Below are 57,671 nucleotides of genomic sequence, written 5' to 3' on the forward strand. Positions count from 1 at the left end.
GAAAGATTTCGAGATGCAGCAAGGCGGCAAACGAGAGAGTCCCGATGAGCTGACATCAGTCAGTGATTCGGGCGCACGAGTGCAGCCAACACCGCTGCAGTTTGAAAGATAAAGGGGAATAAAAAAGGCAGAAACCGAAACGGCTCTGCCTTCTGCGAGCGATCACTCGCCCCTGGAGATGTATCGATAAAACAACAAAAAGAAATTAACTCTTACTGCCGGTTTATTCGCTTATGCCTTACGCAGCATAGCATCGATAAACTCTTTCCACGTGCTTAACTCAAAATCAACCATAACATCCTCTCTAATTATCGCGACTCATTATACGCCTATTTTTTGAACAGTCAAAATAGAAAGCTAGCGAATGATTTTGCACCATAAAAAAGGCCTGCTTGGTTCAATAGCAGGCCTGACGCTAAAATATCAGCTCAAATCAGATCTATCCCTTGGGGAAAACCCACAGGTGCTCTGCCGGTAAAGAGAGCGAACACAATTCCTCACGGCGCACCTGCGTACCATAGGCCCGGATGACAAAATCATCGGCTGCGGTGCGGAACAGATACTCCCAACGATCGCCCAGATACATGCTGGTCAGCAACGGTAAATTAAGCTGGTTACCCTGCGGATCATCAGCCAAATTGACGCGCTCAACCCGAATCACCGCTGTCCCTTCTTGACCCGCCACCACGCCTTCACCCGCCCTTCCCCACAGCGCCCAATCTTTTCCTTCGATTCGCGCTTTTCCTTCGCTGACTTGGGTCACTTTGCCATGTAAGCGGTTGTTACTGCCCATAAATTCCGCGGTAAACAGCGTTGATGGCGAACCGTACATCTCTTGCGGCGTCCCCTGCTGCTCGATTTTTCCGTTATTCAACAGCAAAATACGGTCAGAGATTGCCATCGCCTCATTTTGATCGTGGGTGACCATGAGCGCTGATAGGCCGAGTTTGATGATCAACTCACGCAGGAATACTCGAGCCTCCTCGCGCAGTTTGGCGTCCAGATTCGATAACGGCTCATCTAACAGAATAACCGGCGGGTTATAGACCAGCGCACGACCAATGGCTACACGTTGCTGCTGCCCACCCGAAAGCTGATGGGGATGACGATGGCCCAACGCCCCTAGCCCAAGCTGATCGAGCACCGCTTGTACTCGCTGGGTGATTTCCGCCGCTGGCGTTTTACGTAATTTCAGCGGATAAGCAATGTTCTCAAATACCGTTTTATGCGGCCATAATGCATACGACTGAAACACCAATCCCAAATTGCGTTCTTCGGCTGGAATTTCACGATTCATCTTGCCGTCATAAACCGTATTTTCACCAATAATGATATTGCCCTGACTCGGTTTTTCTAAACCCGCGACCGCGCGCAGTAAAGTGGTTTTTCCACTCCCTGACGGCCCCAGCAGCGAGACGACTTCACCACGCTTTAATTGCATCGATACCCCTTTTAATACCGGGTTATCGCCATAGGTGAGATGCAGGTTATCAACTGATAATTCAATCATTTAGTTTTACTCCAAAGCGCAATGCAATACCCAACCCCAATACCACCAGCAGGATATTAATAAAGGAGAGCGCGGCAACGATATCAATCGCCCCTGCCGCCCACAGTGAAACCAGCATCGACCCAATGGTTTCCGTACCCGGCGCGAGCAGATAAACCCCGGTGGAATATTCGCGCTCAAAAATCAAGAACATCAGCAACCATGAACCAATCAGGCCATAGCGTGATAACGGAATAGTGACATGACGAGTGACCTGACCGCGGCTGGCACCGTTGCTACGCGCCGCCTCTTCCAATTCTGGCCCCACTTGCAATAGGGTTGAAGAGATCAGCCGTAAGCCATAAGCCATCCACACCACGGTGTATGCCAGCCAGACACTGAAAATGGTACTGCGCAAGGACCGTAGCCACACTACCAGATTCTCTCGCAGCCATTCCGACATGGGTAACCCTGATAACCAGCCTTCTTTTAAGGAGTTATCGAGCCACATCGGTAGGAATAAGAAGACCCACAAGAAGGCTAACCCCGCTAATAGGCCCGGTACCGCACGCGGCACCAGCACACTGTAATCGAGAAAACGTGTCACGCCATCCGGTTTACGGTGCATCGCAATACCAATAAACAGATAGCAAATGACGGCTAATGCCCCACCGAACACCCCAATCGCCATTGAGTTAACGATCGCCCGCAACAGGTTTGGTTGCTGCCAAATGGTGCGGAACGTGTCGAGTGACAGTTCATCCCACAGCGATACCCCCATGCCCCAGTTAGAGACAAAGGCACGGAGTACCACCCCCAGCAATGGCACGCCGATGGTGACCGTCAGCCAAAATGCCACGACAGCACCGGCTATCCAGCGCCATTTCCCCAGCGGTAAAAGGCGTGCTTGAGACGCTTTACCTTTGACCGTGACAAAACGGTTGGCGGTGCGCATCAGGACTCGCTGTAACATCACCAGTGGAATAGTAATGCAGATGAGTACCACCGCGACGGCAGCCATCAGGTGGTAAGAAGGCGTGCCCAGCTTGTTGGTCAATTGGTAGAGATAGGTCGCCAAAACCAAGTTCCCTTCAGGATCACCCAATACCAACATCAGCCCGAACACTTCCAACCCAAGGAAGAATAGTAAGACGGTGATATACAAAATCGAAGGGCGCACCATCGGCAAACTCACTGCGGTCATCACCTGTAAAGGCGTGGCTCCCGCCGTGCGCGCCGCTTCTTCTACATCAGACCCAACGCTGCGTAATGCTGATGAGATGTAGAGATAAGCATGGGGGACGTGGGTCAGACCCGCAATCACCACGATGCTCGACATCGCATAAATATTCCAAGGCACAAACCCCAGCAGCGATTCCGCCCATAAAGAGAAGAAACCGACCGGCCCTGCCGCCACGACATAGCCAAAACCCAATACCATGGGCGAAACAAAGATAGGCACCAAAATCAGCGGTTCGATGATACGGCGGCCGGGTAGGTCAGTCCTGACCATCAAAAAGGCCAAGATCCCGCCTAATGGAATCGCGATAACCACTAGCCCGAAGGCCAGAATGAATCCACTTTTTAACGCCTTATAAAAATCAGGATCAGCAAAGATGAAGCGGAAGGCCTCAAGGCTGAACACCTTGGAAGGTGAGAAAAAGGGGGCGGAGAGAAAACTTTGAATCACAATAAATGACAGTGGTACGTAGATAACCAGTGTTGTTATCAGCACGACCAAGCCGCGCGGCAAGCTTTGCCACTTTCTGCGCAATGCTCTCATAATGAGTCCCGTTGGTTAAAAGTCCATGATAAAACCAGTGAAATCAAGGTACGTAGCGACAAGGATACGTACCCAGGGGATGCCTATTTTGCGGCGGCAGTGCGCCACTGTTTGATGTAGTCGAGACGTTTAGCCTGCTCCATATACTCCAAGAGGCTTTCATCAACGGCGATAGGTTTAAGTGCAGTTCCTAGTTTTTTGGTCATACCATCAATATCGTTGCTGCCTTCGATATCATTGCGTATGGAGGGAATATCTGACTGGTTAGCCAAAATGTTTTGGCCTGCTTCTGACAGCACATAGTTAACCCACAACTTAGCAGCATTGTTGTTGGTCGCATTTTTACTGATAAAAGTCACGCGTGACAGCACCAAAGTGTAGTCTTCAGGATAGGAAATCCCCAGCGACGGATCGGTTTTAGCGCGGGTTTCAGCATAAGAACCGAGGATATTAAACCCAATCAAATTCTCACCGGATGACACCCTTTCCATCATCGTCCCAGTCGAAGATTGCACGGTTAATCCCCCCTTTGCGATATCTGCCAGCGTTGCAAAGTAATGAGGATCAGCTTTGAAATCTTGTACGGATAGCATGAACCCTAAACCTGATTTTTCAATATCATAGGTAGTGACTTTCTTTTTGAATTTATCGGGTTGGCTTGCGATGAGTTTAGCCAATGCACCATGGGTTGTGGGCACATCTGCTGCAGGAATCAAACGTTTGTTGTAGATAAAGACCACGGGTTCGTAAGTGGTACCGTAGGCACTGTTTTTCCAGACAGCCCAAGTCGGTAGTTGCCCTTGCTCAGGAGAAAGGTACTCTTGCGCATAGTCCGTTGCCAGCTTCAGCGCCGTGTCCATAGAGGAACTCCATACCACGTCACCACTGAGGCTACCAGATGCCTGCTCACTGATATAACGGTTGTACAACTCAGTGCTGTTCATGTCGTTGTATTCGACTTTAATCCCTGGGTAGGCGGTTTCGAATCCTTTAATCAAGGGCGCGGCAGCTTTAATATCGGTGGAGGCGTAGACCACCACTTTGCCTTCTTTATTCGCGCCATCAATAACGTTTTGGTAATCAGTGGGGTAATAGGTGGGGAGTTGAGCAAAGGCTGGAATAGTCGCCAGTGCGGTTGTCGCTATCATCAATGCTTTCACTTTCCATAACATAATGTTAACTCCAATATCCATTTATGTAACGAAAAGTAAACATATAGTTAATATGTATGGCTAAGCAATGAAGTTAATTCTTTGTCTTCGTATTTTGTGACGACACGCATTCATCGCGCGAGGATAATCTTAGGCAGCAGCATAAAATGCTGGCTTATTCGTAATGACAGTCGTATTGATGAATGGATCGATTGCACTTCACTTGCCAGCGACACATTTCCGGAGTAGCGTGCTCCTTAACGGAAGATTTAGGCGAAAGAACGGATTCCATTAACTCATTGTTTGTTAGCTTATTGTTCAAATTACAGCGTGAAACTATGAAACACTCCATTGATTCGTTAAAAGAACTGGGCCGCTATGAAGATGCGGTGACAATGGCGCAGAATTTGCTGCGTAGCTCACCTGATAACGCCAGTCTGATGTATAAAATCGCCTCCCTTTATGACATTCAAGGGCTAGAATTACAGGCGATTCCCTTCTATCGTGCAGCCATCGATCACCATCTGGCAGGAAAAGAGTTACAGGAAGCCTATTTAGGGCTGGGGAGTACTTACCGCGCGCTCGGGCTATATCAGGAATCGTTAGAGACATTTGATCGTGCGTTGGCGATCTTCCCGCAAGCGAAAGAGCTAACTTTGTTTCGTGCCATGACGCTGTATAATTTGGGGGAAACCAAAGAGGCAGTAGCGGCGTTGTTAATTTTGTTAGCTGAGACCTCCAATCATCAGGATATTAGCCTTTATCAAAAAGCCATCCGCCAATATGCCGCTGACCTTGATCGTATTGGCTAAAACCGTAGATTATTGCTGGCGAGTGGGGTGCTGTAGCACCATCACATCCCTGCCCGGACAGCTGCGTCACTAAGGAATAATACACATTGCTTGAACTTGATCATATTGAGAAATACGAAGTAACTTATGACTTAATTGACTTTTAAATAGAGCTCAATCAAGTTCTTAGTTTGGTATTTTTTGTGTATATTCTGTTTATGCACTGAAACTGTTTTATCGCTAATAAATAACCTTTTTGATATTTCTTTGTTTGAAAGACCTGCAAGCATGAGTTCGAAAATGTCATTCTCTCTTTTTGTCAAAATATTTTCTTGTGACTCGTTTGTTTTGTTATTTTTCCTCATAAATAATTTGTGATTAAATACAAAATCATAAACAGACTTCTCAATATAATCTTGCGATTCTGATTTATTCATTATAAATGACGGCGAGCCGGCCATTAAATCAATATAATCACTAGACAGCGGGTTATCTTTAGTAAAGATAAACACCTCCCTTCTTTTTAATTTACTAAATTTGATAAATCTAAACTTATCCAATTTAGATAAACCATCCATATCAGCAATAATCACTTCACCTTTGGTTTTCCCCAAGTCACCCTCTAATTCCTTTAGACAATGAAATACTTTTATTTCTACATGGTGCCCGTTTTCATGAGAGAAACGCTCAATTAATTGCTTAAGGTAAAACCTAACCAAACCATGCTGACTAAATATAGTTACACTTTTCATTTTGAAACCCTATTTTATTTTGCTGGCTATTTGAAAAAATAAATATATATTTAAAAATTAATATTTTAATTTTTAAGGAGAAAGACATGACAATTTAAAGCCACTTTTATTTATTTTCCGTCCACCTAAGATATTTCTTGTTTTAAATTATATGACATAACAATCATGATGGATATTATGTTATTTTCATAGGGATGCAAAAAACACATGACGGAAAATAACCAATAAAAATCAATGTGATATTATTTTTGTTTTCATTTAAATAAAAAAACTGCTGGGGTTTTTATAAGAAAAACCCCACTAAGAAATGGCTTACATGTCGCTAAACTTCGCTATCTTGTTCTTTGAGTAATGAAGAGAAGGAATAACGCAGTTCATCAATGAGGGCTGAAGCTACTGGAGTTAGCTTTTTCGTTCTAGAGTAGACCAAGCTGTAGGCACCATCAGGAAATTGTTCTTTGATGGGAATAATCGAAATACGCTCTTTGAATTGCGGAATGAAAAGCATAGATCGAGGCGCAATGAATAAATAGTCCTCATTTAATACTAGTTGTTCAGCAATGGTGGGAGAATCACCGAAAATGACAGAACCCTGTTTACCTTCTTTATTTTGGAAAATTATTTCCTCTATATCGTTATAATACCCTGTACTGGCAGTAGGCAGGTACCATTTGGCATTTTTTAACTCACTCAATGAGGTACAATGCGAAAGTGGGTGCCCTTTCCGAGCAACGACAGAGAATTTAATCGTTGATAAATGTTCTTCAATAAAGTCATTCAATGAAATATCGGGTGAAACAACCCCCATGTAAAAATCAAGCCGATTAAGACGTAATGAGTCAATTATTTCTGAGAGTTGCCCCTCTGAAACAGTAATACGTGTTTCACTATAACGCTCTTGAAATTTTGTGATCACGCCAGGGACAATACTATAAGCGGGAAGATGAGAACATCCAAAAGTAATAGTCCCATGTGATGAATGTTCAATTTGTTGCAATTCATCCATAGCTCGTTCTAATTCATTTAGAATGGAATTCAATCTAGGTTCAAATATTCTGCCTAACTCAGTTAATATCACACCATTGGTTCCTCTTGCCAGCAGAGAAACGCCGAGGATCCTTTCAAGCTCTTGAATGCTACGCGTCATCGTCGATTGTGTCTGAAACAGAGCCTGAGAGGCAGCACTGATACTCCCATACTGTATAACTGCCCTGAGATTTCTCAGTTGGTTTATTTTAGGTAATTCTTTCATTATTCTCTCCGCACACGATAAACAATTACTGCGTTCGCTATTTCATTTTAGGCACTCTAACCCCACGCCCAATGATTAGTTCATATTTGGGATCAAAGTCGTAGCAACTTGCGTTATCATCGAAGTATCTAATCAACTTTGACTTTTGGCGATCTAAATCATCGCTAAAAAGTTGTTGTTCTGAACCAACACACATAGGTAACGTTTTTTCATGTTTGATGATGCTCAAAAAAGTTTGCTTAAGCTATATGGCATAAAAAATTGTGACACCATAAAAAAGGCCCGTCGTTGGCTTGATGAACAAGGTATTGCCTATCAGTTCCACGATTATCGCGTAGATGGGTTGAGTGACGAACGCCTACAAGGCTTTATCGATACATTGGGATGGGAAGCGTTGCTGAATACGCGCGGCACCACTTGGCGCAAGTTGCCAGAAACCCAGCGGGCTGGAATAACCGATGCCCAAGCGGCAAAAATGCTGATGTTAGAATACCCTGCCATCATCAAACGCCCACTACTAGAAGCTCCCAATGGCAATATGCTGCTGGGCTTTAACATAGAAAACTATCAATCCTTTATCCAAAACCAAACCGCTATTGAGGTGCAATAACATGATCTGTCCGGTAATCGAACTGGCTCAACAACTCATTAAGCGCCCGTCGCTCAGCCCGAATGATGCGGGCTGCCAAGAGATCATGATTAAGCGCCTTGAAGCGATTGGCTTTACCGTTGAGCCAATGAATTTTGGCGATACCCTTAATTTCTGGGCATGGCGTGGCGAAGGTGAGACGCTGGCGTTTGCAGGCCATACCGATGTCGTCCCTACCGGTGATGAAAGCCATTGGAGCAGCCCACCTTTTGAGCCGACCATTCGTGATGGCATGCTCTATGGCCGTGGTGCGGCCGATATGAAAGGTTCGTTGGCTGCGATGGTCGTCGCCGCTGAACGCTTTGTGGCCGCACATCCGGAACATAAAGGTCGATTGGCCTTTATGATTACCTCGGATGAAGAGGCGAAAGCGATTAACGGCACAGTGAAAGTGGTTAACGCGCTGATGGCACGCAATGAACGGCTGGATTACTGCTTAGTCGGCGAACCTTCAAGCACCGATAAAGTCGGTGATGTGGTCAAAAATGGCCGCCGAGGTTCGATTACCGCAAATTTGCGTATCCATGGCATTCAAGGGCATGTCGCCTACCCACATTTGGCGGACAATCCAGTGCACCGCGCGATGCCCGCGCTTAATGAGTTGGTTGCCACGCAATGGGATGAAGGAAATGAATTCTTCCCTGCCACCAGCATGCAGATTGCGAACTTACATGCCGGTACTGGCAGTAATAATGTGATCCCTGGTGAGCTCTATGTGCAGTTTAACTTCCGTTTCAGTACCGAACTGACCGATAGCATGATTCGGCAGCGCGTCGAAGCCCTGCTGACACGCCACCAACTCAAATACACGTTGGAATGGGTGCTTTCCGGTCAACCCTTCCTGACCTCGCGGGGCGCATTGGTCGATGCGGTGATCAATGCCGTCGAACATTATACTGAAATGACACCACAGCTTTTAACCACCGGCGGCACCTCTGATGGCCGTTTTATCGCCTTAATGGGCGCGCAAGTGGTGGAGCTGGGGCCAGTCAATGCCACAATTCATAAAGTGAATGAGTGTGTTCATGCGGCTGATTTACAACTGCTGAGCCGAATGTATCAGCGAATCATGGAGCAACTCATCGCATGACAGTTAATCCACTCACACCAGAAATGTTGACGGGCCGTTCAACGGCACATTTAGTGGTGTTAAGCGGTAATCATCGTATGCAGCCTGAAGCCGTTGATGCCTTTCAGGCCATGCAACGGGCAGCGAAAAACGCAGGTTTTGATTTACAGCCTGCCAGTACTTTTCGCGATTTTGACCGCCAGTTGGCTATCTGGAATGGTAAATTTCGCGGTGAGCGGCCGGTCTTAGATAAAGCGAGCCAGCCGATAGATATCAGCGCCCTTGACGATGCGTCCCGTTGTGAAGCGATTTTGCGTTGGTCAGCACTACCAGGGGCAAGCCGTCATCATTGGGGCAGTGATCTGGATATTTACGATCCCTCACTTTTGCCAGCAGAGACTAAACTTCAGTTAGAGCCATGGGAATACGAGACGGGCGGGTATTTTTATCCGCTGAGCCAATGGTTGACTGCGCATATGGCCGAATTTGGTTTTTACCGGCCTTTTCGCGAGGATAATGGCGGTGTCGCGGCAGAGCCTTGGCACTTGAGTTATCGCCCATTGTCAGCACAAGCTGAACATTTACTGACGCCCGACATCCTGCTCCATGCATGGCAGTCACAAGATGTGGCAGGTAGCGAGTGGCTGGCAAGCCATTTACCGCTGATTTTTTCGCGATTTATTACTGCGTCCACAACAACGGAAGGGCACTAATCATGCATTGGCTAGCAGATTACTGGTGGATAATCCTCATTATATTGGTGGGGATGGTCTTAAACGGCATCAAAGAGTTGCGCCGTCTCGATCATAAGCGTTTTTTGAGCAATAAACCGGAGATACCGCCCCACCGCGATAATAATGCGCAATGGGACGATGACGATGATTGGCCGGATAAAAACAAGAAAAAGTAACTGAACACGATGTCAGGTTACGCGAAGGGACGGTCTCCCTTCGCCACACTGGCTTAGCTTAACGCGATATCCTGTCGCAAATGCGCGATTGCACGTTCCAACATCGGTTGATTGATACCGTGCCCCATGTTGGGAATAAGATCGAATGTTACATGATTGCCCAATGCCGTTAAGCTCTTTGCTGCCGCGTTAGCGTGTTCAACACGAATCACCCCGTCCTGTTCACCATGAATCAAATGGAATACCACATCCGCTATCGGGTGGGGTGGCAAAGTCGCAAAGCGCCCACTGAAAGCAATAATCTGCCCCGCCAGCTGCGGTTGAGCTTTCACGCCCTCCAGTGACATGATAGTGCCTTGAGAAAACCCCACCAGTGTGGTCTGCTGCGCACCAAGGCCACTTTGTTGCTGCCATTGGCGTACCGTAGCAATAAATTCTGGCATCACGGTATCAATCCGCCCTTGGCGGCCCTCTTCGGTAATACCTTGCACGGAAAACCACTGCCGACCATTCCCCATCCCACTGGCAAATGGCCCGTCGATACTGACCACCAGCGCCTTAGGGAACGCCTGAGCAAAATGGCTACCGACCGGTGCCATCCCTGCCGCACTGTCGCCAACGCCATGAAACAGTAAAATCAAATATTCTGGATTTTCAGGTTGCTGCACGACGATAGATTTCTGACTCATTTGATGGCCTTTTTCATTAAGTGACGATAGCCATACTATACGGCCGCTAATAGCGGTAGGGATATTGGGTTTTCTTGATGAAGTTAGTGGGAATTATTGAAGATAAGGTATGAACGATTTGATTTATTTTGATAAATAACTTTTACCCACAAAAAGAGGCCCATTGGCCTCTTTAAATGGTTGGTAATACACTCAAATCGGTTTGACGACGACGTTACCTTTACTCTCAGCCATATCTTTAGCAGCCATAAAACGTTTAAACATTTCGACTTTGCTCTTTTGAATCGCTTTAAAATCAATCTGAGTTTTAGTATGGGTAGTGCTGCGTCCGTATTGCATAACAAGCTCCATCATTTATGTAGGTTAGGTTGTTCTCTTTGGCAAATTGCTTTACATACCTTGGATATATGGTGTTTAAGGCTTGGTTTTCAGCAACAAAATACAAAACTTCGATTCTTTCATTGTTGGCAATTTTTAGCATAAATGCGACTAAGGTACGATATAAATAGTGCAACTCGCCTAACAATAGATCAATTGCGCCTTGGGGTTTAGCAAATATTTGTGTCGGTTCTCGTTCTTCTTGCTGCCGGTTATAAAAACTGACGACGGAAACGAGTAAGCTACTCACTTTATCGCCAAGCATACTGTGCATTGTGACTGCCGCCACTGGATCTAAAGAAGGTGGGCAGAACATTAGCCTGACAGTAATCGAACGTTCTTCATCTTCAGCAAAAATAAATTCAATATCGATGTATCCCATTTCATCATCAATCTTGACCAATCCTTCAGTGACCAATCTGTGCATGTGCATCTAGCCTGGTATCCTTCGTTATACTCATCCTGAATATTCGAAAAATTTTAACTTAAAACACCCTCAATCACTGACGAAAACCTGAATCATTAAGTAAACAAAAGGAAACTGCGCACTGACGAGTCGCATCAACCCCCGCCATTCCTTCTGCGGCTTCCTGCCGCCAACGCGCGACCAATGCCTTACGTCCAGCAAGGCCGAGTGACCGGACTATCTCTGCTATAGAGACACCTTGCTGCAAGTATTGACGTAAAGCAGGAAGGGGTAATTCAGTCTGCGATAACAAACGCTGCAAGGCAGGTAAGCTGGCCTCTAATGGGCGAAATGCAAAGGCAAAACCGGCTAGCTCACGCCAATCATCCTCATTTAACGTGAAGTCAGGCTGCTCAGGCAGGGGTAACGATGGGGGCGTATCGATCTCAATCCATTGCTGCAACCAATACCAATCTCGCGCCAATTGCTGCTGCGCGCCATCACAAAGATGCTGACCCGCCTCACTCAACGGTAAAATTGCCATGGCAGCATAACAACCACTACTGGCTTCTTGATGACTGCCAATACGGGCCAATTGAAAGCCGCAGGTCTGCCAAAAATGGGCTAACTCCTCGGTATAGCCGAAACTGACAGACAGAAAATCCAGCCGTTCTGCTCGCGCACGTGTTTGTTCTGCGGCAATCATTTGTCGAGCAATGCCCTGTCGCCGCCACGAAGGGACGACTGCGACTCGACTGACTCGCCGTGATAACAGGGTCGGCGCGTGCCATTGCCCACTGTGAGCGGCCAAGGATTGCGCCACCAAACTGCCTTTGGGCCGCCGTCGACCCGCCCAAACATCTTGGGCTAACGCCTCGCTCAAACCGCCTTCATCCACCAACCATAATGCGCCGACCACGGAATCCTCGGCTTTCGCTGCCGAAAAATGCATCCCAGGCGCATCCATCAACCGTCGCAGATCAAGGGGTGTTGTACGGTAATGTGCGCTGGAAAGTAAACCATAGAAATGCCGCAGTAAGGCAGGATCCGCTAACCAATCACGCTGCTCACAGGCCATGATATCGACTGATGCAAAGGAGGGTGTGATGGAAGCAACTTGCTCATCAAACAGTAAAGCGGCATCCACAATACGCTCAAGCGGATCGTTGCTCACCCAACGGATAGGATCCGTTAACGTCAGATGATGCCAATCCGTAAGCGTGGCACAAAACTTCAGTAAAAAGCCCCGCCCAGTGCCTTCATAGCCTTGTACCGTGGTGGTCAGCAGCGCTCGCGGGAAGTAAGCCAGCAATGAGGATAATAGTGCCGTGGGGATGGCGGCAGCTTCATCGATCAACAACCAGTCAACCTCACTGACATCATGCTGTCGGCAGTAATCGAGCAAGGCATCTGGCGCCCAAAATCGCGCCCGTTCCCCTGCGCGTGCATTCAATGCTTGAGTCGCGGCCTTACCCGGCCCGGTGACCCAACAGTTGCCTTGCCACTGCGCGACCAACATGCCCGCAAGGGTTGATTTGCCACGGCCACGCGCGGCGGTCAGTACCCATGACCCCTTCTCGGCTCGCATCAAACGCTGAAGAATATGATGTTGTTCGACGGTCGCCGTGCCGTCAGGCCGTAGCCAGTTAGGACGTGAGTCCATCATTGGTACAGGCTGCGGCTGGTCCTGTTGCCACACCACGACATCAGTATCGGCTAAGAGATGGCGCTGTAAGTGGCGAATAAAGTTTGGCGTGGTGATAGGTTCGCTTTGCTCACTCCATCGTAAGCTATCGGTATCGGGTATATTCGGCCAGTGTTCCCACTCGGGCACTAACAGCACCAGCCAACTCCCAGCCTGTAGTGTCCCCGCCAATACCGCCAGAGCCTCCGTATTCAAGCCAGCAGTCGCATCAAATACGCCGTGCAGCCGCTCCTGCCCCAATAAGGTTTTTGCCGCTGTAGGATGAATGCCTTGGGTATCGGCGGGAAAATCTTCACCCATCCATACCCATTCACCGGCCAATTGTTGACGCAGATTAACGGCCTGTTGGCGCGACCAATCCGCATGACCACTCAGCACGAGCAAGCGGCGAATCCCTTGCTGCGCCATCAAGGGTTGGTTGGCAACAATCCCGTTATTCACGCTAGGATTTACCAATAACCAACGAGAGCAATCCGGCGGCGATTAATGGCCCTACCGGCACGCCTCTGAACAACGCTACCCCCAGCACGGTACCGACCAATAACCCAGCCACTACCGACGGTTGATGCGTCATCAGTGAAACACCGCGCCCACCGAGCCATGAGACGGCGACACCAACCACAATGGCCAATATCGACTTCCATTGAACAAAGGAGTGAAGTACCTCGCTGGCGCTAATTTTGCCGCTGGCGATCGGGGTCATCACCCCGATGGTCAAAATCAGAATACCGATGGTTAAACCGTATTTTTCTATCCACGGGAAAAACTGATTCAGAGGGGTGATGCGAATGGCCAGTAAGGTCAAAATGGCGAGTGTCACGGTCATGTTGTGGCTGATAATGCCAAGCGCAGCTAACGCTAAGAGGATCAATAAAGTTGGATCGAGAGCGGCCATGGTTAATTCTGCCTTGCATGAAATGCCGGTCACGACAGTACCGGCAGAAGAAAGTGGCCTTATGATAATCGCTGGTGGCGTGAGGTTCTAGCGCTATTAACGGCTGGCGAAGGTGTTACAGCTATTAGGATCTCCGCTGTCGAAACCTCGTTTGAACCAAGTATACCGTTGCTGCGATGTACCATGAGTAAAGCTATCGGGCACCACGCGCCCTTGGCTTTGCTGCTGTAGCCTATCATCGCCGATGGCTTGTGCCGCATTGAGGGCTTCTTGTAAGTCACCCACTTCAAGCACTTGCTGTTCATCCATCGCTTTGCCCCAGACCCCAGCGAAGCAGTCAGCCTGCAATTCCATTTTGACCGATAACCGATTTGCTTCCGCTTGAGTTGCTCCCTGCTGCTGCTGGCGAACTTTGGTATCGATGCCCATTAGGTGCTGCACATGGTGCCCAACTTCATGGGCAATGACATACGCCTGAGCAAAATCACCGCCCGCACCCAGCTTATTTTTCATCTCTTCATAGAATGATAAATCGATATACACCGTGCTGTCTGCGGGGCAATAAAATGGTCCCATGACTGACTGCCCCGTACCACAGCCGGTACGAGTTGCACCACGATACATCACCAGTTTTGGCTCTTGATAAGTGCGACCCATTTTTTGGAAAATCGGCTTCCACGTATCTTCCGTATCCGCCAAAACGACTGACGTAAACTTGGCGTATTGGTCATCTTTGGCGCTGACAGAACTTGGCGCGCGTGGCTGAGTCTGGGTTTGTGACATCGGATCACCGCCATTCAATAGCGGTGTTAAATCGACCCCGTAATAGCCCGCGACCAGCACGACAATCAGGATAACCAGCCCGCCCTTGCCACCAATCGGTGGACGAAATCCGCCGCCACCGGATGAATTTCCCCGCCGGTCTTCCACATTGTCACTTTCACGACGACCTTGCCAACGCATAGCTTTACTCCCAGAGATATTTCTTACCCATTATCGTAGGAAATATATTGAGCCAATACCATTAAAAGAAGGAATGATTACCCACACTAGAAGCGTCTAAGGGGTTATACCGCAGCGTGAGGAAGGGAGAAATTGTTCTGTGGGACGCAAAAAAGCATGGGGAGATAGAGGCTATCTCCCCTGAGAAGGGTTACGTCAGGTTAACGTAATCGATTGCGCAGTTAGTCTAATTTTACGCCGATACGGTGCGCAACTTCTTCGTAGGCTTCAATCAAGCCACCCAGACTTTGACGGTAACGGTCTTTATCCATCTTGTTCAGGGTCTTCTTATCCCACAAACGGCTGCCATCAGGTGAGAACTCATCACCCAATACCACTTCACCGTTAAACAGGCCGAATTCCAGTTTGAAATCCACCAAGATTAAACCCGCATCGTCAAACAACTTGCTCAGCACATCGTTAGCCAAATAGCTCAGTTCTTTCATCCGTGCTAATTGTGCTTCCGTTGCCCAACCAAACGTTTTGCAGTAAGACTCGTTAACCATCGGATCGTGCATGGCATCGTTTTTCAAAAACAGATCAAACAGCGGTGGATTCAGCTCTAAGCCTTCTTCGATACCCAAACGTTTTACCAACGAACCCGCAGAGCGGTTACGGATAACACATTCAACTGGGATCATCTCCAGTTTTTTGACCAGCACTTCGGTATCAGACAGCAAACGTTCCATTTGAGTAGGAATACCGGCTGCTTCCAATTTAGCCATAATGAAATGGTTAAATTTATTATTCACCATGCCTTTACGATCGAATTGCTCAATGCGCTGACCATCCAGTGCTGACGTATCATTACGGAACTCCAGTACCAATAGGTCAGGATTTTCGGTGGTATAGACGGTCTTCGCCTTCCCACGATACAACTCAGCTAGCTTTTGCATCTTATGACTCCAGTGATGTGCGAAAGAATAAAGGGGCCGAAGCCCCTTTGATGTTATTTGGTACTGCTGACGCCTGTCTGGCTAAACGCCGCCTGGAACACCGCAACTAGCGCATCATTCTGCGACTGAGTTAAGGTTTGTCCTTTCGGACCGATGAATTGCAGGCTGCTGCGGTTATCTAGGTCACCGACTTGCAGCTTGTAATCACCTTCTGGCAATTCAGGGTCTTTGGCCCCCAACGCATCCCAGCTACTGCTGCTCATGGATTTGTTGGTGACGTTAATGGAACCTTGCGGACGGCTGCGATCGGTCACTTTCATGCCGACTTTCTCAAGCGCGGCCGGTAGACGCTCCCACAACACAGCATAAGGTGCACGAACAATCAGTTGCGGTAAGCCAGTATCATCGCTGCCGCTTTGAACATCCAGCGTACCCACTTTACGGGCAGCTTGGCTGCTTTCACTGTCTGAACGGACCTTATCCAAACCTTCGATGATAGCGTTCAGCATGGCGCCGTTATAACGCTGGATTTCGGTATAGCTGGTCACTGGGTTGCCACCTTGCTGCAATGCAAGGGATTTCACCACCAACGCGAGCTGATAACCTTGTTCCTGCACACTTATCTGGTAACGGCCTTCAAATTGCACGTCTTCATCGGCACGATTCCATTTAACCCAGTCAGTGGTCAGCGTTTGGCTGGCATCTTGACGGCTGGCTATCGTCCAGTTCTTATCTTGAAGAACGCGGGTAACTTGCGACCACAGATTACGGTTTTGCGGGCTATTTTCTAACAATAGCTTGCTGGTATCGTTGGCATTTTCAGCACGAGAGCCGCTTAACAATGCCAGAGGTTGTACCGGTGGACGAATGTCCAACTGCTTGCCCACTGCGCCTTGAGAGTTGACGGAACGGACATCAAATTCGCCATTTTGGATCGGCAGAATCATGCCTGCCGGTGAGTTAAGCGGTTTCAACCCTGGCGCTTCCAAATAAGACTCGTCACCGCTAACTTGGCGTTTGTAGCGTTGGTCAGTGGTACAGCCTGCTAGCAGCATTGCCAGCGAAACACCCACTACCGTTACCACCGTCGACTTTTGCAATGTTATTGCCATCAAATTTCCCTAAGAGTTACAGCAAACCTGCGCTTTTCAACGCGTCTTCCACAATCCGTTTGGACGGATCAGTCAGTGGGGTCATCGGCAAACGCAATGTATCATTCGCCATTAATCCCAGTTTCTTTGCGGCCCATTTCACCGGAATTGGGTTTGCTTCTACAAATAAATGCTGATGCAACGGCATCAAGCGCTGATTCAAACGGCGTGCTTGCGCAAAGTTACCTTGTACAGCCAATGCACAAAGTTCAGCCATTTCACGGGCAGCGATGTTCGCCGTGACCGAAATAACCCCTTTGCCACCCAGTTGCATAAAGTCCAGCCCGCTCGCATCGTCACCACTGAGCAGGATGAAATCTTCATCGTCAACCAGCACTTGGATCTGACTAACACGACTTAAGTTCCCTGTTGCCTCTTTAACAGCAACAATATTTTTAATCTTGGCTAAGCGAGCAATGGTTGGCGGTAACATATCGCAACCGGTACGCGAAGGAACATTATAGAGAATTTGTGGTAAATCGGTACTTTCAGCAATCGCTTTAAAATGCTGATATAAGCCTTCTTGCATCGGCCGGTTATAATAAGGCGTGACCGTTAAGCAGCCCACAACACCGGTATCATTGAACCGTTGTGTAAGAGAGATGGCTTCAGAGGTGGCATTAGCGCCAGTGCCAGCAATGATGGGAATACGGCCATCAGCCAGTTCAAGGGTCTGCATGACCACATCGACGTGTTCGTCATGGTTCAGCGTGGCAGACTCACCCGTGGTACCCACGGACACAATGGCCGCTGTCCCGCTGGCGACATGATAATCAATCAGTTTCTTAAGGCTCGCACGATCGACAGCACCTTTGTCGTCCATCGGCGTTACCAGTGCAACTATGCTGCCTGTAAACATCGGACTTCCCGTAAACATTGCCCACCCCCTCCTTAAACAAGTTACTCATGGTACTTTTGACCTCTATCCAAAAGCAAGCAAACAACTGTGTTGTAAGCGCTTGGCAGCAGGTTTTTTTTGTGTTTACCATGGTAACCCCAAAGAGCATGACAGGAAGAGCGATTTTGCCGCAGCTTGATGAACATTATCTGGTCATTACCGCACTGGGTGCTGACCGCCCTGGAATCGTGAATACCATCACCCGCCATGTCAGTAGCTGCGGTTGTAATATCGAAGATAGCCGGCTGGCCATGTTCGGTGAAGAGTTCACATTTATTATGCTGCTTTCAGGCAGTTGGAATGCCATTACGCTGTTGGAATCGACTTTGCCGCAAAAAGGCGCAGAGCTTGATTTACTCATTGTGATGAAACGGACCAACGCCCAAGACCAGAAAGCGATGCCAGATACGGTATGGGTAAAAGTTGAAGTGAATGACTCCCCACACATTATTGAACGCTTTACCAACCTGTTCCATTGCCACAATATGAACATTGCGGAGTTGGTTTCTAAAACTCAACCGGCGGAAGGCAATACACCTCCTCGGCTGCATATCCAGATGAGTGCACACAGTCCTGCGAGCCAAAACAGTTCAACAATTGAACAGGCTTTTTATCAGCTATGTACAGAACTCAATGCACAAGGCAGTATTAGCGTTGTGAACTATCCACAGCATGACTCAAGAATGGAGAGTTAGTAATGAGCCCATTGAAAGCCGGTGATACAGCGCCAAAATTTAGTTTGCCTGACCAAGACGGTGAGCAAATTAGTTTGGCCGACTTCCAGGGACAACGTGTCTTGGTCTACTTTTATCCTAAAGCCATGACACCAGGCTGTACTGTTCAGGCCTGTGGTCTGCGGGACAATATGGATGAATTGAAACAAGCGGGTGTCGAAGTGCTGGGCATTAGCACCGATAAACCTGAAAAACTGTCACGTTTTGCCGAGAAAGAACTGCTAAATTTCACTCTGTTGTCTGATGAAGATCATCAGTTGGCAGAGCAGTTTGGCGTTTGGGGCGAAAAAAGTTTTATGGGTAAAACCTATGATGGTATCCACCGCATCAGCTTCTTAATTGATGCTGACGGTAAAGTGGAGCATGTCTTTGATAATTTCAAAACGACCAACCACCACGATATCGTGCTGGACTATGTGCGCCAAAGCGCCTGAGTTATTTTGACTTTGCGATGATTCATCATGAGCAAAAAAGAGCGCCTAGGCGCTCAGACTGCTGACAAACACCGATGACTCGGACTAGAACGGTGAGGACAGGCAGAAGAGTAAAGCGTCCGCGCCAAGGATGGCGCGGCTCGAGCCATCAGGGATGATTTTACGGCGTCTTTACGATCTGCTTGTCCTCTCCGCAATCGGCACTTTGCCAGCCATCTCACTTTCTTATGGGTTTAACACTTAAATTTCAATCCAGCTAAACTTCAATATCGCGTTGATACTGCCAAAACCCAATATTGCGTTAAGTGAATTAATCCGCTTCAAGCACCAGCTCTTCCGGCCACGCATGGATCACAGCTTTGACTAAGGTTGCCAATGGGATAGCAAAGAACACGCCCCAAAAGCCCCATAACCCGCCAAACACAATCACCGACAGAATAATCACCAATGGATGCAGGTTAACAGCTTCAGAGAACAATACCGGCACCAATAGGTTGCCATCTAACCCCTGCACCACAAGATAGGCGACAAAAAGGGTCCAAAAGTCCGCACCCAGCCCCCATTGGAATAACGCGACTAACACCACCGGAATAGTTACGATCACTGCGCCAATGTACGGGATCAGTACCGAGAAGCCGACTAACACGGCCAATAACAGCGCATAATTCATGCCCATAACAAAGAACACTAAATACGTGGCAACGCCAACAACAACCATTTCGACGACTTTGCCACGAATGTAATTAGTGATCTGCTGGTTCATTTCCAACCAGACTTGCCCAGCAAGGCCACGATTGCGCGGCAAAACACGGCGCACGGCATTCAGCATCTGCTCTTTGTCTTTGAGCAGGAAAAACAGCATCAGCGGCACCAAAATCAAATAGATTGCCAGCGTCAGTAAGCCAATGAGTGAAGCCACCGAGAATTTAACCACCGATTCACCCATACCCGACATTTTGGTGCGCAGGTTTTCTGCCATCATATCGACAATCCCGGCATCGACCAGTGCGGGATAGCGTGAAGGCAGGGTTTGGGCAAATGCATTGAATTTATTCAGCATTTTCGGCATGTCAGAGATGAGATTATTGCCCTGCTGCCAAACTGTCGGTGCCACAACAAACACCGCTAATAACGTGATGCCGCCAAAAACGACAAGGACAAGGGTGGCAGCCCAGAGACGTGAGCACCCTAAACGCTGTAACCGCGCGGTTGGCCATTCGAGTAGATACGCCAAGACAATAGCCGCCAACAGTGGGGCCAAAATACCGCTGAAAAAGTAGAGAATGACGAACCCAGCCAACAGAATAACCAGTAATGCGATCACCTGCGGGTCGGTAAAGCGCCGACGATACCATTGTAACAACAGCTCTAGCATCCGAAATTGCTCCTTAAGCACCATGAGGAATCCATCATTTGGTGGATCCCTTTAACCGCCTCCGCGAATCAGAGGCACAACCCGAAGGTAAAATTGATGTATCGGCACGTCCATAGCGCCACTGCATTGGTATCCATTAAGCTATAACTATTTCTTTATAATCGCAGGCTGGCTAAGATAGATACGTGTCTCAGCAATGGATGCTGAAGTTAGCTTTCGACAGATTTGATGCTATTTTTGTGATCTAACTCGCTTTCGTGATGATTGTACTGGAGAGCAGAGCAAGGAAGAAGAACTCTTACACATCTCGGGGTCTAATTGTCATTACATTAGCAGGGGCAGCTTCAGTTATGACGTATCGGTTTACTAAAACAAGTCGGTTTACTAAAACAAGTCGGTTTACTCAAGCAAGTCGGTTTACTCAACGTCGTCAGTTGATGAAAACAGGCCGTTTTAATACCGCTGGCCGGTTAAGTAAGACCGTGATCGCAACATTGCTCAGCAGCTTGTTGCTCACCAGCTCGATACCGGCCAAGGCTGAGACACAAGACCTGTTGCCCGACATTGGCACGTCAGCTGGGGCCACGCTGAGCATTGATCAGGAACTGGAGATGGGTGATTTTTATCTCCGCCAAATTCGCGCCAGTACCCCACTGATTTATGATCCATTGCTGACGCAATATATTAACGCACTGGGTAATCGGCTAGTTGCGAATGCCAACTCAGTGCGCACCCCATTCCATTTTTATCTGGTCAATAACAACCAACTTAATGCCTATGCCTTCTTTGGCGGGAACGTAGTGCTCCACTCCGTGCTCTTCCGATATACCGATAACGAAAGTGAGTTGGCATCGGTTCTTGCCCATGAAATATCGCATGTCACTCAGCGTCATCTGGCGCGAGCAATGGAAGAGCAAAAGCGTTTGGCTCCCCTAACATGGGCTGGGGTATTAGGCTCAATTCTGTTGACGATGGCTAGCCCACAAGCGGGTATGGCAGGGTTGACGGGGACATTAGCCGGTGCTCAACAAGGGGTTATCAGCTTTACTCAGGGTAATGAGCAAGAGGCAGACCGGATTGGTATTCAAGTGCTGCAACGTTCAGGCTTTGATCCGCAAGCCATGCCTAATTTTCTGCAAAAACTATCCGATCAGGCGCGATATACATCAAAACCACCCGAAATGTTGCTAACGCACCCTTTACCCGATAGCCGTTTGTCTGATGCCCGTAACCGTGCGAATCAGATGAAGCCGCACCCTATCGCTTCATCGCAAGATTATCTATTCGCCAAAGTTCGTATTTTGGGTATGTACGGTTCCACGGAGAATAATTTAACGTCCGACCTGCTCGAAACATTAAGTAAAGGCACGGTGCGCGAACAATTAGCTGCGAAATACGGCCAAGCGATTTTGCTGTATCAAGCCAAAAAATACGACGAAGCCCGCAATCAATTGCAACCACTGTTGACCCAGCAACCGGGCAATATTTGGTTCCTCGATCTGATGACGGATATCGATTTAGGGCAAAACAAAGCACCTGCCGCGATTGCCCGTTTGCAAGCCGCCATCGCAAAGCAAAATGATGAACCGGTACTGCAATTGAATCTGGCTAACGCCTATGTTCAAGGCGGTCAGCCCGCCGAGGCTATCAAGATCCTGCGCCGGTATACCTTCAGTAACCCTAATGATCCCAATGGTTGGGATTTATTAGCGCAAGCGGCGGCGGCATTGGGCCTACGTGATCAGGAACTAGCAGCACGAGCGGAAAGTTTGGCATTAAATGGTAAACTGACGCAGGCAATCGGTCTGCTGAGCGATGCTAGCGCACGAATGAAATTGGGGAGTCTTGAACAGGCACGTTATGACGCTCGCATCGACCAGTTGCGTCAATTAAATGAGCGCTTCCGTAAATACCAGAAATCCTGATGAGCTAAGGTTTGTTTGCTGACTTATCGGCAGCCCATGGTCAGCTCAAGACATGAGTCTATGGACAGTTGCAAGGAAAGTTACGATGAAAGAAGTCACGTTTTACCATAACCCTCGTTGTTCCAAAAGCCGCGAAACACTGGCGCTTGTTGAACAGCAAGGCATCAAGCCGCAGGTCGTGCTGTATTTAGAAACTCCACCGTCAGTGGCAGCACTGAAAACGTTGTTACAGCAGTTGGGTTTTACCGACGCTCGGCAATTAATGCGCACCAAAGAAGACTTGTATAAAACGCTCAATCTGGCAGATGCCGCACTGACACAAGATCAGTTATTGCAGGCCATGAGTGACAATCCTAAGCTGATCGAGCGCCCTATCGTGGTATCTCACGGCAAAGCACGCATTGGCCGCCCGCCTGAGCAAGTACTTGAGATTTTGCAGTAAAGTGGTCAAAACGAAGTCGATACCCCCTACCAGCTCTGCGCTGTGGGGGTTATAGCCCGAGGATCTCTTTCACAAAAGGGATCGTCAGCTTACGTTGGGCGGTAATAGAGGCACGATCAAGCTGATCCAGCGTCATAAACAGTGTGCGCATTTCTCTATCCAGCCGTTTGAGCAAAAAACGGCCCACATCTTCCGGTAACTCGAACCCACGCAATTTGGCGCGCAGTTGCAAAGCCTGCAGTTTTTCATCATCAGAGAGCGGCTGCAATTTGTAGATCTGTCCCCAATCGAGGCGAGAGGCCAAATCCGGTAGACCGAGATTAAGCTGGCGTGGCGGGCGATCACCCGTAATCAACAAACGAGTACGACCGGTTTCTACAATGCGGTTATAGAGATTAAACATCGCCATTTCCCACTGCTCATCACCCGCAATACACTCGATATTATCAATGCAGACCAGCGCGAGCTGCTCCATGCCATCGAGCACTTCTGGGACAAAATAGGCGCGTTTATCCAGCGGAACATAACCGACAGCTTCGCCTTTTTGCGATAACTCCGCACATGCAGCATGTAATAGATGGCTGCGGCCCCCGCCTTCGCGTGACCAGAAATAGATATAACTGCCGTGAGATTGATGAACAGCGGATTGGATAGCCGCTAATAGCGACGGGTTCTCACCCGGATAAAAACTGGCAAAAGTTTCATCATCGGGAAGATAAAGTGGCAGTGAAAGCTGTGCCGGCGTATTCAGAAAAGCACCTCAACCAACAAAACGGGCGGGAAAACAGGGCAAGCTTACCACAAAAAGTAACAACAGCATAAAAACCTAATCTGAGGCAAAAAACTGGCCGAACCGGCGCAGATGGGACTCGCCATGATTCTCCATCAGCAACAGCGGCTCGACCAGATCTCAGGTTCTATCGAGTAGACTCATCTTCCACGGCATCCAGAATTTCTTCTTCCGTGTGGAACAAGCTGATCACTTTGAACAGCAAGCTCAAGCCGATACCCACAACAGTCGCCAGCGCCATGCCTTTCAATTCAGTCGCGCCAATGTTCACTTTCGCGCCACTGACGCCGATAATCAGGATAACAGAGGTTAAAATCAGGTTTTGTGCCTTGTTGTAGTCCACTTTTGACTCGATCAACACACGAATACCTGACGCGGCGATCACGCCGTACAACAGCAGTGAGACACCGCCCATGACAGGCACCGGTACCGCCTGAATGGCCGCAGCAAGTTTACCGACGCATGACAGCAGTATTGCCAGAATCGCCGCACCACCGATCACCCAAGTACTGTAAACACGGGTGATGGCCATCACACCGATATTTTCACCATAGGTAGTGTTAGGTGTAGAGCCGAAGAAACCGGAAATCACGGTAGAAATACCGTTGGCAAACATGGAGCGATGCAGGCCTGGGTCGCGAACCAAATCTTTCTTCACGATATTGGCCGTGACGACCAAATGCCCAATATGCTCAGCAATCACGACCAGCGCAGCAGGCAAGATAGTCAAAATGGCGAACCATTCAAAACGCGGGGTATAAAACGTCGGTAATGCCAGCCAATGGGCATCACTAATCGGTTTTAAATCAACAACACCCATCACGAATGACAAGGCATAACCGACCAATACACCAATCAGAATAGGGATAATGGCGAAGAAGCCACGGAACAGCACCGAACCTAAAATGGTCACACCCAAGGTGGTCATTGAAATGATGATGGTTGTGGAGTCTACCGTCACCCCTTGCGCCGGTAATAAGCCCGCCATACCGGCAGCAACGCCCGCTAATTCAAGGCCGATAACGGCGACAATCGCCCCCATCGCTGCGGGCGGGAAGAGGACATTCAGCCATCCCGTACCGGCTTTTTTAACGATCAGTGCGACCAAGCAGAACAGCACGCCACACATGATAAAGCCGCCCAGTGCAACTTCATAACCTAAAGGTAATAGCAGTAAGACGGGTGAGATAAACGCAAAACTTGACCCCAAATAAGCCGGAATCTTGCCTTTACAGATGAAAAGATAAAGCAACGTCCCGATGCCGTTAAACAGCAGCACCGTCGCCGGGTTAATTTTAAACAGGATAGGAACTAAAACAGTGGCACCGAACATAGCGAACAAATGTTGAAAACTCAGGGGGATCGTTTGGAGCAGCGGTGGACGCTCGCTGACGCCAATGGTGCGACGGCTCATTCTTCTATCCTCTTCAATGGTGTGGTTTATGCTAAAAGTTATTCAAAAAAAAGCCGACTATCGAGTCGGCTATCTATAAGGTTATTTAGTTCCAAAAATCTTATCACCGGCATCACCCAACCCTGGGATGATGTAGCCGTGTTCGTTCAAGCCCTGATCGACGGAAGCAGTGTAGACCTCAACATCTGGATGGGCAGCTTCTAATGCTTTTAGACCTTCTGGTGCCGCAACCAATACCAAGACTTTGATGCTCTGGCAGCCTGCTTTTTTCAGCAGATCAATGGTCGCAATCATCGACCCACCAGTTGCCAACATCGGGTCAACGACTAAAGCCATGCGCTCATTGATATTGGAAACTAATTTTTGGAAGTAAGGGACTGGCTTCAGTGTTTCTTCATCACGATAAACACCGACTACGCTGATACGGGCGCTCGGAACATTTTCCAACACCCCTTCCATCATGCCCAGACCGGCACGCAGAATTGGCACAACAGTGATTTTCTTACCTTTAATCTGTTCAACTTCAACCGGCCCGTTCCAACCTTCGATGGTCACTTTTTCAGTTTCCAAATCAGCGGTTGCCACGTAAGTCAGCAAACTCCCCACTTCAGACGCTAACTCGCGAAAACGCTTGGTACTCACATCATTCTCACGCATCAAACCAAGTTTATGTTTTACAAGTGGGTGTTTCACCTCAACGATCTTCATTATTTTTCTCCTGGTTAGGCGACTGGCGGCCAAAAAAATCGCGAGATTATACCGCCTTTTTTTTTGAACGCCACAATGAATAGCCTGATTCAGATCAATAGAAAATCAATATTATGTCAAGCGCGCTAAAAATCAGCCTGATGTCATAAGCTACTCGCAAACGTTTGCCTGCGCTGTTAGAATTGTCGCGTTTTCTTCCTATACCCAAAGTAATTGGAATGGCAAATAGGCCGCTAACGCGCCTGTGGCCTCAAATACCAAGGGAAAAAGCTCAAACAGCTAACCGCCGTGGGGACCTCGCTGTGACCAACAAAACCTCTCTCAGCTATAAAGACGCAGGTGTAGATATCGATGCCGGCAATGACCTTGTTGATCGCATAAAAGGTGTGGTTAAACAGACCCGCCGCCCAGAAGTGATGGGTGGATTGGGCGGGTTCGGTGCCCTGTGCGCTTTGCCACAAAAATACCGTGAACCCATTTTAGTTTCAGGCACCGATGGCGTCGGCACTAAGCTACGTCTGGCGATGGACCTGAAACGCCACGATACCATTGGTATCGACTTAGTGGCCATGTGTGTCAACGATCTGGTTGTTCAAGGCGCTGAACCACTGTTCTTCCTCGATTACTTCGCGACCGGCAAACTGGATGTAGAGACTGCCGCCAGTGTCATTACCGGTATCGCCGAAGGGTGTAAACAATCAGGTTGTGCACTGGTCGGGGGCGAAACTGCCGAAATGCCGGGCATGTACCACGGCGAAGATTATGACGTTGCAGGCTTCTGTGTTGGCGTAGTCGAAAAATCTGAAATCATCGATGGCACTAAAGTGACCCCAGGTGATGTGCTGGTGGCCTTAGGGGCGAGCGGTCCACACTCCAATGGCTATTCGTTGGTGCGCAAAATTTTGGAAGTCAGCAATACCAACCCAGAGCAGACGCAATTGGAAGGTAAATCACTGGCTGATCATTTGCTGGAACCGACCAAAATCTACGTAAAATCCATTCTTAGCTTGATTGAACAGCTTGATGACATTCATGCGATTGCTCACCTGACCGGTGGCGGCTTCTGGGAGAATATCCCACGCGTCTTACCGCAAGGTACCCAAGCGGTTATCGATGAAAACAGTTGGCAGTGGCCTGCGGTATTCAGTTGGCTACAGCAAGCGGGGAATGTCAGCCGTCACGAAATGTACCGTACCTTTAACTGTGGTGTCGGTATGGTGGTTGCTCTTCCGGCGGAACTGGCCGATAAAGCCGTTGAGTTGCTGACCGCATCAGGTGAAAAAGCGTGGAAAATCGGTGTCATCGCTGCTGCCGCGGAAGGCGCAGAGCAGGTCATCATTAATTCATAAGCTGGTTGATCAGACATAGCGCTATTTTTTGATCTCAACATTGACGCCAAAGGTATATGAAAAAAATCGTCGTCCTGATCTCCGGTCAGGGAAGCAATCTGCAAGCACTGATCGATGCCCAGCAACAAGGGCGCATGTCAGGTCAGATTTGTGCTGTGTTCAGCAATAACGCTGAGGCTTATGGGTTAGAACGAGCTGAACTGGCTGGGATTGCGCATCATGCTTTAGACGCTAAAGCCTATGCAGATCGCGCCAGTTTCGATGCCGCCTTGGCCCAAGCTATCGACCAATACCAGCCTGACTTACTGGTACTGGCCGGTTATATGCGTATTCTCAGCCCCGCTTTTGTGCAGCACTATGCTGGAAGGATGTTGAATATCCACCCTTCTCTGCTGCCAAAATACCCTGGCCTACACACTCATCGCCAAGCGCTGGAAAACGGCGATCAGGAGCACGGCACCTCTGTGCATTTTGTGACTGAAGAGCTAGATGGCGGCCCCGTGATTCTGCAGGCTAAAGTCCCGATTTTCAGTGATGATACCGAAGACGATGTCGTCGAGAGAGTGCAGACTCAGGAGCACAGCATCTATCCATTGGTCGTCGGCTGGTTTGCGGATGGCCGACTGACCATGCGTGATAACACGGCTTGGTTGGATGGTGAATGTTTACCGGTTCAGGGCTACGCGGCTGAATAATCAGGTTAATACGTAAACAATTCATGCATTGATGAAAAGCGCTACCGTCTTCCGGTCAGCGCTTTTTTTATTCATCCGGCTGATGCCAAGTCACTGCTTCCCCCCTGCAACTTTACGAGTGAAGAGTATATAATCGTGGGTGACAGCAACCGCTGCCGCCACAAAAGGAAAACACATGTCTACCACCAGCAGCGTCCGTTTACGCCCACTTGAACGGGATGATCTGCCGTTTGTTCATCAGTTAGATAACAATGCCAGCGTCATGCGTTATTGGTTTGAAGAACCTTATGAAGCATTTGTCGAACTCTCTGACCTGTACGATAAACATATTCATGACCAGAGCGAACGCCGCTTTATTATCGAAAGTCAGGGCGCAAAAGTGGGTTTGGTCGAGTTAGTAGAAATTAACCATATTCATCGCCGTGCTGAGTTCCAGATTATTATCGACCCGGCTCATCAAGGGAAAGGTCATGCGGGAACAGCCGCAAAACTGGCGATGGAGTACGGTTTTTCTGTACTGAATTTGTACAAACTTTATCTCATCGTCGATAAAGAAAATAAAAAAGCTATCCATATCTACAGCAAGTTGGGTTTTGAAGTGGAAGGTGAGTTGAAGCAAGAGTTCTTTATCAATGGTGAATACCGTACCGTCATCCGTATGTGCATTTTTCAGCCACAATATTTGGCTAAATATAAAACGCCATCGATAAAGAATGCTTAACCTACTTCTATGGGGCTTCGCCGCCCCAATAATGTAGTGCAACCCAATGTAATGCAAACCAATGTAGTGCAAACCAATACAGTGCTAATGGCGGTTAACCATATCGCCCAGTAATATAATCTTCCGTGCGGCGTTGATGAGGTGAGGTAAACAAAGCGTCAGTATCGTTATATTCCACCAAACGCCCCTGATGGATAAAGGCGGTATAATCGGATACACGTGCCGCCTGCTGCATATTATGTGTCACTAATACCACCGTATATTGCTGTTTTAGCGTGGTGATCAGTTCTTCAATGGTCAGCGTTGAGATAGGGTCAAGAGCCGAGGTTGGCTCATCGAGCAGTAACACTTCCGGCTCAATGGCGATGGCTCTGGCGATGACCAAGCGTTGCTGTTGGCCGCTAGAAAGGCGAAATGCATTTTCCCGCAACCGGTCTTTCACTTCATGCCACAAAGCCGCGGCTCGCAGTGAACGCTCGACAGCATCATCCAGCACCCGACGATCACGAATACCCTGTAAGCGCAAGCCATAGACCACATTTTCATAAATTGATTTTGGGAATGGATTAGGACGCTGGAAGACCATGCCAACTCGCCGGCGCAATGCCGCAACATCGATACTTTTACCCGTGATAGCCTCATCACCCAAATGGATATCACCTTCAAGACGGCAGTTATCCAGCAAATCATTCATGCGGTTAAAACAGCGCAGCAAGGTTGACTTACCACAGCCAGACGGGCCGATCAGTGCGGTCACACGGTGCTTAGGCACATTAAATGAAATATCGTGCAGCACTTGCTTGTCGCCATAGAATAAATTGAGCTTGTCGACCGCCAAGGCGGTTTGCTCACGGGTCAATTGCTGCACATCCAATAGTGGCAGCGCATCCGGCATCAACAGTCCCATCGTTCATCCTGCGGGTTAAAAAGGACAATCACAGCATTAAACCTCGATATTTTTCGCGCAAATGATGGCGAATACCGATTGCCGCTAAATTAAGGCCAACCACGATAATCACCAACAGCAATGCGATGGCGAAGACTAATGGGCGAGCCGCTTCGACATTGGGGCTTTGGAACGCCATATCGTATATCTGGAAGCTCAAGTGCATAAATTTACGTTCTAAATGCAGGAACGGAAAGATGCCATCCACCGGCAAGAGTGGCGCTGACTTTACCACGCCCACCAACATCAGCGGTGCGGTTTCTCCGGCGGCCCGCGCTACAGCTAAAATAAGCCCCGTGATCATCGCCGGAGCCGCCATGGGCAACACAATATGCCACAAGGTTTCAGCTTTGCTGGCCCCCAGCGCTTGCGAGCCTTGCCGTAAACTGGCAGGGATGCGAGATAACCCTTCTTCGGTGGCGACTATCACCACTGGCAGTGTCAAAAGGGCTAACGTCAATGCCGCCCACAACACCCCTGGCGTACCAAAGGTGGGGTTAGGTAGCGCCTCCGGATAAAACAGTTTATCCAGTGAACCGCCGATAAAATAAACGAAGAAACCGAGGCCAAATACCCCATAGACAATCGATGGCACACCGGCCAGATTCACCACAGAAACGCGGATCATGCGAGTCAGCCAGTTTTTCCCCGCATATTCATGTAAATACACCGCTGCAATCACCCCTAACGGCATGACGACGATGGACATCAGTATCACCATCAATACCGTGCCAAAGATTGCGGGGAACACGCCGCCTTCATTACTGGCGTTGCGCGGATTATCGCTCAAGAAATGCTTAACTTGCGCCAACCAGTGGCTCAGTTTTTGCCCAAAAGTCATGTTATTGGGATACCAAGCACGGTTGATTTGGCTGAGTGACAAGGGATGAATTTGCCCGTTCATATCCCTCAATAACAAGGTATAGCGGTCTTGCTCACTTTGCAGGCTGCGCAGTTTCTCCATCATCGCTTGATGGCGTCGTTGCAGTTCCCCCCATTCAGCTTCGATACTGTCTTGTGAATGACCATCGAGCGAACCGGTCATTTCTAAGCGTTTTTTCTGTAACCGTAGCGCTTCAAACTGCTGATTAAGCATATTCATTTGGCGGAACTGGATATCTTTTGACTGCCGGACCAACCCTTGGATGATGGGGATGCGTTTTTGCAGCTCTTGCGCCAAATTATCCCCCACCAATGGCTGGGTGTTATCCAGCATCCCGGCGAGAAAACCATATGCCATGCCATTATTTTGCCGATCCAGCACCAACAAATCTTTCGGTTGCGTACGCTGTTGAATATCGCTGTCGAGCAACCGATGAAAATCTTGCCCCTGAATTTCCCGATTGCCGGTTTTAATCAGATAACGGGTCACGGTCTCACCGGCCTGCGGCGGTAAAATCATCCCTGCTTGTTCAAGTTGCTGGCGCGGTAGCGATTGCTGCTGATAAATTTCGCCAATCACGCTGACGGGGCCAGCTCCAGTTTGCTTCAGTTCAAAGAGATAGACCGGCGCAGGCCAAAAATAGCGCATCCCCTGCCCAGCCAATAATAAAACGACGCCCAGTAAAGCCAACAAGCTAATACTGACGGCACCGGCGGTTAGCCAGATCCACGGCGAACCGGAGGCAAACCATTTTTTGGTCGCACCTGTCGTCATCACGCCGTTCGCTCCATCTGATATCGTTCACGCAGCCGTAACCGAATGGCTTCTGCGAGTGTATTCACTAAAAAAGTGAAGCAAAATAGCACCAATGCCGTCAAAAACAGCACGCGATAATGCCCGCTCCCCATCACGGCCTCTGGCATTTCGATGGCAATATTCGCCGCCATCGCGCGTAGCCCCTGAAAAATGCTGCCATCAATAATCGGTGTGTTGCCCGTCGCCATCAAGACAATCATCGTCTCACCGACGGCGCGACCAAAACCAATCATTAGCGCAGAGAAAATACCGGCGAAAGCAGAGGGGAACACCACCCGAACTAAGGTCTGCCAAGGGGTCGCCCCTAACGCCAATGATCCTTGACTTAATGACGGTGGCACACTGAATAAAGCATCTTCCGCCAGCGAAAAAATGATCGGCACTAAGGCAAAACCCATGGCGACACCCACCACCAGCGCATTGCGTTGGTCATAGTTGTCCCCCAACCATTCATGCAACGGCAGCCCCAGAGTCCACACCGCCAGTGGCGGCCCCAGCCACAAGGCTAGCCAGCCAGTGACTATGATAACCGGTAATAACACCATCACATCCCAACCGGTAGGCAGTCGCCATTGCATTTTTTCCGCTATGCGCGCGCTCCCCCAGCCACATAGCAAGATAGTCAGCGCTAACAACACAGGCAGCAATAAGATCCCCGCCAGATAATGTTCAATCACCGGCGCCAGCCAAATCCCTGCTATCAAACCAATCACGACGGTAGGGAATGCCCCCATCATCTCAATGGCCGGTTTCACCACGCGCCGTAAACCTGCCGACATGAAATAGGCGGTATAAATGGCACCGGCTAACGCCAGTGGAACGGCAAATAGCATGGCGTAACTGGCTGCTTTTAAGGTGCCGAAGATAATGGGGACTAAGCTGAATTTGGCTTGATAGCTCTCTTCAGCCGAACTCGATTGCCACACATACGCAGGCTCAGGGTAATTTTCATACCACACTCGCTGCCATAAGCTGTGCCAACTGATATCTGGATAGCGATTATCTACCCGATAAGTAGACCAACCGGTGCTATCTTCCACCAGCAGGTTATCGCCCCAAGAAGAAAAGGCAGCATGGGTGATGCCATCGGGCATTTTTTGTTGCAACAAAGGGGCTGATTGGATGCTGGAGAAAAGAGATAGCTCACCTTTTGGCGATACCGATGCAAAAACCCGACGCATATTTTCAGTCGCCACTAAGCCTTTACCTGCTGAAGTGAAGCTGCGAATACGCGTTAAATGGAAGGCGTTATCTTGTTCTTTACGGACATCAAACCACAACGTCAGTTGACCCTCTGGTGATTGCACCAGCAGTGATTTCCCCCCCGACAGCAAAGAAAGGGTTAGCGGCCCGTCAGCAGTGTCTTTATCACCGCGTAGCGATACCACCTCTCGCAATGTTAAATCCCTACCGAACTGATAAACGTATAATTGGTTGCCGGATAAGAGATAGAGCAAACGCCCATCGGGGGTCAGGAGCAGTTGTTCTGCTTGAGGTACATCAACGAGTTCAGTAACTTGCTGCCCTTGAGCAGTAAAATTGCCCGCCAGCAAGCGACCATCATCAGTTATAGCCGCAATCGAAAATTGTTGTGGCTGCGGTTCAGCCAGCGCCAGATGGTGCAAATTCTGGGCTTTCAAATCCATAAAACGCGGTTGCTCACCCAACGGAAATTGCCAACGCGGCGGCATGGCCGAAAAATCAGGTTGCAGTAAAAGAAGCCGGCCGTGACTCAAGCCCACGCCATAAAGGGATTGCCCCCCTGCCATGCGGCTGATGGATACCGGTGAGGGTGATAGTGCCCGTTCGCTGATAACCCCCCCAGCTGGAGAATCGCCTTGGGGATTAAGCCGAATAAAGTACCCCTTACCCTGATTATCAATGCGATAACCGATATTCCCTTGAGTATCAACGCCAAGTGCAAGGGTGGGAGCACTGCGCTCAACCGCAAACTGCTGGTCGGCACTTATCGCCGCAGGCTTAAACAGGGGGAAAACCACATACAGCAAATAGACGAAAATCAGCATCAGTGTCAGCAATACCAGCATGCCACTGCCTGTGACGACCATGCGCACCAAACGATCAATGACAGCGCGGCGCTTATCTCTCCCTGATTGTGTCATTACGCCTTCCTGCTGCCGCATTTTGATAGCCCCATGCCTTTTCGCAATACTTGCCTATTTTATCAATTCAATTGTCCGCTGTGTGACTAACATAGCGCCAGATGACCGGGCATTTTATGTCACTTTTATGGCATTTGCATGACAATGTTTCTCTACCCAACATCTTTCAAACAACAAAGATGTTGGCTACGCTCATGGTTAAGCGCCTCTCTCTGATTCGCTTTTTTGCCAGACGGCTATCAATCGCTTTCCTGCATTTTGAAATCAATGAGATATGTGACGAAAGAATAAAGTTAACGAATGATATCTGTTGGACTTTCTTGTCAATCTTTCGCAATAATGTTGATGGACACTAAATACTCCCACAATAATCTTACTGGAGTTGCAATGGGTCAGGAAAAGCTCTACATCGAGAAAGAACTCAGCTGGTTAGCGTTTAATGAGCGGGTATTGCAGGAAGCAGCTGATAAGAGCAATCCACTCATCGAGCGGATGCGGTTCCTTGGCATTTACTCCAATAATCTGGATGAATTCTATAAAGTCCGTTTCGCGGATCTAAAGCGCCGTATCTTGATCAGCGAAGAGCAAGGCTCTGCGGTGACTTCGCGCCATTTGCTGAAAAAAATTCAAAGCAAAGTGGTGAAGGCCGATCAAGAATTTGACGGGCTGTATAATGACCTATTGCTGGAGATGGCCCGTAATCAGATCTTCCTGATTAATGAGCGGCAAATTTCTGAAAATCAGCAAATCTGGTTGAAGCAATATTTTAAGCAGCATCTGCGCCAACACATCACGCCGATACTGATCAATCATGACACCAATTTGGTGCAGTTTTTAAAAGACGATTACACCTATTTGGCCGTGGAAATTATTCGAGGCCAAGACATCGCCTATGCTCTGTTGGAAATTCCGTCGGATAAAGTCCCCCGCTTTGTTAATCTGCCGCCGGAAGCCCCTCGCCGCCGTAAACCAATGATATTACTAGATAACATCTTGCGATATTGCCTCGATGAAATTTTCAAAGGTTTCTTCGATTACGACGCGCTCAATGCCTATTCCATGAAAATGACCCGTGATGCCGAATATGATTTGGTCACGGAAATGGAATCGAGCTTGCTGGAACTGATGTCCTCTAGCTTAAAACAGCGCCTCACCGCCGAGCCGGTGCGCTTTGTTTATCAGCGTGACATGCCTGATGAAATGGTTGAGCTGCTGCGCGGTAAGTTGGGTATCTCTAACGATGATTCCGTGATTGCGGGTGGTCGTTACCACAATTTCAAAGACTTTATCAGCTTCCCCAATGTCGGCAAAAGTAATCTGGTGAACAAACCGATGCCGCGCCTGCGTCATATTTGGTTTGACAAATTCCGTAACGGCTTTGATGCCATTCGTGAACAAGATGTGCTGCTCTATTATCCGTATCACACCTTTGAGCACGTGTTGGAATTACTGCGCCAAGCCTCCTTCGATCCGAGCGTTCTGGCGATTAAAATCAATATTTATCGGGTCGCCAAAGATTCTCGCATTATCGAATCGATGATCCACGCCGCCCATAATGGCAAGAAAGTTACCGTGGTGGTGGAGTTACAAGCACGTTTCGATGAAGAAGCAAATATTCATTGGGCCAAAAGCCTGACCGCTGCCGGTGTACACGTTATTTTCTCCGCGCCGGGTCTGAAGATTCACGCCAAGTTATTCCTTATCTCCCGCCTTGAAGGGGATGAGATCGTGCGTTATGCCCATATCGGTACTGGTAACTTTAATGAAAAAACCGCGCGGATTTATACCGACTATTCATTACTGACGGCCGATGCACGTATCACCAATGAAGTGCGGCGGGTGTTTAACTTTATCGAGAACCCTTACCGTCCGGTGAAATTCGATAATCTGATGGTATCGCCGCAAAACTCGCGCATCATGCTTTATCAATTGATCGATCAGGAAATCATCCATGCACAGGCAGGCGAAAGTGCGGGGATTACCCTGAAGATTAATAATTTAGTGGATAAAGGCTTAGTAGATAGGTTATATAGCGCGTCCAGTGCGGGGGTGAAGGTCCGTCTATTGGTGCGTGGCATGTGTTCGCTCATCCCTAATATGCCGGGGATCAGCGATAATATTCAGGTCACTAGCATCGTAGATCGCTTCTTAGAGCATGATCGGGTGTACGTTTTTGAGAACAAAGGCGACAAACTGGTGTATCTCTCTTCTGCGGACTGGATGACACGTAATATTGATTACCGCATCGAAGTGGCGGTTTCATTGCTCGATCCGAGATTAAAACAACGGGTGCTTGATATTTTAGAGCTGTTATTCAATGACACGGTGAAAGCCCGTTATATTGATAAAGAACTGAGTAATCGGTATGTACCGCGTGGCAATAGGCGCAAGGTACGTGCACAGATTGCCATCTATGATTATTTAAAAGCGCTGGAACAACCAGAGCAGTAAGGCGAAAACTATGCCGCTAACCAATAACTCGACTAACACCAAACCGCAGGAAATTGCGGCTATCGACTTGGGATCTAACAGTTTCCATATGGTGATCGCCCGCGTCGTCAACGGCGCGTTGCAGGTTTTAGGTCGCCTCAAGCAGCGGGTGCATCTCGCTGATGGCCTGGATAGCAACAATAAGCTGAGCGAAGAAGCCATCGAACGGGGTCTGGCCTGTCTGGCCTTGTTTGCTGAGCGTTTACAGGGCTTTTCACCGGATAACGTTTGTATCGTCGGCACCCATTCATTGCGCCAAGCGGTGAATGCCGAAACCTTCCTCAAGCGGGCAGCCGAAGTCATTCCTTATCCGATCGAAATTATTTCCGGTCAGGAAGAAGCACGTCTGATTTTTATGGGCGTCGAACACACCCAGCCGGAGAAAGGTCGTAAGTTGGTCATTGATATTGGTGGAGGTTCTACTGAGTTAGTGATTGGTGAAGACTTTGAACCCCTGTTGGTTGAAAGCCGCCGCATGGGCTGCGTCAGTTTTGCTCAACAGTTTTTCCCGCATGGTGAAATCAGCAAAACGAATTTCAAACGCGCACGTTTAGCCGCCGCACAAAAGCTGGAAAACTTGGCATGGCAATACCGTATCCAAGGCTGGCAGTATGCGCTTGGCGCATCGGGTACCATTAAAGCGACCCACGAAGTGTTGGTCGAGATGGGCGAGAAAGATGGCTTGATCACCCCTGAGCGTCTAGAAATGTTGGTGGAGCAAGTGCTGCAATTCAAACATTTCACCGCGCTGAGTTTGCCGGGACTATCGGAAGATCGTCAAGCCGTCTTTGTCCCTGGCTTGGCGATTCTGTGCGGCGTATTTGATGCATTAGCCATCAAAGAATTACGGCTATCCGATGGCGCATTACGTGAGGGCGTGCTCTATGAGATGGAGGGCCGTTTCCGCCATCAAGATATTCGCCAGCGCACCGCAAAAAGTTTGGCTGAGCACTATAATATTGACCGTGAGCAGGCTCGCCGCGTGTTGGAAACCACCGAGCAGCTTTATACGCAGTGGTTGGCGCAGAATACCAAGCTCGTGCAACCGCAGCTTGAAGCGTTGCTAAGATGGGCAGCAATGCTGCATGAAGTGGGCTTGAGCATTAATCACAGCGGGATGCACCGTCATTCAGCCTATATTCTGCAAAACACCAACTTACCGGGCTTCAACCAAGAGCAGCAATTGCTGCTAGCGACGTTGGTTCGCATGCATCGTAAAGGCATTAAGTTGGATGAACTGCCGCGCTTGAATTTATTCAAGAAAAAATATTATTTGCCGTTAATTCAATTATTGCGTTTGAGTACCTTGCTCAATAACCAGCGCCAGTCGACGACGACGCCAGAAAGTCTGCGTTTGATAACCGATGATAGCCACTGGACATTGCGTTTCCCTGCGGGTTATTTGACGCAAAACAGTTTGGTGCAACTGGATTTTGAGCGTGAGCAAGCCTATTGGGATGATGTGGTGGGTTGGAAGCTGATTATCGAAGAAGAAGAAGACGAGACGCCAGCAGAGACTCACGACGACGCAGCACCGGCTGCGTAAATGAGTACAGCAAGGCAGCAAAATGAGTGAATCCCGATGAGCTGACATCAGTCAGTGATTCGGGTGACAAATCTGTCGGGAACAGATTTGAACGCTGCTTGCAGCAGCCTCGAAGAGGTGAGGCCCAGGGATGGGACGAATAAATGAGTGCAGCTAACACCGCTGCAACGCCAAGTACGCAGAGTCTTGCCCAAAGTAATTGGTGTTGCAGCAAGGCAGCAAATGAGTGAATCCCGATGAGCTGACATCAGTCAGTGATTCGGGTGAATGAGTGCAGCTAACACCGCTGCAACGCCAAGTACGCAGGGAAAACATGAAACGAAGACCCTCCACACAGCTAACAAAAATAATCCTACTGGTGAGCTTCCTCATCCTGTTTGGGCGCTTATTGTATGCGGCAGTCGCCTCGCTTTCTCACCATCAGGAACGCCGGCAACTGCAACAAGTTGAACTGTCTGTGGAAGGTGAACCTGCTGGCCCTCACGAGACTGATCTTAGCCCCTAACGGTTAACGCACAAGTCCCCAATCTGCTGAGCACAGATCTGAACGCGGCTTGCAGTAGCCCCATTGACGGGGCGAGTAAATGAGTGCAGCGAACACCGTTGCCACACCAAGTACAAAGGGTCATTTTCGAATCAAGGACATACCATGCCAGTACCCATAATACCTGCGCCACTTTCTGCGGTAATAAAGAATAAAACGAAAAATAATGCAAAAAAACTGGCAGAAATACGAAACCGGATACTGACCCTTTTACTGAACGATAAAGCCTTGGTTGACGGTATTCTTGGGCGTCAGGAAGAACGGGATAAAATCAGTGATGAGCAGCTTTCAGCTCAAACAGCGGAAATCAAAAAGCTGCTTGATGACCTGCACGCAGCCGACTTAGCAGACTTACTCGAAGCACTACCCAATGACGAACGTTTGGCGTTGTGGCGCTTAGTCAAAAACGAGAAGCGTGGGCAAACGTTAGTTGAAGTCTCTGAGACGGTGTGGGACACCCTGATCACTGAGATGAGCGATAAAGACTTGCTCAAAGCGATGCGCACATTACACGTTGATGAGCAGGCGTATCTCGCCGAGTACCTGCCCCGTAACTTAATGGGCCGGTTGCTCACCTCACTGGACCCCGATCAACGCGCTCGTGTACGGGAAATCATCCAGTATGGCCGCGATACTGTCGGCCAGATGATGGACTTTGAGTTAGTGACGATACGGGCCGATGTCACGTTGGCAACGGTACAACGCTATTTGCGCTATCGGAAAAACATTCCCGATGCCACAGATAAGCTCTTCGTCATTGACCGCAAAAATACCTTACTCGGTGAATTGTCACTCACCACCATTTTGCTTAACGCGCCAAGTACCAAAGTGTTTGAAGTGATGGACAGCAACCCGACCACGTTCCAACCCGAACAGAAAGCGGAAGACGCGGCGGGTGCGTTTGAACGTTATGACTTAATCAGTGCCGCCGTGATTGACGCCAAAGGCAAGCTGATGGGCCGTCTGACCATCGAAGAGATTGTTGACGTCGTTAACGAAGAGAGCGACACCACGTTAAGACGCATGGGGGGCTTGAGCCCTGAAGAGGATGTGTTCTCCCCTGTTGGCCGCGCGGTTCGTACCCGTTGGTCATGGCTGGCGATTAACCTTTGTACGGCATTTGTTGCCTCGCGTGTTATCGGCTTATTCGAAGATACTATTTCGCAATTAGTCGCACTGGCCGCCTTAATGCCGATAGTGGCTGGCATTGGCGGTAACACCGGTAATCAGACCATCACCATGATTGTTCGAGCCTTAGCACTGCATCATATTCAGCAAGGCAATGTGACCTTCCTGATGCTAAGAGAGCTCGGCGTGGCCCTCATTAATGGCCTGATCTGGGGCGGTATTATGGGGGCAGTGACTTATCTGCTCTATGACGATGCGGCCATGGGCGGCGTCATGACACTAGCCATGATACTGAACCTGCTAATGGCGGCATTAATGGGCGTCATTATACCGATGACCATGGCCCGATTAGGCCGAGATCCTGCGCTCGGATCCAGTGTGATGATCACGGCGATTACAGATACTGGCGGCTTTTTCATCTTTTTGGGGCTTGCCACCATATTCTTAGTCTGATGATTATGATAGAAAACAATTAATTAATCGTTGCCCAATAGAACAAGCAACACTCTGCGGTGGGTTATCTATACTAAACTTTTGACCGCTATCGTTTGAGTGATTGCCGTTTTGATTGATTGAGGCATTGCGAGATTGCCTTGTTAAGTGATGAGCGTATTAAAAAGGCAGCGATTTTATGTGATGGGGTTTTCTCATCATAAACAGCATATTGGCGAGCAAAATAAGGCGTTATATGGATCTCAGCGCGGCTGAAAAACCGGCACCTGACAATAAAACGATTCTGCACATCGCTGCCGTCAGCATAGTGGTATTTTTGCTTGCGCTCTTTTGCATCCAACTTTCTGAGCAGTCAGATAATCTGGCTCCTCTATGGTTCCCAACAGCCGTCTTAATGGTGGCTCTGTTCCATCACCCATTACGTTACTGGTCATGGCAACTGTTAGCGGCGGGGGTCTGCATTGTTGCCGCTAACTTTATACTTTATGGCATCAGTTGGTTTCCGCTTCCACTCACCTTAATTAATCTGACTGAGTCTGCGGTGGGGGCTTGGTTGTTGCGCCTGTTCCTACAGCCAAAAGACCCACTCAACAATCTCTTCAGTTGGCTCAAATTCTCAATTTGTACCGTGATTATCGTCCCCCTGATCAGTGGGTTGGCAGCAGCATGGTATCTCTCGCCGCAGAACGGAGAATTTGTGCAGGTGTTCACGGTGTGGTTTATGTCTGAAGCCATCGGTATGTTGGCACTTGGGCCAATTGGGCTACTTTATCGGCGTGGCTACTTTAATATTGCGACCAAATCCAAAGCACTGTTTGACATGATGTGGATGATGATTCTGTCGTTGACGGCATGTTATATCGGCCTGATTTATCTGCCCTTCCCGTTTACTTTTGTCATCATGGCGCTGATTTGGACCTCCATCCGTTTGCCGCGTTTTGAGACATTTACCATCTGTTTTTTGGCCACGCTGATGATAGCGTTGATGATCAATTTCAACCTATTTACCCTTCATACCGATAGCACGTTGTCCGTTCAGGCGCTCTCCTTTATCCCATTATTAATGGTATTGATTCCGCCACATGCCATGGCGATGGTGATGCATGCCTTCCGGATGGAAAAAGAGCATATCGTCGAGAGTGAGAACCGCTTTCGTAATGCGATGGAGTACTCGGCCATCGGCATGGCGCTGGTGTCACCCGAAGGCAAATGGATGCAGGTCAACCAAGCGTTATGTCGGTTACTCGGTTATCGCCAAGAAACCTTATTGACCCTGACTTTCCAGCAAATCACCTATCCGGAAGACCTGTCAGCCGACCTTAAATTACTTGATGATTTGTATCATGGCCGCATCCCGAGCTATTCGATGGAAAAGCGCTATGTCCGCAGCGATGGTGAAGTGGTGTGGGTGTTGCTGGTGGTCAGTGTGGTGCGAGATCACGAACAACAACCACTCTATTACATCTCGCAAGTCGAAGATATTAATGACCTGAAAAAGACCGAGATTATTAATCGCCGTCTGGTGGAGCGTATCACGCTGGCGAACGAAGCCGGTGGTATTGGCATTTGGGAAATGGACCTGAGAACGAAGTCCATCAATTGGGATAAGCGGATGTACGAGCTGTACCATATCCCGCTCCATACCCCCGTTGATGATAAAGTTTGGCGTACATACGTTCATCCCGAAGACATCAATCGCGTCAATCGTGAATTTGCCGCCGCCTTGAATCAGCGCCAACCGTATCGCTTGGAATTTAGGCTGTTATTGCCCAGCGGTGAGATTGTCCACCTGCGCAATCAGGCCAATATGGTGTGCGATAAAAACGGCAATATTTTGCGTTTGATTGGTACCACGCTGGATATGACAGAAGTCAGGAACCTGACCGAAGCCCTGCACGAGGAGAAAGAGCGGCTGCACATTACGTTGGACTCTATCGGTGAAGCCGTGGTCTGTACCGACCAAGAGATGAAGATTACCTTTATGAACCCCGTCGCGGAAAAAATGACCGGCTGGGCCAATACTATCGCGCTGGGTCAGCCCGTCAGTCACATTATCAAGCTGACCAACGGCGTCGATGGGCCAGAAATCGCTAATCCAATCGAACATTGCCTCAATCATCGTCCCTATTCTTCGCTGAATGAATCGATGGTGTTACATCATCGAGATGGGCAATATTACGACATTCAAGAGTCAGTCGCGCCACTGAAAACCTTGGAAGGCGGGGTTGTCGGGGCGGTGATGGTGTTCCAAGATGTTGGCGAGTCTCGCGCCATGATGCGCAAACTGAGCCACAGTGCTTCACACGATAATCTCACTGGCTTGCCAAACCGTGCCAACTTTGAAAATAAGCTCAAAGCGGCCATTCAGGTGAGTATCGAACTTGAACAACAACATGCGCTGGCGTTCCTCGATTTAGATTATTTTAAGGCGGTCAACGATACTGCTGGGCATCCTGCCGGCGATGCCCTGCTCAAAGAACTTAGCCAATTAATGCGCCAACATTTACGCAATAGCGATTGTGTTGCCCGCCTCGGCGGTGATGAGTTCGGTTTACTGATGCTCAATTGCACACTGCCCCATGCCAAAGCCATTACCCAAAGTCTAGTGTCCATGATCAATGGCTACCATTTCTACTGGGAAGATAAGCTCTATCGTATCGGGGCCAGTGCTGGTGTGACCCAAATCAGCAGCAGCAACAATCAACGCAGTGAAATCATGGCACAAGCCGATATCGCCTGTTATACCGCCAAGAATAGTGGCCGCGGGCAAGTCGTCCTTTATCAGCCACGGCAGAAGCAGTTGCTGGCGCGCCAGCACGAATTGCTGAGCCAAGAAGATGTCGAAAATATCCTCCGTGATAACCAACTGACGCTACAACTGGCCCCGACAGCACCGCCGAAAACACCGTTGTCAGTCTGTTTTTATCAGGTCAGTTTCACGGTCAATTGCCCACAGCACATTAATGTCAGCCAAGATGCCTTTCAGGAAGCCGCGCTATTGTACGGCTTGCTGCCGCAAGTTGACGGTTGGGTATGCGAGCAACTTCTCGGCTTACAAGCGGAGGCGATTAACCGCAAAGGGCTGGCACTGGCGATCCCGTTATCAGAGATTGCACTGCTCAAAGAAGATTTCCGCCAGTCATTACTGGCCCTGATGCAACACACGCCATTACCACCACAGAGCCTGTATTGGATGGTGGATGAGTCGAGCTTGCTGCAATACCCCTTCGCGATCGGTAATTTCCTCGCCAAGTTGCAAGAAATGGGCTGTCAGCTCATCGTGAAAGAGTTTGGTCATAATCTGAATGATTTTGAGCTATTGGCAGAACACACCATTAACTACCTCAAGTTCAACAGGGACTTAATTGCCCATATCCATATTAATCAAATGGATGAAGTGCTGGTGTCCATTATCAACGGCACGGCGCAGCGGGCTAATATTGCCACTTTAGCGGGCCCCGCTGATTTACCCCCTATCCTCAACAAGCTCACGGCGATTGGTGTCGATTTAGCCGACGGTGAAACCATCGGCCGCACGCAGCCGTTGTCTGAGGTGCTTAACAGCGGGTATTTCGCCATTAAGTGACTTATTTCACCGTTAAGTAACTTGTTTCGCCATCAAGTAACTGGCTTGCTTTGGTTCAACGCGCACCGCTACAGATATTTTTATCCCTTATGTGCAACCCTGCATACGGGATAAAAAATCCTGCATTTGATGATTGCCCCGTCGCCCACTCTGGGGTAAAGTCGGCCCCTTTTATTTGGCCTGGGGGGCAATGATGTTCATTGGATTTGACTACGGTACAGCAAACTGTTCAGTTGCCGTGATGCGGGGCGATGCGCCTGAGTTGCTGACGCTGGAAAATAATGACGTCTATCTGCCATCCATGTTGTGCGCACCGACCCGTGAAGCGGTCAGCGAGTGCTTACACCGTCATTGGCAAGTGCCGACCGGCAGCGACGAAAACCAGCAACTATTACGCCGGGCCATGGCGTTCAATCGCGAAGAAGATATTCCCGTTAGCGCCGATAGCCTGATGTTTGGTTTGTCTGCGCTGGCGCAATATATTGACGATCCTGAAGAAGTTTACTTTGTGAAATCCCCTAAATCCTTCTTGGGGGCCAATGGGCTGAAACCACAGCAATTGGCACTGTTTGAGGATTTAGTCTGCGCCATGATGTTCCACATCAAACGGCAAGCAGAATCCGTCTTGGCGGCAGACATCCACCAAACGGTGATTGGCCGTCCGGTCAACTTCCAAGGCTCCGGTGGTGAAGAGGCGAACCGACAGGCGGAAGGTATTTTACTGCGTGCCGCACAACGTGCCGGTTTTCGCGATATCGCTTTCCAATTTGAGCCGGTCGCCGCGGGCTTGGATTTTGAAGCCACATTGACGGAAGAGAAAACCGTGCTGGTGGTGGATATCGGCGGCGGGACAACAGACTGTTCGGTGTTGTTGATGGGGCCGAAATGGCAAGGTATGGCTGACCGCCAAGAAAGCCTGCTGGGCCACAGTGGTTGCCGTGTCGGGGGCAACGATTTAGATATCATGCTGGCGTTTAAGCAGTTAATGCCGCTGTTTGGCATGGGCGGCGAAACCGAAAAAGGCATCGCCATGCCGTCACTCCCTTATTGGAATGCGGTTGCCACCAACGATGTCCCCGCGCAAAGTGACTTCTACAGCACGGTGAATGGCCGTTTCCTGCGTGATTTGATTCGCGATGCCGCACATCCACAGCAAGTGGAACGCTTGCTGAAGGTGTATCAACAGCGCCTGAGCTACCGTATTGTTCGCGCCGCAGAAGAGAGCAAGATTGCGCTGTCTGCACAGGAACAGGTCGCGGCGGCACTGGATTTTGTTCAACCGCAATTGGGCCAAATCATCAACCAGCAGCAATTGGCCGAATCGATTGCCCAACCTCTACAACGGATCCAAGAACAAGTCAGTTTGGCGCTGTCCACCAGTCATATCACCCCCGATGTGATTTATCTCACCGGCGGCAGTGCTCGCTCTCCGTTACTGCGCGCCGCGTTGCAACAGCAATTGCCGGGTATCCCATTGGTAGGTGGCAATGATTTTGGCTCGGTCACGGCCGGATTAGCCCGCTGGGCAAAAACGCTGTACCAATAACGTTGTACCCATCACTGTTTTTTACCTCCCTGCCTCACGGAAATTCGTGACGGGGAGGTCTCCTCCTCTTTTTTTCGCCAATATTCAAATTCCAGCAATACTGAATTTCGCCCTTCGCTATCTCATTTCTCACGAAAATTTCATCACGTACACTAAAAATCCCCCCCTCTCTCGCCATTGGCAATCGGCTATTCAAAGCACATATTCAAACCACAGATTAAGGTTGATAAGGCTAAAAACCGCTATTTTAATGCCAACACTAAGTCCGTTAATATCACTAAGGTCCATCTTAGTTCTTTAATACTTAATTTTAAGGCATTCTTCTGATTAATTAATGAATATCCTCCACTGATTAAATACGCTAATTAACTTATTCGCCATTAATTCCGAAAACGTCATATTCACATTAACGTTTCAGGTCACTATATTAGCTCCCAAGTTGAAACGGCAACAAACACCTTTCACTTCAATACTGGCTAACGTAAGCCAATAACAATTAACCTTTAAATAAATGAATTATTAACAACAGGAATTTTATTATGAAAAAGAAACTTATCGTCACCTCATTACTGGCAGCAACCGTATTTGCCTCTGCAGCGAATGCAGCCACTATTAATATCACCGGTTCTATCGCAGCAGCACCTTGTATTATCGATGTCGCAAGTTCTACTAGTAACGTCACAATGCCCGCTATTTTCGAAGCTGATTTAGCTTCTCTTACGAGCGGTGGCGTCATTGATAAATCATCAACGCCGATTGAAATTAACTTAAGCACTTGTCCAGCACTGGCGAGCAATGCAGTTGTCACCTTCACGGGAGCCGGTGCTGGCGATGCATTTTCACTAGGCAATGCCGTCAAAGGTGTGGCATTAAAAATTTATGATAGCAGTGATAACGAAATCACCGCAGTAAATGGTACTGCTGTTGCAAGAACTAACGCACTAGGGGTCCAAGCAAATCAGAAACTTGAATATAAACTTAAGTATGTGAAAACTGCTGAGCCATTTACCGAAGGAGCAGTGAGTGCAGCAGTTGATTTCGATGTTACTTATAACTAACTCCACTCCAGAATAATAATGGCTAGCCGCTACCCAGCGGCACCATTGTATTTTTAATCTTCACTTCCTCTTTTTATCTATTGAGGAAGTCATTTATATTTACTATTAAGAGAAAAAACCATGCCGTGGTTAAAATCGTTGTTCTTTATCGCCTGTTTAACCGGCGTGATAAATTCCGCTCAAGCAGGCGTCCTTATTGGTGGCACCCGTATTATTTATGATGGCGCCAAGAAAGAAGCCGCTATTTCCGTCACCAACGAAGATAAAAATTCGCCTTACTTAATTCAAAGTTGGGTCGATAATTTCGATACGAATAACACGAACAAAGTGCCCTTTATGGTCACCCCGCCCTTATTCCGTTTAGATGGCGGGAAAGAAAGTAGCTTACGTATTCTGTTCACTGGCAATAAATTGCCCCAAGACCGTGAATCCATATATTGGTTGAATATAAAATCTATTCCATCAAGCCCAAAAAGCGATAGCAACCAGCTGTTTATCTCGATTAAAAACCGCATCAAATTATTCTACCGCCCATCCGGTTTAGTGGGTCATGCCGCTGATGCTTATAAAGCACTGAGTTTCTCTCGTCAGGGTAACCAGTTGCTGGTGAACAACCCAACCGCTTATCACGCCTCTTTCCATACGCTGAAAGTCGGTACCCATGAAATTAAAGGTGCCTTGATGGTGGCCCCTAAAAGCACCCTGACTATTGAACTGCCCGCCGGTACCTCCAACACCGTGAGCTGGCAGGTCATTAACGATTTTGGTGGCACTTCTGATATTGCCACTGCCAACCTATAAGCCTGAGTGATCATCATGACGCACCTTCATTTGCCTTTACCGCCCACGCGACGGGCTTTAAGGCTGGCGGTTCAATTGGCGCTGGGGTTAACCGCCTTATCAACGCCAGCCTGGGCCGAGGATTACTTCAATCCCAGCTCACTTGAAATCAAAGATGCCAGCTATGCCGCCGTTGATTTAAGTATTTTTGCCCAATCGGGTGCGCAGTTACCCGGTACCTACCGTGTCGATATTTACCTCAATGGCCAGCAGATTGAGACGCGAGATGTCAATTTTGTTGGCGATAACGGGAAGTTACTGCCAGAAATCACCCCACAACAACTGACTGATTTAGGGGTGAAAGTGGCGGCTTTCCCTGCCTTACAACTGCGGCCCGCGGATTTGCCGGTCACGCAATTAGGGGAATTTATCCCCGCGGCCAGCACTCGTTTCGATTTCCACCTTCAGCGGCTTGATATCAGTGTTCCGCAGGCAGCCCTTAACAGTCAGGCCCGTGGCTATATTGACCCTAAACAGTGGGATCAAGGTATTCCGGCACTGATGCTCAATTACAGCCTGAGTGGCGCTCAGAGCAAACAGAATAACCAGCCAGCGAGCAGCAATCACTTTCTGAATTTGCGCAGTGGCGTTAACTGGGGCGCGTGGCGTTTACGCAACTATTCAACCTACAGCCAAAACAGCCAAGGTGATCGCCAGTGGAATATCCTGACGAATACGCTACAACGTGATATTCATGCTATCAAAGGTCAATTCACCCTCGGGGATAGTTATACCCCCGGCGATATTCTGATCGGGGTGCCTTTTCGCGGCGCGCAGTTAGCCTCCGATGACAGTATGTTGCCTGATAGCCAGCGCGGCTTTGCGCCGGTCGTGCGTGGCATTGCACAAAGCAACGCTCAAGTCACCGTGCGCCAGAATAACAATGTGATTTACCAAACTTATGTGCCACCGGGGGCTTTTGTCATTGACGATCTGTTCCCGACCTCTTCCAGCGGGGATTTAGAGGTCACGATAAAAGAAGCCGATGGCAGCGAGCGCCAATTTAAGCAAGCATTTTCCGCCGCCCCCCTGATGCAGCGCGAGGGCAGCCTGAAGTATGCACTGAGCGCCGGTCAATATCGGCAAGCCCGTCAGGGTAGCCCTATGCCCTATTTTGCCCAAACTTCATTGGCTTATGGGATGCCTTACGGGTTTACGCTGTATAACGGCTTCTTATTGGCCGCCGATTATCAAGCCGGCGCACTGGGTGTTGGCATGGGTTTAGGCAGTATGGGGTCGGTATCAGCGGATGTGACGCAAGCCAAAACGCGCTTTGAGGATGATACCACCCGCCAAGGGCAATCTTATCGCCTGCAATATGCCAAAAGCATTAACGCGACTGGGACTCACTTTTCCCTCGGTAGCCACCGCTACTCTACTGAAGGTTTCTATGATTTCAGTGAAGCGAATCAGTTAACTGGGGTAGGCAGCATTAACGCTCAGGGGCGCAATAATAACAAACGCAGCCGGACTCAGTTCCATGTCAGCCAATCTCTGAATGATTTTGGCAGCCTATACCTTTCCGCCTATCAGCAAGATTATTGGCAGCGTAAAGGCATCGAGCGCAATGCCACATTGGGCTACAACATTTCGCTGTCTGGCATCAGCTATAGCCTGAACTACAGCTATAGCCAGGCCCCCAATCAGCAACAAAACGATCAGCGTATCAATTTAAGTATGAACATCCCGCTGAGCCGATGGCTACCCAATAGCTGGGCCAATTACAGCCTCAATAATAGTCAAGGGGGTGGCACCAGCCAGCAATTAGGCTTAGGTGGCAGCCTGCTAGCAAACAATCAACTGAGCTATAACCTGCAACAAAGTCGCTCTAGCCGCGGCGGTGGCAATAATGGCAGCCTGAACAGCAGTTATAACGGGGCTTATGGTCAGTTGAGTGCCGGTTACAGTTATGGCGCAGATCGCCGCCAGATGAACTATGGCCTCAACGGTGGCGTGTTGGCGCACCGCTACGGCGTGACGCTATCGCAATCCCAAAGCGACACTCTGGTGTTAGTGCGTGCCCCCGGAGCCAGTGGAGTCGGGGTTGGCCGTGGCGTGAAAACCGACTGGCGCGGCTATGCGGTGGTGCCTTATGCCACGAGTTACCGCCAGAACACGGTGTCACTCGATACCCAAAGCATGGGCGATAACATTGATATGGATATCACCAGCCAAACCGTGGTGCCGACACGGGGTGCGGTAGTGCTGGCTAACTTCAAACCTCGCTTGGGCAGCCGCGTGTTGATCAACCTGACTTATCAGGGCAAGCCGATACCTTTCGGTGCCATGGCGAGCTTACAAGGGGATGAATCAGACAGCAGCAATAGCAGCATCGTGGGTGATAACGGTCAGGTGTATCTCAGCGGCGTGCCGGAAAGCGGCCAGTTGCAGGTGCAATGGGGCAATCAAGTTAAGCAGCAATGCCAGGTGAAATTCACCTTGCCCGCCGCTGAGACAAATACCATTTCGACGGTGCGCGTACTAGATGCGGTGTGCCGGTAAATAAACCTAGCGTGCGGGTGAATATTTTTATTCATCCGCTAGCCGATAAAATAACTTATTTCATAGGTCAGTATGTTTTATTCCAAATTACTAAAAATCAAAAATAACATTCGTCTCAGTCAATTAAGTCTCATCGGGGGCAGTCTGGCATTATTAATGCTTAGCCCTTCTGCTGCGGCAGTTGATTGCATATACGAAAATAATTTTTTTAATATAAAAAAAGAGATTAATTTAGGCCCCAACCAAAAAATACTTCATGAAGAAGTGATAGCAGATGTTGAAGTTAAAATTTTTTGCAATAAAAATCCAAATGTAGATTTTAAAATCACTTCGAGTATCAATTCGATTCAAAACTTATCTAACGTTTATCCAACCAACCTAGACGGGATCGGAATAAAATATCAAATAGGCGATCTCAATCATAATCAGTGCAAAAAAGGCACTTCAGGTTCAATAAATAACATGGCTAACACACTTAATTTTTATTGTCGTGCTATTACAAATAAATCTCAGATTGATACCCGCTATGATAAAATTATTCTTGTAAAGCTAAAGGACGCTCATTCCGTTGGTAAGATTAGATTATACCCAAATTTTCAAGTGACACAGTCCATTGCAGGATCAACAACAAGCAGGGTTACTGTTCCTACTCAATTATCCGACGTATCAAATGGATTAGCTATTAGACGATATGGCTGTACGCTGGGTACACCCAATCTAGTTATCCCAATTGGGCAGGTGAAGTCTAATAATTTTACTGGAGTTCGTTCAACTTTTGGTCGTAAAGCAAGTATTTTAGAATTAACCTGCTACCCTGGTACCCACTATTTTCTTAGGGTTGATGGCGTTCAAGAAGGCAACCATCCGGGGGTAATTAAATTAACATCCGAAGCCGGTGTTGCCACCGGCGTGGGCGTGCAATTATTAGCGAATGGCCAACCGGTAGAATTTGGCAAAGCAAAACAAATGGGCACCTCTGACACTAGTGGGAATAGTTTTAAAGAAACCATTGATATCACTGCCCAATATTACCAAACCGAAAATAGGGTCACCCCCGGTCCCGCTAATGCTAGCGCGACCTTTACCATGACTTATCAATAACCCAGCGAACAATCGATTTAGCAGGAGTGGGAATGGCTCACTCCTCGCTATTTTACGCCGCCGCAGACAATGCCCCTTCACGGCCATCCCCCTATCAAAGACCTGTGTGAACGTATCTATACAGTACTTTCATATTTCCTCCATTTTTATCCGGTAAATCCCCGCTAAACTAGTAAGATATCCAAAAACTTAGGTATGCACTTTGCTGCCGCTACTCAGAAAATCAAAAGGAATTCTCCGCCATCATGAAAGCTCACTCTAAACGCAACTCCCGAGTCTTTATTTTATTGGGTATCGCGGTGGCGATTATTATTGCTGTATTTCTCTGGCGTCACTTCAGTACAGCCCCCGCGAGCAATGCGACCGGTGCGCAGCCTCAGGCCAGTGCCGCTGGCCCTGCACGCGCGGGGGGCCGCCGCAATATGCCGATGTCACCGGTACAAGCCGCCACCGCTACCGAGCAAGCGGTGCCGCGTTATCTCACCGGTTTAGGTACTGTGATGGCCGCCAATACCGTCACCGTGACCAGCCGCGTCGATGGCCAATTAATGGCAATCCACTTTACCGAAGGCCAACAGGTTGCCGCCGGTGATTTGCTGGCTGAAATTGATCCCCGCCCTTATCAAGTGCAACTGACTCAAGCGCAGGGCCAGCTCGCCAAAGATCAAGCCACACTTGATAACGCCCGCCGTGACCTGGCGCGCTATCAAAAATTGGTCAAAACCGGCGTCATCGCCCAACAAGAGCTGGATACCCAAGCCTCGTTAGTTCGCCAAAGTGAAGGCAGTGTGAAGGCCGATCAAGGGGCTATCGATAGCGCTAAGCTGCAATTGACTTATAGCCGCATTACGGCGCCCATCTCAGGCAAAGTGGGGCTGAAACAAGTGGATGTGGGTAACTTCATCACCAGTGGCACAGCGACGCCGATTGTGGTGATCACCCAAACGCACCCTGTTGATGTGGTCTTTACCCTGCCAGAAAGTGATATTCCGGCCATTATGCAAGCGCAGAAAAATGCGCAAAAAAATAACACCACCGTGCCCGTGGAAGCCTGGGATCGCACCAATAAACAGCTGTTGGCGCAGGGCTATCTGCTCAGCATCGATAACCAGATTGATACCACCACTGGCACCATTAAGCTAAAAGCGCGCTTCGCCAATGAAGATGACGTGCTGTTCCCCAATCAGTTTGTGAATGCTCGCATCAAGGTCGATTTACTGCAAAACGCTGTCGTGGTGCCAACCGCTGCCGTGCAAATGGGCAATGAAGGCAGCTTTGTCTGGACGTTAAACGACGAAAACAAAGTCAGCAAACATCTGGTCACCACCGGTATTCAAGACAGCAAACAAGTGGTCATTACGGCGGGGCTAGACGCCGGTCAGCGCGTGGTTACTGACGGTATTGATCGCCTGACAGAAGGTGCGCAGGTGGAGGTGGTGACACCGCGCTCCGCTGAAGCAGAGAAAACCGAGGCCGCAGAAAAGCCTGCCGCAGAGCAAAAAGGGACGCGCAGCGGGGGTAGAAGGCATGCCGCAGAGGCACAAGCTAGCGGCACTCCTGCGGCGGAGAAATCCTGATGCAAGTGATGCCTCCAACCCCCGGTGGTGGCCCATCACGGCTGTTTATATTACGCCCCGTTGCCACCACTTTGTTTATGATTGCCATCTTGCTGGCGGGGATCATGGGCTACCGTGCGTTGCCGGTTTCCGCCCTACCGGAAGTCGATTACCCGACGATTCAAGTGGTGACGCTGTATCCCGGTGCTAGCCCTGATGTGGTGACCTCTTCCATTACCGCACCACTGGAGCGGCAGTTTGGTCAAATGTCGGGCCTGAAACAGATGGCGTCGCAAAGCTCAGGCGGCGCGTCAGTCATCACGCTGCAATTCCAGCTTAACTTGCCGCTTGATGTGGCCGAGCAAGAGGTGCAAGCGGCGATCAACTCCGCCACTAATCTGCTGCCAAATGATCTGCCCTACCCGCCGATTTACAGCAAAGTGAATCCGGCGGATCCGCCGATTCTGACACTGGCAGTGACTTCCACGGCGATCCCGATGACGCAAGTGGAAGATATGGTGGAAACCCGCATTGCGCAGAAAATCTCGCAAGTGACTGGCGTTGGTTTGGTGACCATTTCAGGCGGTCAGCGCCCCGCCGTGCGCGTCAAACTCAATGCACCAGCGGTGGCCGCTTTGGGGCTGGATAGCGAAACCATTCGCACCGCCATCAGCAATGCTAACGTCAACTCGGCCAAAGGGAGCCTCGATGGGCCAACCCGTTCAGTGACGTTATCAGCCAATGACCAAATGAAATCCGCCGAGGATTACCGCGACCTGATCGTCGCCTACCAAAACGGCGCGCCGATCCGCTTGCAGGATGTCGCCACCATTGAGCAAGGAGCCGAAAATAACAAGTTGGCGGCTTGGGCCAATAACCAACAAGCTATTGTGCTGAATATCCAGCGCCAGCCGGGCGTTAATGTGATCGCCACCGCCGACAGTATTCGCGAGATGCTGCCGGATCTGATTAAAAGTTTACCCAAATCGGTGGATGTCAAAATCCTCACCGACCGCACCACCACCATCCGAGCCTCCGTCAGCGATGTGCAATTTGAATTACTGCTGGCGATTGCCTTGGTGGTGATGGTGATTTATCTGTTCCTGCGCAATGCCGCCGCCACGATCATTCCCAGTGTGGCGGTGCCGCTGTCGCTGATCGGCACCTTTGCTGCGATGTATTTCCTTGGCTTTTCAATCAATAACCTCACATTGATGGCGCTCACCATCGCCACCGGTTTTGTGGTCGATGATGCCATCGTGGTGATTGAGAATATCTCCCGCTATATCGAAAAAGGCGAGAAGCCACTGGATGCGGCGCTAAAGGGAGCCGGTGAGATTGGTTTTACCATCATTTCGCTGACGTTCTCGTTGATTGCAGTGTTGATCCCGCTGCTGTTTATGGGGGATATTGTTGGCCGTTTGTTCCGTGAGTTTGCTGTCACCTTGGCGATTGCCATCTTAATTTCTGCGGTAGTGTCCCTGACGCTCACCCCGATGATGTGCGCGCGCATGCTCAGTTATGAGTCATTACGTAAACAAAATCGCCTGTCCCGCGCGAGTGAGAAATTCTTCGATTGGATGATTGCCCATTATGCGGTTGCGCTGAAGAAAGTGCTGAAGCATCAATGGATCACCTTAGGCGTCGCGTTAAGCACACTGGTGTTGACGGTACTGCTCTACCTGCTGATGCCCAAAGGCTTTTTCCCCTTGCAGGATAACGGGCTGATTCAAGGCACGTTGGAAGCGCCGCAATCTGTATCTTTCAGCAATATGGCCGAACGCCAGCAGCAAGTGGCCGCCATCATCCTCAAAGATCCGGCGGTGGAAAGTTTAACCTCGTTTGTCGGTGTCGATGGCACCAATGCCACCCTCAACAATGGCCGGTTGCAGATTAACCTAAAACCACTGAATGAGCGGGCAGACCGCATTCCAGAGGTGATTACCCGCTTGCAAGAAAGTGTCGCTGGCCTACCAGGCATCAAACTCTATTTGCAGCCGGTACAAGATTTGACGATTGATACCCAACTGAGCCGCACGCAATATCAGTTCACGCTACAAGCAACGTCGCTGGAAGAACTGAGCACTTGGGTGCCTAAACTGATCAGTGAGTTGCAGCAACAAGCGCCTTTCCAAGATGTCACCAGCGACTGGCAGGATCAGGGGTTAGTGGCGTTTGTGAATGTGGACAGAGACAGCGCCAGCCGTTTGGGGATCACCATGGCGGCCATCGACAGTGCGCTATACAACGCCTTTGGTCAGCGGTTGATTTCCACCATTTACACGCAGGCCAACCAATATCGCGTGGTGTTGGAACATGACGTGCAAGCCACACCGGGGTTATCCGCCTTCAATGATATCCGCCTCACCGGCAGCGACGGTAAAGGGGTGCCGTTAAGCAGCATTGCCACCATCGAAGAGCGCTTTGGGCCACTGTCCATCAACCATTTGAATCAGTTCCCATCCGCGACGATCTCCTTCAATGTGGCGCAGGGTTACTCCCTTGGCGAAGCGGTGGAAGCCGTCACACAGGCGGAGCAAGCCATCCAGTTGCCTGCGGACATTACCACCCGCTTCCAAGGTTCAACATTGGCGTTTCAAGCGGCACTCGGCAGCACACTGTGGCTGATTATCGCGGCCATTGTGGCGATGTATATTGTGCTCGGTGTTTTGTACGAAAGTTTTATTCATCCGGTGACCATTCTCTCGACCCTGCCGACCGCCGGCGTCGGGGCATTGCTGGCGCTGATGTTAACCGGCCATGAACTGGATGTGATTGCCATCATCGGGATAATTTTGCTGATCGGCATCGTGAAGAAAAATGCGATCATGATGATCGACTTCGCGCTGGCGGCTGAGCGCGATAAAGGCATGACCCCCTACGATGCTATCTATCAGGCATGCTTGTTGCGTTTCCGCCCGATTCTAATGACCACATTGGCCGCGCTATTTGGTGCCTTGCCCTTGATGCTCAGTACCGGTGCTGGCGCAGAATTACGCCAACCACTGGGGGTATGTATGGTCGGCGGCTTGATCGTTAGCCAAATCCTGACCCTGTTTACCACGCCGGTTATCTATCTGTTGTTCGATAAGTTGGCGCGCAATACTCATCCTCGTGATGAGCATGATTTACCTGCGCCGCAAGATGGACCAGCATTGCCGAATGGACGGGAATTGCCGTGAAATTCTTCAATCTGTTCATTCAACGCCCCGTCGCGACCACTCTGCTGACACTGGCTATTACCCTCAGCGGCGTTATCGGTTTTAGTTTATTACCGGTATCGCCGCTGCCACAGGTTGATTATCCGGTGATTGCGGTGCGCGCCTCGATGCCCGGTGCAGATCCAGAAACCATGGCCTCATCCATTGCCACGCCACTGGAGCGCGCTTTAGGCAGAATTGCTGGCGTCAATGAGATGACCTCAACTAGCTCATTGGGCAGTACGCGGATTATTTTGCAGTTTGATCTCAACCGCGATATCAACGGTGCTGCCCGTGATGTGCAGGCAGCGCTGAATGCGGCGCAAAGTTTGTTGCCGACAGGGATGCCGAACCGCCCGACCTACAGCAAAATGAACCCATCTGACGCGCCGATCATGATCATGACGCTGACATCGGATACCTTCACTCAAGGCCAACTGTATGACTTTGCCTCAACCAAACTGGCGCAGAAAATCGCCCAGACGGAAGGCGTCAGTGATGTGAGTGTTGGCGGCAGTTCATTGCCTGCGGTGCGCGTGGAGCTTAACCCCAGCGCGCTGTTTAATCAGGGCGTCTCACTCGATGCGGTGCGCCAAGCGATCAGTGCCGCGAACGTTCGCCGCCCGCAAGGGTCGGTCGATAGCAGTGAGCAACACTGGCAAGTTCAAGCCAATGATGAGATCAAAACCGCCGAGGGTTACCGCCCGCTGATCATCCACTATAACAACGGTTCACCCGTGCGATTGCAGGACGTCGCCAACGTCGTGGACTCCGTACAAGATGTGCGCAATGCCGGGATGTCAGATGGCAAATCGGCCGTGCTGCTGGTGATCAGCCGTGAACCGGGGGCCAATATTATTGCCACGGTAGACAGAATTCGTGCGGAACTGCCTGCCCTGCGTGCCTCGATCCCCGCGTCAATCGACTTAAAAATTGCGCAGGATCGCTCCCCGACGATCCGTGCCTCACTGGAAGAAGTGGAGCGTTCACTGATCATCGCGGTGGCACTGGTGATTCTGGTGGTGTTCCTGTTCCTGCGCTCAGGCCGTGCCACATTAATACCGGCGGTGGCTGTTCCCGTGTCACTGATTGGCACCTTTGCCGCCATGTATCTGTGCGGCTTTAGCCTCAATAATCTGTCACTCATGGCGCTGACCATCGCCACCGGTTTTGTGGTCGATGATGCCATTGTGGTGCTGGAGAATATCTCTCGCCATTTGGAGGCGGGAGTGAAACCCATGGCTGCCGCCCTGCGCGGGGTGCGTGAAGTCGGTTTTACCGTCTTGTCGATGAGTATCTCGTTAGTGGCAGTCTTTATTCCCCTGCTGCTGATGGAGGGGTTACCGGGGCGTTTATTCCGTGAGTTTGCCATTACGTTATCGGTGGCAATCGGCATCTCTCTGGTGATTTCCCTGACGCTGACGCCGATGATGTGCGCCCACTTGTTACGTGCGCGTCCTGCCGGCGAGCAGCAACGAATCCGTGGTTTCGGTAAAGTGCTATTAGCCATTCAACAAGGGTATGGCCGTTCACTCAATTGGGTGTTGAACCATACACGCTGGGTGATGGTGGTGCTACTTTCAACTATCGCGCTGAATGTTTGGCTCTATATCAGTATCCCGAAAACCTTTTTCCCCGAGCAAGATACCGGCCGCATGATGGGCTTTATTCAAGCCGATCAGAGCATCTCTTTCCAAGCGATGCAGCAAAAGCTGAAGAATTTCATGAAGATCATCAATGATGATCCGGCGGTCGACAATGTGACCGGATTTACCGGTGGCTCCCGCACGAACAGCGGTTCGATGTTTATCTCACTCAAACCGCTGAGTGAACGCAGCGAAACCGCGCAGCAAATTATCACCCGTTTGCGGGGGAAATTAGCCAAAGAACCCGGTGCCAGCCTATTTTTGGCACCGGTGCAGGATATCCGCGTCGGTGGGCGTCAGGCTAATGCTAGCTACCAATTTACTTTGCTCGCAGACGATTTGACCGCGCTTCGTGAGTGGGAACCGAAAGTCCGCGCAGCACTGGCGAAATTACCTGAATTGGCGGATGTTAACTCCGACCAGCAAGATAAAGGGGCAGAGATCGCGCTGACTTACGATCGTGAAACCATGGCACGGCTGGGTATTGATGTGTCCGATGCCAATGCCCTGCTGAACAATGCCTTTGGTCAGCGACAGATTTCCACCATTTATCAGCCGTTGAACCAATATAAAGTGGTGATGGAAGTCGCGCCGCAATATACGCAGGATGTCAGTTCGCTGGATAAAATGTTTGTCATTAATAGCAGCGGTCAGTCCATTCCCCTGTCTTACTTCGCCAAATGGCAGCCCGCTAACGCACCATTGGCGGTCAACCATCAGGGCTTATCTGCTGCCTCGACAATTTCGTTTAACTTGCCCGAAGGCGGCAGTTTATCGGAAGCCACCGCCGCCGTTGAACGCGCCATGACCGAGCTGGGTGTCCCGTCCACGGTGCGCGGCACCTTTACCGGCACCGCGCAGGTGTTCCAAGAAACGCTGAAATCTCAGTTGTGGCTGATCATGGCGGCGATTGCCACGGTCTATATCGTGCTCGGGATTTTGTACGAGAGTTATGTCCATCCGCTGACCATCCTTTCCACGCTGCCCTCCGCTGGAGTCGGGGCGCTGCTGGCGCTGGAACTGTTCGATGCGCCCTTTAGCCTTATCGCGCTAATCGGCATTATGTTGTTGATTGGTATCGTGAAAAAGAACGCCATTATGATGGTGGATTTCGCGCTGGAGGCGCAGCGTAACGGGAATATCAGCGCGCGTGAGGCTATTTTCCAAGCCAGTTTATTGCGCTTCCGGCCGATTCTGATGACCACGTTGGCGGCCTTATTCGGCGCTTTACCGCTGGCATTAGGCAGTGGCGAT

General features: G+C 49.4%; 46 protein-coding genes (1 of these 46 only partly in view). 25 read left to right on the top strand and 21 right to left on the bottom strand.

The genetic code is table 11. The features are described from left to right. Positions 1–439: 439 nt before the first annotated feature. The 3 genes from BN68_RS15505 to BN68_RS15515 form a co-directional block, all read right to left on the bottom strand. A complete protein-coding gene (locus BN68_RS15505; RefSeq protein ID WP_019212081.1) occupies positions 440–1,510 on the bottom strand; it encodes an ABC transporter ATP-binding protein in 1,071 nt (356 codons plus the stop codon). Beyond that, the gene (locus BN68_RS15510; RefSeq protein ID WP_019212082.1) at positions 1,503–3,272 is read right to left on the bottom strand and encodes an ABC transporter permease; all 1,770 of its coding nucleotides are present in this window, start codon (positions 3,270–3,272) and stop codon (positions 1,503–1,505) included. The genes BN68_RS15505 and BN68_RS15510 overlap by 8 nt, the downstream gene beginning before the upstream one ends. Before the next feature lie 83 nt (positions 3,273–3,355). Next, on the bottom strand, positions 3,356–4,444 hold the full coding sequence (locus BN68_RS15515; protein WP_019212083.1) for an ABC transporter substrate-binding protein: 1,089 nt from the start codon (positions 4,442–4,444) through the stop codon (positions 3,356–3,358). A 317-nt stretch (positions 4,445–4,761) separates the two neighbouring features. On the opposite strand from BN68_RS15515, the gene BN68_RS15520 reads away from it, so the two are divergent. Next, positions 4,762–5,235 carry a tetratricopeptide repeat protein gene (locus BN68_RS15520; RefSeq protein ID WP_042806892.1) on the top strand — a complete coding sequence of 158 codons (474 nt, stop codon included), beginning with the start codon at positions 4,762–4,764 and terminating at the stop codon, positions 5,233–5,235. Between the two features lie 131 nt (positions 5,236–5,366). On the opposite strand, the gene BN68_RS15525 is transcribed toward BN68_RS15520, so the two are convergent. Both BN68_RS15525 and BN68_RS15530 read right to left on the bottom strand, forming a co-directional pair. Continuing rightward, complete coding sequence (locus BN68_RS15525) at positions 5,367–5,966, bottom strand: response regulator transcription factor (protein ID WP_019212085.1); 600 nt, start codon at positions 5,964–5,966, stop codon at positions 5,367–5,369. Positions 5,967–6,288: 322 nt separating this feature from the next. Further along, complete coding sequence (locus tag BN68_RS15530; protein WP_019212086.1) at positions 6,289–7,218, bottom strand: LysR substrate-binding domain-containing protein; 930 nt, start codon at positions 7,216–7,218, stop codon at positions 6,289–6,291. Between the two features lie 211 nt (positions 7,219–7,429). Here BN68_RS15530 and BN68_RS15535 point away from each other — a divergent pair, with 211 nt between their 5' ends. From BN68_RS15535 to BN68_RS15550, 4 genes are read left to right on the top strand one after another with little or no spacing between them, the layout of a single operon-like run. Then, a complete protein-coding gene (locus BN68_RS15535) occupies positions 7,430–7,828 on the top strand; it encodes an ArsC family reductase (protein ID WP_019212087.1) in 399 nt (132 codons plus the stop codon). 1 nt (position 7,829) lies between these two features. Continuing rightward, the gene (gene dapE, locus BN68_RS15540) at positions 7,830–8,957 is read left to right on the top strand and encodes a succinyl-diaminopimelate desuccinylase (protein WP_019212088.1); all 1,128 of its coding nucleotides are present in this window, start codon (positions 7,830–7,832) and stop codon (positions 8,955–8,957) included. Then, positions 8,954–9,649 (top strand): M15 family metallopeptidase, encoded by a 696-nt coding sequence (locus tag BN68_RS15545; protein ID WP_019212089.1) that lies wholly within the window; start codon positions 8,954–8,956, stop codon positions 9,647–9,649. The genes dapE and BN68_RS15545 overlap by 4 nt, the downstream gene beginning before the upstream one ends. Before the next feature lie 2 nt (positions 9,650–9,651). Continuing rightward, entirely contained in the window at positions 9,652–9,846 is a 195-nt protein-coding gene (locus BN68_RS15550; RefSeq protein ID WP_019212090.1) for a YpfN family protein, read from the top strand. A gap of 53 nt (positions 9,847–9,899) precedes the next feature. Here BN68_RS15550 and ypfH read toward each other — a convergent pair whose 3' ends face one another. From ypfH to dapA, 9 genes are all read right to left on the bottom strand, one after another. Next, the gene (gene ypfH, locus BN68_RS15555; RefSeq protein WP_019212091.1) at positions 9,900–10,535 is read right to left on the bottom strand and encodes an esterase; all 636 of its coding nucleotides are present in this window, start codon (positions 10,533–10,535) and stop codon (positions 9,900–9,902) included. 192 nt (positions 10,536–10,727) lie between these two features. Continuing rightward, a complete protein-coding gene (locus BN68_RS24165; RefSeq protein ID WP_019212092.1) occupies positions 10,728–10,874 on the bottom strand; it encodes a hypothetical protein in 147 nt (48 codons plus the stop codon). After that, positions 10,843–11,340 (bottom strand): hypothetical protein, encoded by a 498-nt coding sequence (locus BN68_RS15560; RefSeq protein ID WP_145494190.1) that lies wholly within the window; start codon positions 11,338–11,340, stop codon positions 10,843–10,845. The genes BN68_RS24165 and BN68_RS15560 overlap by 32 nt, the downstream gene beginning before the upstream one ends. Before the next feature lie 73 nt (positions 11,341–11,413). Beyond that, positions 11,414–13,465, bottom strand: a complete 2,052-nt coding sequence (locus BN68_RS15565) for a tRNA(Met) cytidine acetyltransferase TmcA (RefSeq protein ID WP_019212094.1) — start codon at positions 13,463–13,465, stop codon at positions 11,414–11,416. Position 13,466: 1 nt separating this feature from the next. Further along, the gene (locus BN68_RS15570; protein WP_004876835.1) at positions 13,467–13,919 is read right to left on the bottom strand and encodes a DUF441 domain-containing protein; all 453 of its coding nucleotides are present in this window, start codon (positions 13,917–13,919) and stop codon (positions 13,467–13,469) included. 96 nt (positions 13,920–14,015) lie between these two features. Beyond that, positions 14,016–14,882: a KPN_02809 family neutral zinc metallopeptidase gene (ypfJ, locus tag BN68_RS15575; RefSeq protein ID WP_019212095.1), complete on the bottom strand. Its 867-nt coding sequence runs from the start codon at positions 14,880–14,882 to the stop codon at positions 14,016–14,018. A gap of 221 nt (positions 14,883–15,103) precedes the next feature. Further along, positions 15,104–15,817, bottom strand: a complete 714-nt coding sequence (gene purC / locus BN68_RS15580; RefSeq protein ID WP_019212096.1) for a phosphoribosylaminoimidazolesuccinocarboxamide synthase — start codon at positions 15,815–15,817, stop codon at positions 15,104–15,106. Between the two features lie 53 nt (positions 15,818–15,870). Continuing rightward, positions 15,871–16,929: an outer membrane protein assembly factor BamC gene (gene bamC / locus BN68_RS15585; RefSeq protein WP_019212097.1), complete on the bottom strand. Its 1,059-nt coding sequence runs from the start codon at positions 16,927–16,929 to the stop codon at positions 15,871–15,873. Between the two features lie 16 nt (positions 16,930–16,945). Beyond that, the gene (gene dapA, locus BN68_RS15590; protein WP_019212098.1) at positions 16,946–17,827 is read right to left on the bottom strand and encodes a 4-hydroxy-tetrahydrodipicolinate synthase; all 882 of its coding nucleotides are present in this window, start codon (positions 17,825–17,827) and stop codon (positions 16,946–16,948) included. Positions 17,828–17,991: 164 nt separating this feature from the next. Between dapA and BN68_RS15595 the strand changes: the two genes are divergently transcribed. Both BN68_RS15595 and bcp read left to right on the top strand, forming a co-directional pair. After that, entirely contained in the window at positions 17,992–18,561 is a 570-nt protein-coding gene (locus tag BN68_RS15595; RefSeq protein ID WP_019212099.1) for a glycine cleavage system transcriptional repressor, read from the top strand. A gap of 2 nt (positions 18,562–18,563) precedes the next feature. After that, positions 18,564–19,034, top strand: coding sequence for a thioredoxin-dependent thiol peroxidase (gene bcp / locus BN68_RS15600; protein ID WP_019212100.1), 471 nt, complete (start codon positions 18,564–18,566; stop codon positions 19,032–19,034). 310 nt (positions 19,035–19,344) lie between these two features. Here the strand turns inward: bcp and BN68_RS15605 are convergent, their stop codons facing one another. Then, a complete protein-coding gene (locus BN68_RS15605; RefSeq protein ID WP_019212101.1) occupies positions 19,345–20,409 on the bottom strand; it encodes an AI-2E family transporter in 1,065 nt (354 codons plus the stop codon). 437 nt (positions 20,410–20,846) lie between these two features. Between BN68_RS15605 and bepA the strand changes: the two genes are divergently transcribed. Beyond that, on the top strand, positions 20,847–22,334 hold the full coding sequence (bepA, locus tag BN68_RS15610) for a beta-barrel assembly-enhancing protease (protein WP_042806854.1): 1,488 nt from the start codon (positions 20,847–20,849) through the stop codon (positions 22,332–22,334). Positions 22,335–22,419: 85 nt separating this feature from the next. Beyond that, entirely contained in the window at positions 22,420–22,776 is a 357-nt protein-coding gene (gene arsC / locus BN68_RS15615; protein ID WP_019212103.1) for an arsenate reductase (glutaredoxin), read from the top strand. 49 nt (positions 22,777–22,825) lie between these two features. On the opposite strand, the gene hda is transcribed toward arsC, so the two are convergent. The 3 genes from hda to upp all read right to left on the bottom strand — a co-directional run bounded on the left by hda (position 22,826) and on the right by upp (position 25,688). Continuing rightward, positions 22,826–23,527, bottom strand: coding sequence for a DnaA inactivator Hda (gene hda / locus BN68_RS15620; protein WP_042806855.1), 702 nt, complete (start codon positions 23,525–23,527; stop codon positions 22,826–22,828). Between the two features lie 166 nt (positions 23,528–23,693). Next, positions 23,694–24,980, bottom strand: coding sequence for a uracil permease (gene uraA, locus BN68_RS15625; RefSeq protein WP_019212105.1), 1,287 nt, complete (start codon positions 24,978–24,980; stop codon positions 23,694–23,696). 81 nt (positions 24,981–25,061) lie between these two features. Continuing rightward, positions 25,062–25,688 carry a uracil phosphoribosyltransferase gene (gene upp / locus BN68_RS15630; protein ID WP_019212106.1) on the bottom strand — a complete coding sequence of 209 codons (627 nt, stop codon included), beginning with the start codon at positions 25,686–25,688 and terminating at the stop codon, positions 25,062–25,064. A gap of 302 nt (positions 25,689–25,990) precedes the next feature. Between upp and purM the strand changes: the two genes are divergently transcribed. From purM to speG, 3 genes are all read left to right on the top strand, one after another. Beyond that, positions 25,991–27,037: a phosphoribosylformylglycinamidine cyclo-ligase gene (gene purM / locus BN68_RS15635; RefSeq protein WP_019212107.1), complete on the top strand. Its 1,047-nt coding sequence runs from the start codon at positions 25,991–25,993 to the stop codon at positions 27,035–27,037. Positions 27,038–27,093: 56 nt separating this feature from the next. After that, the gene (gene purN / locus BN68_RS15640; RefSeq protein ID WP_019212108.1) at positions 27,094–27,732 is read left to right on the top strand and encodes a phosphoribosylglycinamide formyltransferase; all 639 of its coding nucleotides are present in this window, start codon (positions 27,094–27,096) and stop codon (positions 27,730–27,732) included. 175 nt (positions 27,733–27,907) lie between these two features. Next, positions 27,908–28,453 (top strand): spermidine N1-acetyltransferase, encoded by a 546-nt coding sequence (gene speG, locus BN68_RS15645; RefSeq protein WP_019212109.1) that lies wholly within the window; start codon positions 27,908–27,910, stop codon positions 28,451–28,453. Between the two features lie 94 nt (positions 28,454–28,547). On the opposite strand, the gene pstB is transcribed toward speG, so the two are convergent. From pstB to BN68_RS15660, 3 genes are read right to left on the bottom strand one after another with little or no spacing between them, the layout of a single operon-like run. Then, entirely contained in the window at positions 28,548–29,360 is an 813-nt protein-coding gene (gene pstB, locus BN68_RS15650; protein WP_019212110.1) for a phosphate ABC transporter ATP-binding protein PstB, read from the bottom strand. A gap of 28 nt (positions 29,361–29,388) precedes the next feature. Further along, positions 29,389–31,056, bottom strand: a complete 1,668-nt coding sequence (gene pstA / locus BN68_RS15655) for a phosphate ABC transporter permease PstA (RefSeq protein ID WP_019212111.1) — start codon at positions 31,054–31,056, stop codon at positions 29,389–29,391. Further along, positions 31,056–33,242 (bottom strand): ABC transporter permease subunit, encoded by a 2,187-nt coding sequence (locus tag BN68_RS15660; protein ID WP_019212112.1) that lies wholly within the window; start codon positions 33,240–33,242, stop codon positions 31,056–31,058. Before BN68_RS15660 ends, pstA begins: the two co-directional genes overlap by 1 nt. A 366-nt stretch (positions 33,243–33,608) precedes the next feature. On the opposite strand from BN68_RS15660, the gene ppk1 reads away from it, so the two are divergent. The 13 genes from ppk1 to mdtC form a co-directional block, all read left to right on the top strand. Further along, entirely contained in the window at positions 33,609–35,672 is a 2,064-nt protein-coding gene (ppk1, locus tag BN68_RS15665) for a polyphosphate kinase 1 (RefSeq protein ID WP_019212113.1), read from the top strand. A 10-nt stretch (positions 35,673–35,682) separates the two neighbouring features. Continuing rightward, positions 35,683–37,257: an exopolyphosphatase gene (gene ppx / locus BN68_RS15670; protein WP_019212114.1), complete on the top strand. Its 1,575-nt coding sequence runs from the start codon at positions 35,683–35,685 to the stop codon at positions 37,255–37,257. 313 nt (positions 37,258–37,570) lie between these two features. Then, entirely contained in the window at positions 37,571–37,762 is a 192-nt protein-coding gene (locus BN68_RS15680) for a YfgG family protein (RefSeq protein WP_042806858.1), read from the top strand. 144 nt (positions 37,763–37,906) lie between these two features. Beyond that, positions 37,907–39,382 (top strand): magnesium transporter, encoded by a 1,476-nt coding sequence (mgtE, locus tag BN68_RS15685; RefSeq protein ID WP_019212115.1) that lies wholly within the window; start codon positions 37,907–37,909, stop codon positions 39,380–39,382. A gap of 235 nt (positions 39,383–39,617) precedes the next feature. Next, on the top strand, positions 39,618–42,968 hold the full coding sequence (locus BN68_RS15690) for a diguanylate cyclase (protein ID WP_019212116.1): 3,351 nt from the start codon (positions 39,618–39,620) through the stop codon (positions 42,966–42,968). Positions 42,969–43,161: 193 nt separating this feature from the next. Then, positions 43,162–44,514, top strand: coding sequence for a molecular chaperone (yegD, locus tag BN68_RS15695; protein ID WP_019212117.1), 1,353 nt, complete (start codon positions 43,162–43,164; stop codon positions 44,512–44,514). Between the two features lie 539 nt (positions 44,515–45,053). Then, entirely contained in the window at positions 45,054–45,572 is a 519-nt protein-coding gene (locus BN68_RS15700; protein WP_019212118.1) for a fimbrial protein, read from the top strand. 120 nt (positions 45,573–45,692) lie between these two features. Continuing rightward, complete coding sequence (locus BN68_RS15705) at positions 45,693–46,373, top strand: fimbrial biogenesis chaperone (RefSeq protein ID WP_019212119.1); 681 nt, start codon at positions 45,693–45,695, stop codon at positions 46,371–46,373. Positions 46,374–46,388: 15 nt separating this feature from the next. Next, complete coding sequence (locus BN68_RS15710; protein ID WP_019212120.1) at positions 46,389–48,914, top strand: fimbria/pilus outer membrane usher protein; 2,526 nt, start codon at positions 46,389–46,391, stop codon at positions 48,912–48,914. Between the two features lie 72 nt (positions 48,915–48,986). Then, positions 48,987–50,015 carry a fimbrial protein gene (locus BN68_RS23700; protein WP_081578846.1) on the top strand — a complete coding sequence of 343 codons (1,029 nt, stop codon included), beginning with the start codon at positions 48,987–48,989 and terminating at the stop codon, positions 50,013–50,015. Between the two features lie 245 nt (positions 50,016–50,260). Beyond that, positions 50,261–51,592, top strand: a complete 1,332-nt coding sequence (locus BN68_RS15720) for an MdtA/MuxA family multidrug efflux RND transporter periplasmic adaptor subunit (protein ID WP_019212122.1) — start codon at positions 50,261–50,263, stop codon at positions 51,590–51,592. Continuing rightward, complete coding sequence (locus BN68_RS15725; RefSeq protein WP_019212123.1) at positions 51,592–54,753, top strand: MdtB/MuxB family multidrug efflux RND transporter permease subunit; 3,162 nt, start codon at positions 51,592–51,594, stop codon at positions 54,751–54,753. The genes BN68_RS15720 and BN68_RS15725 overlap by 1 nt, the downstream gene beginning before the upstream one ends. Continuing rightward, a protein-coding gene (gene mdtC, locus BN68_RS15730) for a multidrug efflux RND transporter permease subunit MdtC (protein ID WP_019212124.1) crosses the window boundary here: on the top strand, positions 54,750–57,671 show its 5' portion. The gene runs 153 nt beyond the window's last position; the window shows 2,922 of its 3,075 coding nt (coding positions 1–2,922); it begins with the start codon at positions 54,750–54,752; its stop codon lies beyond the right edge, outside the window. Before BN68_RS15725 ends, mdtC begins: the two co-directional genes overlap by 4 nt.

It is taken from the genome of Yersinia massiliensis CCUG 53443 (assembly GCF_000312485.1).
GTDB lineage: Bacteria > Pseudomonadota > Gammaproteobacteria > Enterobacterales > Enterobacteriaceae > Yersinia > Yersinia massiliensis.

Bases quoted from the DNA above. Each gene is read 5' to 3' on its own strand.
- BN68_RS15505 (WP_019212081.1), bottom strand. From the start codon at position 1,510: ATGATTGAATTATCAGTTGATAACCTGCATCTCACCTATGGCGATAAC.
- BN68_RS15510 (WP_019212082.1), bottom strand. From the start codon at position 3,272: ATGAGAGCATTGCGCAGAAAGTGGCAAAGCTTGCCGCGCGGCTTGGTC.
- BN68_RS15515 (WP_019212083.1), bottom strand. From the start codon at position 4,444: ATGTTATGGAAAGTGAAAGCATTGATGATAGCGACAACCGCACTGGCG.
- BN68_RS15520 (WP_042806892.1), top strand. From the start codon at position 4,762: ATGAAACACTCCATTGATTCGTTAAAAGAACTGGGCCGCTATGAAGAT.
- BN68_RS15525 (WP_019212085.1), bottom strand. From the start codon at position 5,966: ATGAAAAGTGTAACTATATTTAGTCAGCATGGTTTGGTTAGGTTTTAC.
- BN68_RS15530 (WP_019212086.1), bottom strand. From the start codon at position 7,218: ATGAAAGAATTACCTAAAATAAACCAACTGAGAAATCTCAGGGCAGTT.
- BN68_RS15535 (WP_019212087.1), top strand. From the start codon at position 7,430: ATGTTTGATGATGCTCAAAAAAGTTTGCTTAAGCTATATGGCATAAAA.
- dapE (WP_019212088.1), top strand. From the start codon at position 7,830: ATGATCTGTCCGGTAATCGAACTGGCTCAACAACTCATTAAGCGCCCG.
- BN68_RS15545 (WP_019212089.1), top strand. From the start codon at position 8,954: ATGACAGTTAATCCACTCACACCAGAAATGTTGACGGGCCGTTCAACG.
- BN68_RS15550 (WP_019212090.1), top strand. From the start codon at position 9,652: ATGCATTGGCTAGCAGATTACTGGTGGATAATCCTCATTATATTGGTG.
- ypfH (WP_019212091.1), bottom strand. From the start codon at position 10,535: ATGAGTCAGAAATCTATCGTCGTGCAGCAACCTGAAAATCCAGAATAT.
- BN68_RS24165 (WP_019212092.1), bottom strand. From the start codon at position 10,874: ATGCAATACGGACGCAGCACTACCCATACTAAAACTCAGATTGATTTT.
- BN68_RS15560 (WP_145494190.1), bottom strand. From the start codon at position 11,340: ATGCACAGATTGGTCACTGAAGGATTGGTCAAGATTGATGATGAAATG.
- BN68_RS15570 (WP_004876835.1), bottom strand. From the start codon at position 13,919: ATGGCCGCTCTCGATCCAACTTTATTGATCCTCTTAGCGTTAGCTGCG.
- ypfJ (WP_019212095.1), bottom strand. From the start codon at position 14,882: ATGCGTTGGCAAGGTCGTCGTGAAAGTGACAATGTGGAAGACCGGCGG.
- purC (WP_019212096.1), bottom strand. From the start codon at position 15,817: ATGCAAAAGCTAGCTGAGTTGTATCGTGGGAAGGCGAAGACCGTCTAT.
- bamC (WP_019212097.1), bottom strand. From the start codon at position 16,929: ATGGCAATAACATTGCAAAAGTCGACGGTGGTAACGGTAGTGGGTGTT.
- dapA (WP_019212098.1), bottom strand. From the start codon at position 17,827: ATGTTTACAGGCAGCATAGTTGCACTGGTAACGCCGATGGACGACAAA.
- bcp (WP_019212100.1), top strand. From the start codon at position 18,564: ATGAGCCCATTGAAAGCCGGTGATACAGCGCCAAAATTTAGTTTGCCT.
- BN68_RS15605 (WP_019212101.1), bottom strand. From the start codon at position 20,409: ATGCTAGAGCTGTTGTTACAATGGTATCGTCGGCGCTTTACCGACCCG.
- bepA (WP_042806854.1), top strand. From the start codon at position 20,847: ATGAAAACAGGCCGTTTTAATACCGCTGGCCGGTTAAGTAAGACCGTG.
- arsC (WP_019212103.1), top strand. From the start codon at position 22,420: ATGAAAGAAGTCACGTTTTACCATAACCCTCGTTGTTCCAAAAGCCGC.
- uraA (WP_019212105.1), bottom strand. From the start codon at position 24,980: ATGAGCCGTCGCACCATTGGCGTCAGCGAGCGTCCACCGCTGCTCCAA.
- upp (WP_019212106.1), bottom strand. From the start codon at position 25,688: ATGAAGATCGTTGAGGTGAAACACCCACTTGTAAAACATAAACTTGGT.
- purN (WP_019212108.1), top strand. From the start codon at position 27,094: ATGAAAAAAATCGTCGTCCTGATCTCCGGTCAGGGAAGCAATCTGCAA.
- speG (WP_019212109.1), top strand. From the start codon at position 27,908: ATGTCTACCACCAGCAGCGTCCGTTTACGCCCACTTGAACGGGATGAT.
- pstB (WP_019212110.1), bottom strand. From the start codon at position 29,360: ATGGGACTGTTGATGCCGGATGCGCTGCCACTATTGGATGTGCAGCAA.
- pstA (WP_019212111.1), bottom strand. From the start codon at position 31,056: ATGACGACAGGTGCGACCAAAAAATGGTTTGCCTCCGGTTCGCCGTGG.
- BN68_RS15660 (WP_019212112.1), bottom strand. From the start codon at position 33,242: ATGCGGCAGCAGGAAGGCGTAATGACACAATCAGGGAGAGATAAGCGC.
- ppk1 (WP_019212113.1), top strand. From the start codon at position 33,609: ATGGGTCAGGAAAAGCTCTACATCGAGAAAGAACTCAGCTGGTTAGCG.
- ppx (WP_019212114.1), top strand. From the start codon at position 35,683: ATGCCGCTAACCAATAACTCGACTAACACCAAACCGCAGGAAATTGCG.
- BN68_RS15680 (WP_042806858.1), top strand. From the start codon at position 37,571: ATGAAACGAAGACCCTCCACACAGCTAACAAAAATAATCCTACTGGTG.
- mgtE (WP_019212115.1), top strand. From the start codon at position 37,907: ATGCCAGTACCCATAATACCTGCGCCACTTTCTGCGGTAATAAAGAAT.
- BN68_RS15690 (WP_019212116.1), top strand. From the start codon at position 39,618: ATGGATCTCAGCGCGGCTGAAAAACCGGCACCTGACAATAAAACGATT.
- yegD (WP_019212117.1), top strand. From the start codon at position 43,162: ATGTTCATTGGATTTGACTACGGTACAGCAAACTGTTCAGTTGCCGTG.
- BN68_RS15700 (WP_019212118.1), top strand. From the start codon at position 45,054: ATGAAAAAGAAACTTATCGTCACCTCATTACTGGCAGCAACCGTATTT.
- BN68_RS15705 (WP_019212119.1), top strand. From the start codon at position 45,693: ATGCCGTGGTTAAAATCGTTGTTCTTTATCGCCTGTTTAACCGGCGTG.
- BN68_RS15710 (WP_019212120.1), top strand. From the start codon at position 46,389: ATGACGCACCTTCATTTGCCTTTACCGCCCACGCGACGGGCTTTAAGG.
- BN68_RS23700 (WP_081578846.1), top strand. From the start codon at position 48,987: ATGTTTTATTCCAAATTACTAAAAATCAAAAATAACATTCGTCTCAGT.
- BN68_RS15720 (WP_019212122.1), top strand. From the start codon at position 50,261: ATGAAAGCTCACTCTAAACGCAACTCCCGAGTCTTTATTTTATTGGGT.
- BN68_RS15725 (WP_019212123.1), top strand. From the start codon at position 51,592: ATGCAAGTGATGCCTCCAACCCCCGGTGGTGGCCCATCACGGCTGTTT.